Annotated in this window: 53 protein-coding genes and 7 tRNA genes (2 of these 60 running past the window's edge); 43 read left to right on the forward strand and 17 right to left on the reverse strand. The window is 61.9% G+C overall.

The genetic code is table 11. The annotated features are described in order from the left end of the window. Positions 1-2,236 carry the 3' portion of a xanthine dehydrogenase family protein molybdopterin-binding subunit gene (locus tag OX462_RS09535; protein WP_409028269.1) on the forward strand. The gene continues 38 nt to the left of window position 1, outside the view, so 2,236 of the gene's 2,274 nt are visible here — the last part of the coding sequence; its start codon lies off the left edge, out of view; its stop codon occupies positions 2,234-2,236. A gap of 6 nt (positions 2,237-2,242) precedes the next feature. Here the strand turns inward: OX462_RS09535 and OX462_RS09540 are convergent, their stop codons facing one another. Further along, on the reverse strand, positions 2,243-2,671 hold the full coding sequence (locus tag OX462_RS09540; protein WP_070223894.1) for a thioredoxin family protein: 429 nt from the start codon (positions 2,669-2,671) through the stop codon (positions 2,243-2,245). A 276-nt stretch (positions 2,672-2,947) separates the two neighbouring features. On the opposite strand from OX462_RS09540, the gene OX462_RS09545 reads away from it, so the two are divergent. Then, a complete protein-coding gene (locus OX462_RS09545; protein ID WP_409028270.1) occupies positions 2,948-3,865 on the forward strand; it encodes a 23S rRNA (adenine(2030)-N(6))-methyltransferase RlmJ in 918 nt (305 codons plus the stop codon). A gap of 73 nt (positions 3,866-3,938) precedes the next feature. On the opposite strand, the gene OX462_RS09550 is transcribed toward OX462_RS09545, so the two are convergent. Together OX462_RS09550 and OX462_RS09555 are read right to left on the reverse strand one after the other, a co-directional pair. Continuing rightward, positions 3,939-4,688, reverse strand: coding sequence for an SAM-dependent methyltransferase (locus OX462_RS09550; RefSeq protein WP_070223890.1), 750 nt, complete (start codon positions 4,686-4,688; stop codon positions 3,939-3,941). A 91-nt stretch (positions 4,689-4,779) separates the two neighbouring features. Beyond that, positions 4,780-5,388, reverse strand: coding sequence for a Maf-like protein (locus tag OX462_RS09555; RefSeq protein ID WP_070311451.1), 609 nt, complete (start codon positions 5,386-5,388; stop codon positions 4,780-4,782). A gap of 223 nt (positions 5,389-5,611) precedes the next feature. Between OX462_RS09555 and OX462_RS09560 the strand changes: the two genes are divergently transcribed. From OX462_RS09560 to OX462_RS09695, 28 genes are all read left to right on the forward strand, one after another. Beyond that, positions 5,612-6,109 (forward strand): YceD family protein, encoded by a 498-nt coding sequence (locus tag OX462_RS09560; RefSeq protein ID WP_070311438.1) that lies wholly within the window; start codon positions 5,612-5,614, stop codon positions 6,107-6,109. 314 nt (positions 6,110-6,423) lie between these two features. Further along, the gene (rpmF, locus tag OX462_RS09565) at positions 6,424-6,606 is read left to right on the forward strand and encodes a 50S ribosomal protein L32 (protein WP_034749653.1); all 183 of its coding nucleotides are present in this window, start codon (positions 6,424-6,426) and stop codon (positions 6,604-6,606) included. Between the two features lie 210 nt (positions 6,607-6,816). Beyond that, positions 6,817-7,884 (forward strand): phosphate acyltransferase PlsX, encoded by a 1,068-nt coding sequence (gene plsX / locus OX462_RS09570; protein WP_035820253.1) that lies wholly within the window; start codon positions 6,817-6,819, stop codon positions 7,882-7,884. A 15-nt stretch (positions 7,885-7,899) separates the two neighbouring features. Next, positions 7,900-8,898, forward strand: coding sequence for a beta-ketoacyl-ACP synthase III (locus OX462_RS09575; RefSeq protein WP_070223881.1), 999 nt, complete (start codon positions 7,900-7,902; stop codon positions 8,896-8,898). 137 nt (positions 8,899-9,035) lie between these two features. Further along, on the forward strand, positions 9,036-9,977 hold the full coding sequence (fabD, locus tag OX462_RS09580) for an ACP S-malonyltransferase (RefSeq protein WP_409028271.1): 942 nt from the start codon (positions 9,036-9,038) through the stop codon (positions 9,975-9,977). Positions 9,978-10,026: 49 nt separating this feature from the next. After that, on the forward strand, positions 10,027-10,770 hold the full coding sequence (gene fabG, locus OX462_RS09585) for a 3-oxoacyl-ACP reductase FabG (protein ID WP_034749638.1): 744 nt from the start codon (positions 10,027-10,029) through the stop codon (positions 10,768-10,770). Between the two features lie 178 nt (positions 10,771-10,948). Next, on the forward strand, positions 10,949-11,188 hold the full coding sequence (gene acpP / locus OX462_RS09590) for an acyl carrier protein (RefSeq protein ID WP_008449912.1): 240 nt from the start codon (positions 10,949-10,951) through the stop codon (positions 11,186-11,188). Between the two features lie 29 nt (positions 11,189-11,217). After that, positions 11,218-12,468, forward strand: coding sequence for a beta-ketoacyl-ACP synthase II (gene fabF, locus OX462_RS09595; RefSeq protein ID WP_070223875.1), 1,251 nt, complete (start codon positions 11,218-11,220; stop codon positions 12,466-12,468). A 121-nt stretch (positions 12,469-12,589) separates the two neighbouring features. Next, positions 12,590-13,120 carry a hypothetical protein gene (locus OX462_RS09600; RefSeq protein WP_139142943.1) on the forward strand — a complete coding sequence of 177 codons (531 nt, stop codon included), beginning with the start codon at positions 12,590-12,592 and terminating at the stop codon, positions 13,118-13,120. Between the two features lie 66 nt (positions 13,121-13,186). Then, positions 13,187-13,810: an RNA polymerase sigma factor RpoE gene (gene rpoE, locus OX462_RS09605; protein WP_070223871.1), complete on the forward strand. Its 624-nt coding sequence runs from the start codon at positions 13,187-13,189 to the stop codon at positions 13,808-13,810. A gap of 72 nt (positions 13,811-13,882) precedes the next feature. Continuing rightward, the gene (locus tag OX462_RS09610) at positions 13,883-14,206 is read left to right on the forward strand and encodes a sigma-E factor negative regulatory protein (RefSeq protein WP_070223869.1); all 324 of its coding nucleotides are present in this window, start codon (positions 13,883-13,885) and stop codon (positions 14,204-14,206) included. Positions 14,207-14,440: 234 nt separating this feature from the next. Next, positions 14,441-15,937 carry a DegQ family serine endoprotease gene (locus tag OX462_RS09615; protein ID WP_409028272.1) on the forward strand — a complete coding sequence of 499 codons (1,497 nt, stop codon included), beginning with the start codon at positions 14,441-14,443 and terminating at the stop codon, positions 15,935-15,937. A gap of 54 nt (positions 15,938-15,991) precedes the next feature. After that, on the forward strand, positions 15,992-16,237 hold the full coding sequence (locus OX462_RS09620; RefSeq protein WP_070223866.1) for a glutaredoxin family protein: 246 nt from the start codon (positions 15,992-15,994) through the stop codon (positions 16,235-16,237). Positions 16,238-16,554: 317 nt separating this feature from the next. Continuing rightward, positions 16,555-18,345 carry a translation elongation factor 4 gene (gene lepA, locus OX462_RS09625; protein ID WP_034749621.1) on the forward strand — a complete coding sequence of 597 codons (1,791 nt, stop codon included), beginning with the start codon at positions 16,555-16,557 and terminating at the stop codon, positions 18,343-18,345. A gap of 3 nt (positions 18,346-18,348) precedes the next feature. Continuing rightward, positions 18,349-19,269 (forward strand): signal peptidase I, encoded by a 921-nt coding sequence (gene lepB, locus OX462_RS09630; protein ID WP_070288654.1) that lies wholly within the window; start codon positions 18,349-18,351, stop codon positions 19,267-19,269. A 92-nt stretch (positions 19,270-19,361) separates the two neighbouring features. Next, positions 19,362-20,177 carry a ribonuclease III gene (gene rnc, locus OX462_RS09635; protein WP_070223860.1) on the forward strand — a complete coding sequence of 272 codons (816 nt, stop codon included), beginning with the start codon at positions 19,362-19,364 and terminating at the stop codon, positions 20,175-20,177. A gap of 1 nt (position 20,178) precedes the next feature. Beyond that, the gene (gene era, locus OX462_RS09640) at positions 20,179-21,081 is read left to right on the forward strand and encodes a GTPase Era (RefSeq protein WP_034749612.1); all 903 of its coding nucleotides are present in this window, start codon (positions 20,179-20,181) and stop codon (positions 21,079-21,081) included. A gap of 28 nt (positions 21,082-21,109) precedes the next feature. Continuing rightward, on the forward strand, positions 21,110-21,946 hold the full coding sequence (gene recO, locus OX462_RS09645) for a DNA repair protein RecO (RefSeq protein ID WP_409028273.1): 837 nt from the start codon (positions 21,110-21,112) through the stop codon (positions 21,944-21,946). A 35-nt stretch (positions 21,947-21,981) separates the two neighbouring features. Further along, complete coding sequence (pdxJ, locus tag OX462_RS09650) at positions 21,982-22,743, forward strand: pyridoxine 5'-phosphate synthase (RefSeq protein WP_409028274.1); 762 nt, start codon at positions 21,982-21,984, stop codon at positions 22,741-22,743. A gap of 14 nt (positions 22,744-22,757) precedes the next feature. Then, positions 22,758-23,153 carry a holo-ACP synthase gene (gene acpS / locus OX462_RS09655; RefSeq protein WP_070223854.1) on the forward strand — a complete coding sequence of 132 codons (396 nt, stop codon included), beginning with the start codon at positions 22,758-22,760 and terminating at the stop codon, positions 23,151-23,153. A 93-nt stretch (positions 23,154-23,246) separates the two neighbouring features. Further along, positions 23,247-25,127, forward strand: a complete 1,881-nt coding sequence (uvrC, locus tag OX462_RS09660; protein WP_099411204.1) for an excinuclease ABC subunit UvrC — start codon at positions 23,247-23,249, stop codon at positions 25,125-25,127. A 126-nt stretch (positions 25,128-25,253) separates the two neighbouring features. Continuing rightward, positions 25,254-25,838 (forward strand): CDP-diacylglycerol--glycerol-3-phosphate 3-phosphatidyltransferase, encoded by a 585-nt coding sequence (pgsA, locus tag OX462_RS09665; RefSeq protein WP_034749601.1) that lies wholly within the window; start codon positions 25,254-25,256, stop codon positions 25,836-25,838. A 162-nt stretch (positions 25,839-26,000) separates the two neighbouring features. Next, a tRNA-Gly gene (locus OX462_RS09670) sits at positions 26,001-26,076 on the forward strand. 92 nt (positions 26,077-26,168) lie between these two features. Then, a tRNA-Gly gene (locus OX462_RS09675) sits at positions 26,169-26,244 on the forward strand. A 71-nt stretch (positions 26,245-26,315) separates the two neighbouring features. Further along, positions 26,316-26,391: transfer RNA gene (locus OX462_RS09680), tRNA-Gly, on the forward strand. A gap of 56 nt (positions 26,392-26,447) precedes the next feature. Then, a tRNA-Gly gene (locus OX462_RS09685) sits at positions 26,448-26,523 on the forward strand. Positions 26,524-26,612: 89 nt separating this feature from the next. Further along, positions 26,613-26,688: transfer RNA gene (locus OX462_RS09690), tRNA-Gly, on the forward strand. Between the two features lie 42 nt (positions 26,689-26,730). Next, positions 26,731-26,804 (forward strand) — tRNA-Cys (locus tag OX462_RS09695). Positions 26,805-26,933: 129 nt separating this feature from the next. On the opposite strand, the gene OX462_RS09700 is transcribed toward OX462_RS09695, so the two are convergent. Next, positions 26,934-27,488, reverse strand: coding sequence for an inclusion body family protein (locus tag OX462_RS09700; RefSeq protein ID WP_070222332.1), 555 nt, complete (start codon positions 27,486-27,488; stop codon positions 26,934-26,936). Between the two features lie 604 nt (positions 27,489-28,092). On the opposite strand from OX462_RS09700, the gene OX462_RS09705 reads away from it, so the two are divergent. Both OX462_RS09705 and OX462_RS09710 read left to right on the forward strand, forming a co-directional pair. Beyond that, the gene (locus tag OX462_RS09705; RefSeq protein WP_409028275.1) at positions 28,093-29,580 is read left to right on the forward strand and encodes a SulP family inorganic anion transporter; all 1,488 of its coding nucleotides are present in this window, start codon (positions 28,093-28,095) and stop codon (positions 29,578-29,580) included. A gap of 69 nt (positions 29,581-29,649) precedes the next feature. Then, positions 29,650-30,102 carry a hypothetical protein gene (locus OX462_RS09710; RefSeq protein ID WP_070311973.1) on the forward strand — a complete coding sequence of 151 codons (453 nt, stop codon included), beginning with the start codon at positions 29,650-29,652 and terminating at the stop codon, positions 30,100-30,102. 25 nt (positions 30,103-30,127) lie between these two features. On the opposite strand, the gene OX462_RS09715 is transcribed toward OX462_RS09710, so the two are convergent. Further along, entirely contained in the window at positions 30,128-31,834 is a 1,707-nt protein-coding gene (locus OX462_RS09715; protein WP_409028276.1) for a methyl-accepting chemotaxis protein, read from the reverse strand. Positions 31,835-32,216: 382 nt separating this feature from the next. Here OX462_RS09715 and OX462_RS09720 point away from each other — a divergent pair, with 382 nt between their 5' ends. The 9 genes from OX462_RS09720 to OX462_RS09760 all read left to right on the forward strand — a co-directional run bounded on the left by OX462_RS09720 (position 32,217) and on the right by OX462_RS09760 (position 44,905). Beyond that, complete coding sequence (locus OX462_RS09720; RefSeq protein ID WP_070222323.1) at positions 32,217-34,367, forward strand: TonB-dependent receptor; 2,151 nt, start codon at positions 32,217-32,219, stop codon at positions 34,365-34,367. A gap of 284 nt (positions 34,368-34,651) precedes the next feature. After that, complete coding sequence (gene fdnG / locus OX462_RS09725; RefSeq protein ID WP_162995737.1) at positions 34,652-37,723, forward strand: formate dehydrogenase-N subunit alpha; 3,072 nt, start codon at positions 34,652-34,654, stop codon at positions 37,721-37,723. A gap of 13 nt (positions 37,724-37,736) precedes the next feature. Next, the gene (gene fdxH / locus OX462_RS09730) at positions 37,737-38,657 is read left to right on the forward strand and encodes a formate dehydrogenase subunit beta (RefSeq protein ID WP_070290616.1); all 921 of its coding nucleotides are present in this window, start codon (positions 37,737-37,739) and stop codon (positions 38,655-38,657) included. Continuing rightward, positions 38,647-39,318: a formate dehydrogenase subunit gamma gene (locus OX462_RS09735; RefSeq protein ID WP_409028277.1), complete on the forward strand. Its 672-nt coding sequence runs from the start codon at positions 38,647-38,649 to the stop codon at positions 39,316-39,318. Before fdxH ends, OX462_RS09735 begins: the two co-directional genes overlap by 11 nt. A 175-nt stretch (positions 39,319-39,493) precedes the next feature. Further along, complete coding sequence (gene fdhE / locus OX462_RS09740) at positions 39,494-40,549, forward strand: formate dehydrogenase accessory protein FdhE (RefSeq protein WP_409028278.1); 1,056 nt, start codon at positions 39,494-39,496, stop codon at positions 40,547-40,549. Continuing rightward, on the forward strand, positions 40,546-41,967 hold the full coding sequence (gene selA, locus OX462_RS09745) for an L-seryl-tRNA(Sec) selenium transferase (RefSeq protein ID WP_121669998.1): 1,422 nt from the start codon (positions 40,546-40,548) through the stop codon (positions 41,965-41,967). The genes fdhE and selA overlap by 4 nt, the downstream gene beginning before the upstream one ends. After that, positions 41,964-43,949, forward strand: coding sequence for a selenocysteine-specific translation elongation factor (gene selB, locus OX462_RS09750; RefSeq protein WP_409028279.1), 1,986 nt, complete (start codon positions 41,964-41,966; stop codon positions 43,947-43,949). The genes selA and selB overlap by 4 nt, the downstream gene beginning before the upstream one ends. After that, positions 43,928-44,023: transfer RNA gene (locus OX462_RS09755), tRNA-Sec, on the forward strand. Before selB ends, OX462_RS09755 begins: the two co-directional genes overlap by 22 nt. A 171-nt stretch (positions 44,024-44,194) precedes the next feature. Continuing rightward, complete coding sequence (locus OX462_RS09760; RefSeq protein ID WP_409028280.1) at positions 44,195-44,905, forward strand: substrate-binding periplasmic protein; 711 nt, start codon at positions 44,195-44,197, stop codon at positions 44,903-44,905. A gap of 14 nt (positions 44,906-44,919) precedes the next feature. Here the strand turns inward: OX462_RS09760 and OX462_RS09765 are convergent, their stop codons facing one another. The 7 genes from OX462_RS09765 to fur form a co-directional block, all read right to left on the reverse strand. Further along, a complete protein-coding gene (locus OX462_RS09765; RefSeq protein ID WP_070222307.1) occupies positions 44,920-45,660 on the reverse strand; it encodes a GGDEF domain-containing protein in 741 nt (246 codons plus the stop codon). Positions 45,661-45,663: 3 nt separating this feature from the next. Then, positions 45,664-46,062, reverse strand: coding sequence for a DUF1987 domain-containing protein (locus OX462_RS09770; RefSeq protein WP_070222304.1), 399 nt, complete (start codon positions 46,060-46,062; stop codon positions 45,664-45,666). 22 nt (positions 46,063-46,084) lie between these two features. After that, positions 46,085-46,642: a SiaB family protein kinase gene (locus OX462_RS09775; protein ID WP_070222302.1), complete on the reverse strand. Its 558-nt coding sequence runs from the start codon at positions 46,640-46,642 to the stop codon at positions 46,085-46,087. A gap of 65 nt (positions 46,643-46,707) precedes the next feature. Continuing rightward, on the reverse strand, positions 46,708-47,865 hold the full coding sequence (locus tag OX462_RS09780) for a SpoIIE family protein phosphatase (RefSeq protein WP_083286995.1): 1,158 nt from the start codon (positions 47,863-47,865) through the stop codon (positions 46,708-46,710). 240 nt (positions 47,866-48,105) lie between these two features. Beyond that, positions 48,106-48,696: an NAD(P)H-dependent oxidoreductase gene (locus OX462_RS09785; RefSeq protein WP_409028281.1), complete on the reverse strand. Its 591-nt coding sequence runs from the start codon at positions 48,694-48,696 to the stop codon at positions 48,106-48,108. An 82-nt stretch (positions 48,697-48,778) separates the two neighbouring features. After that, positions 48,779-49,132 (reverse strand): MerR family transcriptional regulator, encoded by a 354-nt coding sequence (locus OX462_RS09790; RefSeq protein ID WP_409028282.1) that lies wholly within the window; start codon positions 49,130-49,132, stop codon positions 48,779-48,781. Positions 49,133-49,206: 74 nt separating this feature from the next. Then, positions 49,207-49,647 (reverse strand): ferric iron uptake transcriptional regulator, encoded by a 441-nt coding sequence (gene fur, locus OX462_RS09795; RefSeq protein ID WP_034756687.1) that lies wholly within the window; start codon positions 49,645-49,647, stop codon positions 49,207-49,209. Positions 49,648-50,011: 364 nt separating this feature from the next. On the opposite strand from fur, the gene OX462_RS09800 reads away from it, so the two are divergent. Continuing rightward, positions 50,012-50,629, forward strand: a complete 618-nt coding sequence (locus OX462_RS09800) for an OmpW/AlkL family protein (RefSeq protein WP_070222294.1) — start codon at positions 50,012-50,014, stop codon at positions 50,627-50,629. 78 nt (positions 50,630-50,707) lie between these two features. On the opposite strand, the gene OX462_RS09805 is transcribed toward OX462_RS09800, so the two are convergent. The 4 genes from OX462_RS09805 to OX462_RS09820 all read right to left on the reverse strand — a co-directional run bounded on the left by OX462_RS09805 (position 50,708) and on the right by OX462_RS09820 (position 53,820). Then, positions 50,708-51,535: a MetQ/NlpA family ABC transporter substrate-binding protein gene (locus OX462_RS09805; protein WP_121669993.1), complete on the reverse strand. Its 828-nt coding sequence runs from the start codon at positions 51,533-51,535 to the stop codon at positions 50,708-50,710. A 25-nt stretch (positions 51,536-51,560) separates the two neighbouring features. Beyond that, positions 51,561-52,235 carry a methionine ABC transporter permease gene (locus OX462_RS09810; RefSeq protein WP_121669992.1) on the reverse strand — a complete coding sequence of 225 codons (675 nt, stop codon included), beginning with the start codon at positions 52,233-52,235 and terminating at the stop codon, positions 51,561-51,563. Further along, positions 52,228-53,037 (reverse strand): methionine ABC transporter ATP-binding protein, encoded by an 810-nt coding sequence (locus OX462_RS09815; protein ID WP_070222288.1) that lies wholly within the window; start codon positions 53,035-53,037, stop codon positions 52,228-52,230. The genes OX462_RS09810 and OX462_RS09815 overlap by 8 nt, the downstream gene beginning before the upstream one ends. Before the next feature lie 324 nt (positions 53,038-53,361). Further along, positions 53,362-53,820, reverse strand: a complete 459-nt coding sequence (locus tag OX462_RS09820; RefSeq protein WP_268994098.1) for a YbaN family protein — start codon at positions 53,818-53,820, stop codon at positions 53,362-53,364. A gap of 467 nt (positions 53,821-54,287) precedes the next feature. On the opposite strand from OX462_RS09820, the gene OX462_RS09825 reads away from it, so the two are divergent. Then, positions 54,288-54,854: a YceI family protein gene (locus tag OX462_RS09825; RefSeq protein WP_070313223.1), complete on the forward strand. Its 567-nt coding sequence runs from the start codon at positions 54,288-54,290 to the stop codon at positions 54,852-54,854. A 182-nt stretch (positions 54,855-55,036) separates the two neighbouring features. Here OX462_RS09825 and OX462_RS09830 read toward each other — a convergent pair whose 3' ends face one another. Then, positions 55,037-56,271, reverse strand: the 3' portion of a protein-coding gene (locus OX462_RS09830) for an NAD(P)-binding domain-containing protein (RefSeq protein ID WP_409028283.1). The gene runs 574 nt beyond the window's last position; 1,235 of the gene's 1,809 nt are visible here — the last part of the coding sequence; its start codon lies off the right edge, out of view; the stop codon is at positions 55,037-55,039.

Consider the following 56,271-nt stretch of genomic DNA (forward strand, 5'->3'; position numbering starts at 1 on the left):
GCTCGGCGGCCTTGGCCTCGGCGTGGCCGGCGTGGGCGCCCTGGTGCTGGGATGGGGCGTGCTGCCGCCGCGCCAGCGCCTGCATGGCAGTGCGCCGCTGCCGCTCCAGGATGGCGCCGTGGCCTTGAACGGCTGGCTGGCCATAGGCACGGATGGCACGGTGACCCTGGCCATGCCGCGCAGCGAGATGGGGCAGGGCGTGCACACGGCCTTGCCCATGCTGGTGGCCGAGGAACTCGACGTGCCGCTGGCCAGCGTCAAGCTGATCCAGGCGCCCATGGATAAAATCTTCGGCAACGTCGCCATGCTCAAGGATAGCCTGCCGTTCCATCCCGATGACCAGGGCCGCGTCAAAGCGCTGGCCCAGTGGACGGTGGCCAAGGCGGCGCGCGAACTGGGCGTGATCGTCACGGGCGGCTCGTCGAGCGTGAAGGATGGCTGGGGTCCGATGCGCGAGGCGGGGGCGTCCGCGCGCGCCATGCTGGTGGGGGCCGCCGCCGCGTTGTGGCAGGTGCCGGCCGCGCAATGCCGCACGGAAAATGGCGACGTGCTCCACCCCGATGGCCGGCGCGCCAGCTACGCCAGCCTGGCGCAGCGCGCCGCCGCCATCGATCCGGGCACGCCCGTGCTGAAGTCGCCCAAGGATTTCAAACTGATCGGCCAGCCGGCGCCGCGCCGCGACACGCCGTCCAAAGTCAACGGCAGCGCGCGTTTCGGCATCGATGCGCGTCCGCCCGGCATGCTGTATGCGGCCCTGCATCTGCCGCCGCGCTTGGGCGATACCTTGTCCGCGTTCGATGCGGCGCCCATCCTGGCCATGCCCGGCGTAAAGCAAGTGCTGGACCTGACGCCGCAGCTGGCCCAGCGCAGCGTCTCGTGTGCCGCCGTGGTGGCCGACACTTGGTGGCGCGCCAGACAGGCGGCCGCCGCCTTGCCGACGCAGTGGAAGGCCGGCCCGCAGGCGAACTTGTCCAGCGCGGGCGTGTATGCGGAATTTGCCCGCCTGCTGGACACCGAGGCCGGTTACGCCTACCACGCCAGCGGCGAGGTGGAAAGTAAAGCCGTGCAAGGCTTGCGCAGCGTCAAGGCCGAATACCGCGCGCCGTTCCTTGCGCACGCCGCCATGGAACCCGTCAACTGCACCGCGCAGGTGAAAAATGGCAAGGTGATGCTGTGGGTGTCGACGCAGGCGCCCGGCATCGCCGTCGACGTGGCGGCGAAAGTGGCCGGCGTCGATGCGCAGGATGTCAGCATTGAAGTGCTGCTGCTCGGCGGCGGTTTCGGCCGCCGCCTGGAAGTGGACATGGTGGCGCAGGCCGTGGCCATCGCGCTGCAGTGCGATGGCGCGCCCGTGCAGCTGGTGTGGACGCGCGAACAGGACACCAAGCACGATATGTACCGTCCCGCCGCGCTGGCCCGCTTCGCGGCCCGGCTCGACGAGCATGGCCGCATCGCTTCCTGGGACAATAAATCCGTCAGCGGCTCCATCACGCACCAGTACCTGCAGCGCAATTTCGGCCTGCCCGGCGCGGGGCCGGACAAGACCACGGCGGAAGGCGAATTCGACATGCCGTATGAAATCGCCAACCAGCGCATCGCCCACGTGATCGCCGACAGTGCCGTGCCGGTCGGCTACTGGCGCTCCGTCGGGCATTCGCATAATGCATTCTTCAAGGAAAGCTTTATCGACGAACTCGCGCATGCTGCGGGGCAGGACGGCATCGCCTTCCGCCGCGCCATGCTGACGCAGCATCCGCGCCACCTGGCCGTGCTCGATGCAGCCGTCGCCAGGGCGGGCAGTGCTCCGCCCGGCCATGCGCATGGCGTGGCCCTGCACCAGTCGTTCGGCAGCATCGTCGCGCAAGTGGCGCAAGTGTCCGTGGAAAACGGCGAGATCCGCGTGCAGCGCGTCGTGTGCGCCATCGATTGCGGCATCGCCGTCAATCCGAACATCATCGCCCAGCAGATGGAGTCAGCCGTGCTGTTCGGCCTGTCGGCGGCGCTGGGCGGCGAGATCACGTTCCAGGAAGGGAAGGTCGAGCAAGGCAACTTCCACGACTATCCGGTGCTGCGCATGGGGCAAACGCCCGAGGTTGAAACCATCATCATCGCCAGCGCCGAGCATCCGGAAGGCGTGGGCGAACCGGGCACGCCGCCGATCGCGCCGGCCGTGGCCAACGCCGTGTTCAGTCTGACGGGCAAACGCCTGCGCAGCTTGCCGCTGCGCCTGGCTTGATGCGGATCAGGCCAGCGTGGTAGCCAGTAAATGGCGCAGATTGCAGTCGCGCTGCCAGTCGCGCCGTTCCTGCGTGCTGGTGGCCAGCGCCGCCAGTTCCTCGGCGCTGAGCGCCTGCTGCGCCTGCACCATGCGGTGCGCCAGGCCGCCGTCGGGCAGCACGGTGCCGAAGAAGGCCACGTTATCCTCGCGCTGGATCAGCAAGGTGGGGAAGTTGTCGATGTCGAGGTCGCCCACCACGTCGGCCTGGTCTTCGATGTCGATCCAGACGAAGACGGTGTCCGGATGGCGCGCGGCCAGTTCCTCGAACGTGGCGCGGTAGCTGCCGCAAGTGCCGCACCACAGCGCGCACAGGCAGGCCACCGTCCAGCGCGGGCCGGCCAGGGCTGCCGCGACGTCGGCGCGGTTATCGGTCGTGAGGGTCAGGCTGTACATGGCTGTATATATTAGTAGGCTGATGGGCGCGGGCGCCCGATGCGCGTATTCTACCGCGCCCGGCCCCCTCAGTCCCGAGAATGCATGAGCTTGTTTATGGGTGTTTTTTGATGCAATACACCTTTCTGGTGGATAATGCTGATAATTGCGCGCTGATTACGCTGGTCCATGCTGTTTCCTGGCCCCGCAGCCTGACCCCCTCCAGTCTGTTTTCATGCCCTGCCCGGTGTCAGCGCTCCCGCCTTTGTTTATTTTTATTATGGAATTAGCCAGCTTATGTTGAGTTACCGCCACGCCTTTCACGCGGGTAATCACGCCGATGTGTTGAAACATTATGTGCAGATTCAGTTATTGCAATACCTGAATCAAAAAGATACCGCCTATAGTTATATCGATACCCATTCCGGCGCGGGCGTGTATGCGCTCGACGGCGGTTATGCCTCGAAAAATGCCGAGTACGAAACGGGCATCGCGCCCCTGTGGGACCGTACGGACTGGCCGGCCTCGCTGGCCGAGTACATGAAGCTGATCAAGGAAATGAATCCGAGCGGCAAGATGCGCTACTACCCGGGTTCGCCGTACTGCGCCGACAAGGTCAGCCGCGAGCAAGACCGTCTGCGCCTGTTCGAACTGCATCCTGCCGATGCAAAGATTCTGGCCGACAACTTCCGCAAGGTCGAGGCGCATGCGCTGGCCCAGGGCGAGCGTCCCACCGTGCGCGGCAAGCGCGTCATCATCACCAAGGCGGACGGCTTCCAGAGCCTGAAGGCCCTGCTGCCGCCGCCATCGCGCCGCGCGCTGGTGCTGATCGACCCGCCGTATGAAGACAAGATGGATTACCGCAAGGTCAAGGACACCCTGGCCGACGCCCTCGTGCGCTTCCCGTCCGGCATCTACGCCGTCTGGTATCCGGTGCTGCAGCGCATGGAATCGCGCCAGTTCGCCGACAAGCTCAAGCAATTGCCCAGCTCGGACTGGCTGCACGTGACCCTGACCGTCAACACGCCGTCGCCGGACGGCTTCGGCCTGCACAGCAGCGGCATGTTCATTTTGAACCCGCCGTACACCCTGGAGCCGATGCTGCGTGAAGTCATGCCTTACCTGGTCAAGGTGCTGGGCCGCGACGATGGCGCCAAGTTCGTATTGGAAACGGGCAAGGGTGGACAGAAAAATACGGGCACACGTCGCGTATAGTGACTGTCGTAGTGAGGTAATACAAACGCCACGGTGCAGTCGACCGTGGCGTTTTTTATTGGCTGGCGAGGAATTACTGTCCCAGCAGCAAGAACACGGTGGGTTTCTTGTGGAAGTCCGGCGCCTTGCCGGCGGCCAATTGTTTCTTCCACTGTCCGCCATTCCACGTCTGCACGTTTTCCGAGTCCAGGCTCAGGTCGGTGGCGACGCAGATCAGGGTTGACGGCGCGCATTGCGCCACGAGGGCTTCGAGCATGGCGGCGTTGCGGTATGGCGTTTCGATGAACAGCTGAGTTTGCTTTTCATTGCGCGAACGGCTTTCCAGTTCCTTGATGCGCTTGGCGCGCAGGGCCGCGTCCGTGGGCAGGTAGCCGTTGAAGGCGAAGCTCTGGCCGTTCAAGCCGCTGGCCATCACGGCCAGCAGGATCGACGACGGGCCCACCAGCGGACGCACTTTAATGCCGTGCTGATGCGCCAGGCGTACCAGGTCGGCGCCGGGGTCGGCCACGGCGGGCACGCCCGCTTCCGACACGAGGCCCGCATCGCGTCCCGCCAGCAGCGGTGCCAGCAAGCCGGCCAGCGCTTGCGCCGGGGTATTGACGTTGAGTTCGGAAATCGTGATTTCCTGCAGCGGCTTGGCCAGCGGATGCTGGTTGCCGATCAATTTCAGGAAGGCGCGCGCCGTCTTGGCGTTTTCCGCGACGAAATAATCGAGTTGCGAGGTGATCTGCCGCACCTGCTCGGGAATGATGCGGGCCAGCGGGTCGATGGCGCCATCGGACAGGCCGAGGTGGTTGGGGATCAGGTACAGGGTGCCGGTCATGGATTTTAGTCAGTCATGTTAGTACCCCAACGTCAAACTGCCGGGGTCAGACCCGTCGGGTCTGACCCCAGATGTTGCCGTTAGGGGTATTTTAAATTTTAAAAAACGCCACGCCCGCCTTGCGCAGCATGCCGGTGAGGGCGATCAGCGGCAAGCCGGTGAGGGCGGTCGGGTCGGTGCTGTCGATGCGTTCGAGCAGGGCGATGCCCAGGCCTTCGTTCTTGGCGCTGCCGGCGCAGTCGTACGGCTGCTCGATGCGCAGGTAGGCGTCCAGTTCCGCGTCGGGCAAGTCGCGCACGGTGACGAGGGTCTGGATATCTTCCACCTGGGCCACGGCCGGAGTGTGGCGCCCGTCGAGCAGGCATAGTGCCGTGTGGAACACGGTCTGGCGCCCGCGCATGGTTTGCAGCTGGCGCAGGGCGTTCGCATGGCTGCCTGGCTTGCCGATCTGCGCGCCGTCCAGGGTGGCGACCTGGTCGGAGCCGATGACGAGACTGCCAGGATAGCGGTCGAGCACGGCCTGCGCCTTGGCCTGCGCCAGGCGCAAGGCCGTGGCGCTGGGGCTTTCGCCTGGCAGGGGGCTTTCGTCGAGATCGGGAACGGCCACCTCGAAAGGCAGGCGCAGGCGTTGCAGCAATTCCTTGCGGTAGGTCGAGCTCGATGCAAGAATCAAGCGCAATGGGGCGGAAGTTGGTATCATTCGGTAGTGGATGGCGGCCGGCATGGCCGCGCAGGTCGATGTCAGTGGGATTTCACGCAAATTCCAGGGCGCAGAGCCCATAACTGAGGCTCCATGCGGCATGACGGTGTTGATGAAGTTGTCATGTTGATGGCAATGATTGCGTCAAAAAAGATGCTTAGCCTTTGACTCCGTGCTAAAAACCCTGTTATTATCGCAGGTTTTCCGGGGAAATTTTCTACCAATGAATGCTTTTGTGATCGACGCCTTTGATTTTTGTCGTATCAGCGGGAGCCGCGAGGGTGTAACTCCTGTCGCTGAAATGACCCGGTTGACCAAGGATTGTGCAGATAATTCCGGCGAGATCGCCTGGAAGATCGTCGGCGGCACCAGCAAGCTGGGCTACCCACAACTGACCTTGTCGGTCAACGGCACCGTTCAGCTGGTTTGCCAGCGCTGCCTGACTCCGTATGCTTACGCAATTGATTCGACGACCACTCTGATGCTGGGCAAGGATGACGAGCACGCAGACGAGATCGAAGAAATCATCAACGATGAATCGATCGACGTGATCGTCGGCAGCCGCAGCATGGATGCCGCGGCCCTGATCGAAGATGAAGCCTTGCTGGCCCTGCCGCAGGTACCCAAACACGACGTCTGCCCCGATACGGCGCAGCTCGATGCTCTCAAGACTGAAAAGAAGTCGCCGTTTGCGGCACTGAAAGACTTGAAGCCAGAATAAGTAGTGTAAGAAAGGAAGCCTTAAAAAACCGTAGCGAGCGGCCCGATATCGTCTTGAGTAGCGCAAGCGTACGAAGGTACGCTGAGCAACGCCGAGGCGATAGCGGGAAGCGCAGTAGGTTTTTTATGCTTCCTGTAAAGAACGTGTCAAACGCGTGTAGTAATCGAGTATGGCAAGTGTAGTGAAATGTAATTGTAATAAACGATGTCGGTCCGGGCTATTTTCGGGTAGTCTTTGCCGCTGGGATACTCGATTCGCATGTATTTGCCAATCGATTGTGCTAAAATTTTAGAACTTATGTATTAGGAGTCATCATGGCAGTTCAACAGAACAAGAAAACCCCTTCCAAGCGCGGCATGCACCGTTCGCACGACTTCCTGGTCGCGCCGCAATTGAGCGTCGAGCCAGTTACCGGCGAAACACACATGCGTCACCATATCAGCCCTAACGGCTTCTATCGTGGCCGTAAAGTGTTGAAGACCAAAAACGACGAGTAATCGACGTTTTTGTTGGGTAAGATGAAAGCGGTGTTGCGTGGTTATTCGGCGTGGCGCCGCTTCTTCTTTTTTATCGGCTGCAATTCATCTTGCACACCCGTCATTTTGAATCACGCTGTCCAGGCCTGTGCATGACATGCTGCGCCCTGCATATGCTCCAGTCCGATTCACATCTTGCCGCACGCCCGCAGCGGTATTGAATCAACACAAATGACAATCAAAATTTCTATCGACTGCATGGGCGGAGATCACGGTCCCTCAGTCACTATCCCCGCAGCAATTTCCTTCGTAAAACATGAGCCTGAAGCCGAACTGATCCTTGTTGGATTGGAAGACGTGATTCGTGCCGAACTGAAGAAACATAAAGCCGACACGCATCCGCGCCTGTCGGTATTGCATGCCTCCGAACAAGTTACCATGGACGATCCCCTGGAAGTGGCCCTGCGCCGCAAGAAGGATTCCTCCATGCGCGTGGCCATCGAACAGGTCAAGAGCGGTGTGGCGCAAGCCTCCGTTTCCGCCGGTAATACCGCAGCCTTGATGGCCGTGTCGCGCTACGTATTGAAAACCATGTCCGGCGTCGACCGCCCGGCCATCTGCAGCATCTTGCCGAATCAAAAGAACGGCCCGACCTATATGCTGGACCTGGGCGCCAACGTCGATTGCGAACCGCATCACTTGCACCAGTTCGCCATCATGGGCTCCGTGCTCGTGTCCGCCATGGAGGGTATCGAACGTCCCACGATCGGCTTGCTGAACGTGGGCACGGAAGATATCAAGGGCAATGAAGTGGTGAAACTCACCTCGAAGCTGCTGCAGGCTGACCACGAGCGTGGCGCGCTGAACTTCTACGGCAACGTGGAAGGCAACGATATCTTCAAGGGCACGACCGATATCGTCGTCTGCGACGGTTTCGTCGGCAACGTGACCCTGAAAGCCATCGAAGGCCTGGCGCGCTTCATGAAAGACGTGCTCACTTCCGAATTCAAGCGCAATCCGATTACCATGCTGGGCGCGCTGATCGCCCGCGGGGCCCTGAAAGCCATCGGCAACCGTTTGAATCCTTCGCGTTACAACGGCGCCAGCCTGCTGGGCTTGCGTGGCCTCGTCTTCAAGAGCCATGGCAGCGCCGATGCTTATTCCTTCGAATGGGCCTTGCGCCGCGCTTTTGATGCGGCAAAAAATGACGTGCAAGCGCACTTGGCCAGCCTGATCGCCGAGTTGATGCCGCGCACGCCAGTTCCGGATGAACCTACATCAACAAGCTCTACCATTTAGTGGACGGGTACTTGCATGACTGTTTTTAGCAAAACTTACAGCAAAATTATCGGTACCGGCAGCTACCTGCCGGAGAAGCGCGTCACCAACCAGGACTTGACCGAACAGCTGGCCGCCAAGGGCATCGAGACGTCGGATGAGTGGATCGTGTCGCGCAGCGGCATCTCGGCGCGCCACTACGCGGCGCCAACGCAAAACTCCTCGGACCTGGGCGTGGAAGCGGCCAAAAAGGCCCTGGACATGGCTGGCCTGAACGGCAACGACCTCGACCTGATCATCGTCGCCAGCTCGACCCCCGACTTCTTCGGCAGCTTCCCCAGCACCGCCTGCATCGTGCAAAACAAGCTGGGCATCACGAACAATTGCGCCGCCGTCGACGTGCAAGCCGTCTGCAGCGGTTTCGTGTATGCGGTGGCCACGGCCGACAGTTTTATTCAGTCGGGCATGCATAAAAACGTGCTGGTGATCGGCGCCGAAGTGTTTTCGCGCATCCTCAATTTCGACGATCGCGGCACCTGCGTGCTTTTCGGCGACGGCGCCGGCGCCATCGTCATGACGGCATCGAAAGAGCCGGGCATCCTGGCCACCAAGCTGCACGCGGACGGCCGCCATTCGAACATCCTCAGCGTGCCGGGCAGCCTGGCTGGCGGCGCGCTGGACGGCAGCGCCTTCCTGTACATGGATGGCCCGGCCGTCTTCAAGCTGGCCGTGTCCGTGCTGGAAAAGGTCGCGCACGAAGCCCTCGAACACGCCAACATGACGTCGGACCAGATCGACTGGCTGATCCCGCACCAGGCAAATATCCGCATCATGAACAGCACGGCCAAGAAACTCGGTTTGCCGCTGGACAAGATGGTCGTCACCGTCGACCAGCATGGCAACACTTCGGCCGCCTCGATCCCGCTGGCGCTCGACATCGCCGTGCGCGACGGCCGGGTCAAGAAGGGCGACAACGTCATGATGGAAGGCGTGGGCGGCGGCTTTACCTGGGGCGCCGTGCTGGCAAGGATGTGATAGCCGAAGGCTGACTTTGGGGTCCGACCCGTCGGGGGAATACATTCCAATGGAATGCATTCCGATCCCGCAGGGACGTACCCCAGCAGTTGCCTTTAGGTCTCTGATTCTCTAAATAGTAAAAAAACGGAGTCGACATGACACAATTTGCATTTGTTTTCCCAGGCCAAGGCTCGCAAGCGATTGCGATGCTCGATGGTTTCGCCGGCAACCCCGTGGTTGCGCAAACCGTCGCCGAAGCGTCGGACGCCCTGCAATGCGACCTGGGCAAGCTGATCGCCGAAGGTCCGAAGGAAGAGCTGGACCTGACCACCAATACGCAACCGGTGATGCTGACGGCGGCCGTGGCCTTCTACCGCGCCTGGCTGGCGGCCGGCGGCCCCGTGCCGACGGTCGTGGCCGGTCACAGCCTCGGTGAATACTCGGCGCTGGTCGCCGCCGGCGTGATCTCGTTCAAGGATGCCGTGCCGCTCGTGCGTTTCCGCGCGCAAGCCATGCAGGAAGCCGTACCGGTCGGGCAGGGCACGATGGCTGTCGTGCTGGGTCTGTCGGACGACGACGTGCGCGCCGCCTGTGCGGAAGCGGCGGCGGAAAACCCGGCCCTGGTGGTCGAGTCCGTCAATTTCAATGCGCCTGCGCAAGTGGTCATCGCCGGCCACACGGCGGCCGTCGAGCGTGCCTGCGAACTGGCCAAGGCCAAGGGCGCCAAACGCGCCATGAAGCTGCCCGTTTCCGCGCCATTCCACTCGTCGCTGCTCAAGCCGGCATCGGACCGCTTGCGCGAGTACATGGCCGGCCTGACGTTCGCCGCGCCGCAGATCGCCCTGATCAACAACGTCGACGTGGCCATCGTCAACGACGTCGCCGGCATCAAGGATGCCCTCGTGCGCCAGGCAGCCAGTCCCGTGCGCTGGGTGGAAACCATGCAAAAAGTGGCGGCAGACGGCATCACGCAAGTGATCGAATGCGGCCCGGGCAAGGTCCTGATGGGACTGGCCAAGCGCATCGATCCCGTGCTGGTGGGCGACGCCATCGTCGATCAGGCTTCGTTGGAACGCATTTTGACGCAGCTCAAATAAACATCAGATCGCGGCAGCCTGCCTGCCGCGCTTGCTTTTAAGGATACTCATGAATTTAGCAAATCAAGTCGTGCTGGTCACGGGCGCCTCGCGCGGCATCGGCCGCGCCATCGCCACCGAACTGGGCAAACAGGGTGCTACCGTGGTTGGCACCGCCACCTCGGAAAGCGGTGCGCAAGCGATCACCGATTACCTGGCCGCCGAAGGCGTCACGGGCAAGGGCCTGGTCCTGAACGTGACCGATGCGGCGCGCTGCGCGGCCGTCGTCGATGAAGTGCAGAAAACCTACGGCAGCCTGTCCATCCTCGTCAACAATGCGGGCATTACGCAAGACCAGCTGGCCATGCGCATGAAGGATGAGGAGTGGGACAGCGTGATTTCCACGAACCTGTCGGCCGTCGGCCGCCTGTCGCGCGCTGTACTGCGCGGCATGATGAAAGCCAAAACTGGGCGTATCATTAATATCACGTCGGTGGTGGCTTCGTCGGGCAATCCGGGGCAAATGAATTACGCGGCGGCCAAGGCCGGCGTGGAAGGCATGAGCCGCGCCCTGGCGCGCGAAATCGGCAGCCGCAACATTACCGTGAACTGCATCGCCCCTGGCTTCATCGATACCGACATGACCAAGGCCCTGAGCGAAGAGCAGCACGCGGCCCTGTTGACGCAAATTCCCCTGTCCCGCCTGGGCAAACCGGAAGACGTGGCGGCGGCGGTGGCCTTTTTGGCCTCGCCGCAAGCGGCCTACATCACGGGCACCACCCTGCACGTGAACGGCGGTATGTACATGAATTGATGTGAAAGCTAGACGGGGCGGGCGTTTGTGGCATCATTCAATGGCCGTTTTTGTCTATAATCGCATCTTTTAGCAGCAGCTTCGGTCGAATTAGCAGCAGACACCGAAATTAGTATTCGGACGCGCAAACCTGATAAAATGCGCGCACTTTCCGTAACACACACTTTGGAGCCATAACATGTCGGATATCGAACAACGCGTTAAGAAAATCGTCGCTGAGCAACTGGGCGTTGCAGAAGCAGACATCAAAATCGAATCCTCCTTCGTCGACGATCTCGGCGCCGATTCCCTGGACACCGTGGAACTGGTCATGGCCCTGGAAGACGAATTCGAAATGGAAATCCCTGACGAACAAGCTGAAAAAATCACCACCGTGCAACAGGCGATCGACTACGCCACCGCACACGTCAAGGCCTAAGCCTGTCTGACCGACTTCAGGAGAATCGCTTGAGCCGTTCTAAAAACCGTCGTGTTGTTGTCACCGGCCTGGGCTGCGTTTCACCTGTCGGCAATACTATTGCCGAGGCGTGGGGCGCAATCATTGAAGGTAAATCCGGCATTGCCACGATTACCAAGTTTGATGCACAGCCATTCACCACGCATTTTGCCGGTGAAGTCAAAGGCTTCAATATCGAAGAGTACATCTCCGGTAAGGAAGCACGCCATATGGATACCTTTATCCATTACGGCATGGCTGCCGGCATCCAGGCGATGCAGGACTCCGGCCTGGAAGTGACCGAGGAAAACGCCGAGCGCATCGGCGTGATCATCGGTTCCGGTATCGGCGGCTTGCCGCTGATCGAGGAAACCAAGTCCGAGTACGAAAAGCGCGGTCCGCGCCGTATCTCGCCCTTTTTCGTGCCTGCCTCGATCATTAACATGATCTCTGGCAACCTTTCGATCAAATATGGTCTGAAGGGCCCGAATCTGGCGATCGTGACGGCGTGTACCACCGGTTTGCACAGCATCGGTGCCGCAGCGCGCATGATCGAGTACGGCGATGCCGACGTCATGATCGCCGGTGGCGCCGAATCGACCGTGTCGCCGCTGGGCCTGGGCGGTTTCGCCTCGGCACGCGCCTTGTCGACCCGCAACGACGATCCGGCAACGGCATCGCGTCCGTGGGATACCGACCGCGACGGCTTCGTGCTGGGCGAGGGCGCTGGCGTCATGGTGCTGGAAGACTACGAGCACGCGGTGGCCCGTGGTGCCAAGATCTATGCCGAAGTACATGGTTTCGGGATGAGCGCAGATGCTTATCACATGACCTCGCCGCTGGAAGATGGCAGCGGCGGCAGCAAATCGGTGATCGCGGCCCTCAACAACGCCGGCTTGAATGCGGATCAGATTCAGTACCTGAACGCGCACGGCACGTCGACCCCACAAGGCGACGTGGCGGAAGTGATGGGCATCAAACGCACCTTCGGCGAGCACGCCAAGAATCTGGTTGTCAACTCGACCAAGTCGATGACGGGCCATTTGCTGGGCGGCGCGGGCGGTCTGGAAGCGGTGTTTACGGTCCTGGCATTGCACCATCAGGTGTCGCCACCGACCATCAACATCTTCAACCAGGATCCGGCTTGCGATCTCGATTTCTGTGCCAACACGGCGCGGGATATGAAGATCGATTATGCAGTGAAGAATTCGTTCGGCTTCGGCGGCACGAATGGCACACTGATTTTCGGTAAAGCGAAATAAGCAGGAACTTTCAAGCGCTCGCTACGGTCAAATCGTAGTGAGCGCTGATTCGGCGCCAACGTTCGTTGGCGCCTGAATTTGCCCGGCATGTTGCCGGCGCGCCTTTTTTTTCCCATGAAGTATGTCAATCGCAGTAGCGGCTGTCATTCGCACGCCTGTCTGTTTGCGTCTGTTGCAAGCGGCGCTGGGACTGTGCGCCTTGCTGGCCGCCTGGCCCCTGAGCGGTGCGTGGCGCGCTGCGGCGGTGCCTGGCCAACTGGTGGGCGGCTATGCGCTGGGCTGGCCCGGTGCGTTGCTGAGCACTGCTGGCGGCGTGTTGTTGCTCGCTTTGCTGCGCAGGCGCAGAAAGCCGCAGACGCTTGATATTTCGCCGGTTGGCCAATTGCGGCTGGCGGTATATCTGGAGCATGGCGGAGCGCCAGGGGCGGATGCCGGCGGGGTGGCGGCGCCGCCCGGCCCGGGGCCGTCGCCGCCGTCAGGACTGCGCCTGTTGCCGGGCTCGACCCTGTGGCCGTCGCTGCTGGTGCTGTGCCTGGCCGATGCCGCGGGGCGGCGCACGCAGGTGCTGGTGCAGCGCGGCGGCGGCTGCCCCGCCTTCCGCCCGCTGGCCGTGGCGTGCCGGGCCATTGCGGCGCGGAGTGGGGACGAATAAAAGTGGGGCGAACACTGAACTTCTTGCAGCGGGCCAACTCTATATCCATACAGGCGCCCACGCTGCATGACTACAGGGACATTGGGCGTGAGGACAGAGCGCGAGTATGATCAGTTACTGGTCGAGCGGGTGCAGGCTGGCGACAAACGGGCATTCGATGTGCTGGTATCGAAATACCAGCGCCGCTTGATGCGCCTCGTGTCGCGCCTGGTGCACGACCCGGCGGAGGCCGAAGATGTGGTGCAGGAAACCTTTATCAAGGCATACCGGGCGCTGCGCCATTTTCGCGGCGATGCCGCCTTTTATACCTGGCTGTACCGCATCGGCATCAATACGGCCAAGAATTATCTCGTCACGCAGGGGAGGCGCGCCGCCACGTCCAGCGATGCCGACGCCGAGCAGGCCGAGTCCTTCGATGATGGCAATAAATTGCGTGACAACAATACACCGGAATCGGTGCTGGCGAGCAAGCAGATTGCGGCCACCGTCAATGCGGCCATGGATGTGCTGCCCATCGAATTGCGCACGGCCATCGTGCTGCGCGAGATCGAGGGCCTGAGTTATGAAGAAATATCGGAGATCATGGCGTGCCCCATTGGCACCGTGCGCAGCCGGATTTTTCGCGCGCGCGAAGTGATTGCGGAAAAATTGAAACCGTTGCTGGACATGCCAATTGACAAGCGCTGGTAATCTGAAGAGTATGAGGTTGGCATGGCTGCGCCCGGTTTTCGCACCGATCCTCTTGAAATGGCAGGACCCATCATGGATACGCACACACGTTTGCACGAGACTATTTCCGCCCTGGCCGATGGCGAGCTGGCGGCGAGCGAACTCGAACTGGCTTTTGCCGCCCTCGACACGGATGAGGGGAGGCAAGCCTGGAATGCCTATCGCCATATCGGCGACGTGCTGCGCTCGGAGCAGTGCGGCCATGCACTGAGCGCCCAGTTCGATGCACGCCTGGCCAGCCGCCTGGCCGCCGAGTCGGCGCCTGCCCATGCGGAACCGCTGCTGCCCCTGTCCGCCGCCATCGTGCCGCCGGGCGCAGCCGAGCCGCTGGAGGCGGGGCCGCTGGCGCAGCGCTAGGGCGTTTCGCCATCTTATGCCAGGCTTAACGTTCCTGTCGCCCTCTTGACACTGGCCTTCGGTACGATTGACACTGTGTGCAGGCAATATCTTGCTTTTGCGATATATTGTTGCTGCCATGCGCGCTACCGGATGGGTTTGCCCCGGGGACGCCGTCATGACGGCCAATCGTGCACGCAGGCAATCACCTGATTCGCGTTTTGATCCGTTTATATATTCGAAGAGATCCTTTCCATGAAAAAAAACATGTGTGCCGCCAGCAAGTCGTTTTCAGTAAAGACGCTTTCCGCCTTATTGTTCGGTACCGCTGGCGTGTTTCTGGCTCCCACCATGCTGGGCCTGGTGCCACAGGCGCAGGCCGCCGTGCCGGCAGTGAAACTGCCTGATTTCTCGGACCTGGTCGACGCCGTGGGCCCGGCCGTGGTGAATATCCGCACCACCGAACGCCTGAGAATGGGCGGCGCCGGCGCCGGCAGTCAGGATGAGCAGGAAATGCAGGAATTCCTGCGCCGCTTCTTCGGCGGCGCCATGCCGACGCCGCGCCAGCAGGCGCCGCGTGGCGGCCGCCGCGCCGTGCCGCAGGAACAGGAAGTGCAGCGCGGTGTCGGTTCCGGCTTCATCATCTCGGCCGATGGCTACGTGCTGAGCAATGCCCACGTGGTCGATGGCGCCGACGAGGTCTACGTCACGCTGACGGACAAGCGCGAATTCAAGGCCAAGGTGATCGGCGCCGATGCGCGCACCGACGTGGCCCTGCTGAAAATCGAGGGCGGCAACCTGCCGCGCCTGACTATCGGCGATTCGAACAAGATCCGCGTGGGCGAATGGGTGATCGCCATCGGCTCGCCGTTCAACCTGGAAAACACGGTGACGGCCGGCATTATTTCCGCCAAGTCGCGCGACACGGGCGACTATCTGCCGCTGATCCAGAGCGACGTTGCCGTCAATCCCGGCAACTCGGGTGGTCCCCTGATCAATATGCGCGGCGAAGTGATCGGCATCAATTCGCAGATCGCCACCCTGTCCGGCGCCTACAACGGTATTTCGTTTGCCGTGCCCATCGATGAAGCCATGCGCGTGGGCGAGCAGCTGAAAAAGACGGGCAAGGTCGTGCGCGGCCGCATCGGCGTGCAGATCGGCGAAGTGAGCAAGGACGTGGCGGGATCGCTGGGCTTGCCGAATGCCAAGGGCGCGCAAGTGTCGATGGTGGAGCCGGGCGGTCCGGCCGACAAGGCGGGCATCAAGCCCGGTGACATCATCCTGAAATTCAATGGCGCGCCGATCGAGCGTTCGTCTGACCTGCCGCGTCTGGTGGGCGGCGCTCCCGTCAACGGCAAGTCCACGCTCACCGTCTGGCGCAAGGGTGCGCAGCAGGACATTCCCGTCACCGTCGTCGAGCTGGAAAGCGAGAAAACGGCGAAGAAGGGCGCCAGGGAGCCGGAAGCGCAAGCCGTCAATGCACTGGGGCTGAAGGTCAGCGACGTGCCGGCCGCGAAGAAACAGGAATTGAAGATCGACGCCGGCGTGCAGGTTGACGAGGCCGATGGCGTGGCGGCTCTGGCCGGCCTGCAGCCTGGCGACGTGATCTTGCAGCTGAATAACGTTGCCGTGAAAGACGCCAAGCAGTTCAACGCCCTCGTGGCCAAGCTCGATCCGAAAAAGACGTCGGCCGTGCTGGTGCGCCGCGGCGATGTAGCGCAATTCGTTTCGCTGCGCCCATCGGCGAAGTAAGGTTCTGATTCACCTGCATCCCGGCTGTGGCCGGGATGCCTTTTTCTCTTTTCCATGCACTTCACGCTCTATTCCCGCAGTTATTGCCACCTTTGCCAGGACATGCTCGATGCCTTGCTCCTGCTGCAGCCGCCCGGCAAACCGTTCACGGTGGACGTGATCGACATCGACGCCTCGCCCGACGCCTCGCTGCTGGCCCGTTTCGACGAGCTGGTGCCGGTGCTGTTCGGCGACCTGGCGCAGCCCGAGCTCTGCCATTATTTTCTCGACGAGGCGGCCGTGCGGCGCTGCCTGATGTAGCTTAACTGTCAATATTGACACTGCATTGCACCATTCTGGTGCTGAAAACAGCCGAAAATGTCGGCTTGCCCCGGTGCCGGCCTCATAAGACGGGCTTTCTACTCTGAAATCCGGTAAAATGGGGAGGTCGAAAAAGCTACTGTCCGAGGCAGCAGCTTCTGTCGCTTCAAAAGCGCTCGCCTGGGCATGCAGATGTCCTGCTCGGAGCGCTTTTTTCATCATGAGTGGGGCGCCTGGTTTTGGCCCTGTTTGGCCCGGACATGATCCCCCTGATTCCTGTTAAAGCAGTGTCGTCAACTTCGCACTTATATTAGTTAATGAACAACATACGCAACTTCTCCATCATCGCCCATATTGACCACGGTAAATCGACCCTGGCTGACCGCATCATTCAATTGTGCGGCGGCTTGTCCGACCGCGAGATGGAGGCGCAGGTGCTCGATTCGATGGATCTGGAGCGCGAGCGCGGCATTACCATCAAGGCGCAAACGGCGGCCCTGCACTACAAGGCGCGCGATGGCCAGATCTACAACCTGAACCTGATCGATACGCCCGGCCACGTCGACTTCAGCTATGAAGTGTCGCGCTCGCTGTCGGCGTGCGAAGGCGCGCTGCTGGTGGTGGATGCATCGCAAGGCGTGGAAGCGCAAACGGTCGCCAACTGCTACACGGCGCTGGACCTGGGCGTGGAAGTGGTGCCCGTCCTGAACAAGATCGATTTGCCGAACGCGGATCCGCCGAGCGCGATTGCCGAGATCGAAGACGTGATCGGCATCGACGCGGGCGACGCCGTGCATTGCTCGGCCAAGACGGGCTTCGGCGTGCTGGACGTGCTCGAGCAGCTGATCGTCAAGGTGCCGCCACCGAAGGGCGACCCCGATGCGCCGCTGCAGGCGCTGATCGTCGACTCCTGGTATGACGCCTATGTGGGCGTGGTCATGCTGGTACGCGTGATCAACGGTACCCTGAAACCGAAAGACAAGATCCGCCTGATGGCCACCGATTCGGTGCAGCTGGTGGAAGACATCGGCGTGTTTTCGCCCCGTTCGCAATCCTTGCCGCAGTTGTCGGCAGGCCAGGTGGGCTTCATCATCGCCGGCATCAAGGAATTGAAAGCGGCGAAAGTGGGCGATACCGTCACCCTTGCCAACCGTCCTGCCGCCGCGCCATTGCCTGGCTTCAAGGAAGTGCAGCCGCAAGTGTTCGCCGGCCTGTTCCCCGTGGAAGCGAACCAGTACGACGCGCTGCGCGACTCGCTGGAAAAGCTGAAACTGAACGATGCGGCCCTGATGTACGAGCCGGAAGTGTCACAGGCGCTGGGCTTCGGCTTCCGCTGCGGCTTCCTGGGCTTGCTGCACATGGAAATCGTGCAGGAGCGCCTCGAACGCGAATTCGACATGGACCTGATCACCACGGCGCCAACCGTCGTGTACGAAGTGATCCAGCGCGACGGCACCATGATCAACGTCGACAATCCGTCGAAGATGCCCGATCCGTCGCGCATCGAGGAAGTGCGCGAGCCTATTGTTACCGTCAATCTGTACATGCCGCAGGAATACGTGGGCTCCGTGATCACCCTGTGTATCGGCAAGCGCGGCATCCAGATGGACATGAGCTACCACGGCCGCCAGGTCAAGCTTGTGTATGAAATGCCGATGGCCGAGATCGTGCTGGACTTCTTCGACCGCCTGAAATCGACGTCGCGCGGCTATGCCTCGATGGATTACGAGTTCAAGGAATACCGCGCGGCCGACGTGGTCAAGGTCGACATGCTGATCAACAGCGAAAAAGTCGATGCGCTGGCTATCATCGTTCACCGTTCGAACAGCCAGTACCGTGGCCGCCAGGTGGCTGCCAAGATGCGCGAACTGATTCCGCGCCAGATGTTCGACGTGGCGATTCAAGCGACCATCGGCGCGAACATCATTTCGCGCGAGAACGTGAAAGCCTTGCGCAAGAACGTCCTGGCCAAGTGCTATGGCGGCGATATCAGCCGCAAGAAGAAATTGCTGGAAAAACAAAAAGCGGGTAAGAAACGCATGAAGCAAGTGGGTTCCGTGGAGATCCCGCAAGAAGCATTCCTGGCAATTTTACAAGTGGATGGTTGATCAATGAACCTGCAAGTGATTTTAGGAAATTTCGCTTTAATCCTGTTCGTGCTGATGGTGTTGACGGGCCTGGTCTGGTGCCTGGATGTGTTTTATCTGTCCAAGCAACGCCGCAAGGCGGCCGACCGTGCCCTGGCCGAGTTCGATGAGCGTCAAGCGAAGTCGTTGGCTGAAGGCATCAAGTCCGATGGTAGCAGCAGCCGCCGCGCCGCCATCGAGGCAGATCTGTTGCGCCAGCCGACCTGGGTCGAGTATTCGGGCAGCTTCTTTCCCGTCATCGCCCTCGTGTTTTGCCTGCGTTCGTTCCTGTACGAGCCGTTCAAGATCCCGTCGAGCTCGATGGTGCCGACCTTGCTGGTCGGCGATTTGATCCTGGTAAACAAGTTCACCTATGGCATTCGTTTGCCGATCGTCAACAAGCGCATCATTGAAGTCAATGATCCGCAGCGCGGCGACGTGATGGTGTTCAAGTATCCGAAAGATATGTCGCAAGACTATATCAAGCGCGTGATCGGGGTGCCCGGTGATAAAATCACCTATGAAAACAAGCGCTTGACGGTCAACGGCAAGGAAGTGGCGTACACCCCGCTGGACGACTACCTCGATGACGAAAGCACGGTCTACCACAAGCAGCTGGAAGAAAACCTGACGGGCGTGAGCCACCGCATCCTCAACGACGAGCCCGCTCCCACGTTGAACTTGCGCGAAGTGAAGGATTTCCCGCACAAGGAGGCGTGCAACTACAACGAAGACGGCTTCACGTGTGTGGTGCCACAAGGCAATTACTTCATGATGGGCGATAACCGCGACAATAGCGCGGACAGCCGCTACTGGGGTTTCGTGCCGAACGAGAATATCGTCGGTAAGGCTTTCCTGGTGTGGATGAACTTCAGCAATCCGAAACGCGTGGGCGGCATACACTAAGCCGGCCTGGTCTGTAATGGACCAACCATGGCTGCCGCGCCGACTCCCCGCGCGGCGGCCAGCCGAATTACTCAGATGACACAGAAACAACAATGAATCTTCAGCTATTGCAAACCCGTTTAGGCTATACGTTCCAGGATGCTGGCCTGTTGCAGCAAGCCTTGACGCACCGTAGCCACAGCAGTTTGCATAACGAGCGGCTGGAATTCCTCGGCGACTCCATCCTCAACTGCGTGGTCGCTTCCATCCTGTACGAACGTTTCAAGACCATCGACGAGGGCGACCTGTCGCGCCTGCGTGCCAACCTGGTCAAGCAGCAGTCGCTGTATGAAATCGCGCAAAAGCTGGAATTGTCGCAATTTTTGCGCCTGGGCGAAGGCGAGCTCAAATCGGGCGGCTTCCGCCGTCCGTCGATCCTCGCCGACACGCTGGAAGCCTTGCTGGGCGCCATCTTCCTCGACACGGGTTTTGACGCCGCCAGCACGGTGATCCGCGCCTTCTACATTCCCATCCTCGACTCGGTCGATCCGCAAACCTTGGGCAAGGATGCCAAGACCCTGCTGCAGGAGTTTTTGCAGAGCAAGAAAATTTCGCTGCCACAGTACAACGTGGTGGCTACCCATGGCGCCGCCCACAGCCAGGAATTCGAGATCGAATGCCTGGTGCCGAAATTGAACATCCAGGTTTACGGCCGTGGCGGAAGCCGCCGCGCCGGTGAGCAAGCCGCCGCCAAACTGGCGCTGGACGTGGCCGAGCAGGCGCTGTTGAAGTCGCCTGCCGCCAGCCGCAAGCCCAAACCGCGCGCCGCTCAGCTCAAGCTGGCCGGCATTGCCACCATCCAGAGCGACGACGCGCCAGCCCCGGCTGCCCCGGCGATCGCCGCTCACACTAAACAGAATCGACACTAGCATGACTGCCACCAAAATGCCCGACAACTTCCGCTGTGGCTATATCGCCATCGTGGGCCGCCCCAACGTGGGCAAATCGACCCTGATGAACGTGCTGATCGGCGCGAAGGTCAGCATCACTTCGCGCAAGGCGCAAACCACGCGCCACCGCATCACGGGCATCCAGACGGTGCCGGACGCGCAATTCATCTACGTCGACACGCCTGGCTTCCAGACGCGCCACTCGAACGCGCTGAACAAGACGCTGAACAAGACCGTCACGAACACGCTGATTTCCTCGGACGTGATCCTGTACGTGATCGAGGCGGGCACGTTCGGCCCGGCCGACCAGCAAGTGATGGACCTGCTGCCGAAGGAAGTGCCGTGCATCCTCGTCATCAATAAATCGGACAGGGTCAAGGACAAGGCCGTGCTGCTGCCGTTCGCGCAAAAGATCGCCGCCATGCGCGACTTCGCCGCCATCGTTCCTGTGTCCGCCAAGCTGCACTTCCAGCTGGAAGGCCTGCAGAACGAGATTAAGCGCTTCTTGCCGGAAAACCAGCCCATCTTTGGCCCGGACGACATCACGGACCGCAGCGAGAAATTCCTCGCCTCGGAAATCGTGCGTGAAAAACTGTTCCGCTTCGTCGGCGACGAACTGCCGTACACGAGCACCGTGCTGATCGAGAAATTCGAGCAGGAAGGCGATTTGCGCCGCGTGTTCGCCGCCATCCTGGTCGAGCGCGATACGCATAAATCCATGATCATCGGCAACAAGGGCGCGCGCCTGAAGGAAGTCTCCACCCAGGCCCGCCTGGATATGGAAAAACTGTTCGGCGGCCCCGTGTACCTGGAAATCTGGGTCAAGGTCAAGTCGGGCTGGGCCGACAACGAGGCGGGCTTGCGCGCCTACGGCTACGAGTAATCCGCAACCCGGGGGCGACACCACACGCATGAGCACCACCACGCCAGCGCTGCACGATCCCGCGCCAGCCTCACCCGTTGTCCCCGCGCCGGCGGCCATCGCGCCGCCGGCCGCACCTTCCGCAGCACCCCGGCGCAGCCGTCCGCCCGCGCGCGACGGCCGCATCACGGGCCAGCCAGCCTTCGTGCTGCACAGCTATCCGCATAAAGAAACCAGCCTCATCGTCGACGTGTTTACGCGCGAATACGGCCGCATCGCGCTCGTCGCCAAGGGCGCCAAGCGGCCCCATTCGCAGTTGCGCGGCGTGCTGCAGACGTTCCAGCCGCTGCAGGCGGGCTGGACGGGCAAGTCCGAGCTGCGCATCCTGACGGGCGCGGAATGGGTGGGCGGCATGCTGCCGCTTGAAAAGACCGCCCTGCTGTGCGGCTTTTACCTGAACGAATTGCTCGTCAAATTGCTGGCGCGCGACGATCCGCATCCCGTGCTGTTCGACCACTACGTTGCCACCTTGAATCAACTGGCGCACAATGAGCCGCCGCCCATCGTGCTGCGCAAGTTCGAGCGCGCGCTGCTCAAGGAAACGGGCGTGGCGGCCGACCTGACGCGCTGCACGGGCACGCGCCAGGCCGTCGAAGCGGGGCAGGTGTACGTGGTCGACCCGGAACGGGGGCCGCGCCCGGCGCGCGCCGCCGACGCCTGGCCCAAGATCACGGGCAAGACCCTGCTCGACATGGAGCGCGAAGATTATTGTGACGTGGCCACGCAGGCGCAAAGCAAGCTGCTGATGCGATTTTTGCTGGCCCATCAACTGGGGGGCGCCACCTTGAACACGCGCCAGATACTGATCGATTTAATGCAGTTGTAGCGGTTGCGCTACAGCACTTTACGGATACCATCACTATGAGCTTTTTGCAGCCTGCCGGCCCCGTCATCGACCTGGGCGTCAATATCGACCACGTGGCCACCTTGCGCAATGCGCGCGGCACCGCGTATCCGGACCCGATCCGCGCGGCCTTGCTGGCCGAACAGGCGGGCGCCGACGCCATCACCCTGCACCTGCGCGAAGACCGCCGTCACATCAAGGATGCGGACGTGATCGCCATCGCGCCGCAGTTGCTCACGCGCATGAACCTGGAAGCGGCCGTGACGCAGGAAATGATCGACTTCGCCTGCGGCATCCGCCCGGCCGACGTGTGCCTGGTGCCGGAAAAACGCACGGAAGTGACGACGGAAGGGGGCCTGGACGTGGTGCGCTACTTCAAGGAAGTGCAGGCTGCCGTCAAGCAATTGCAGGGCGAGGGCATCCGCGTGAGCCTGTTCATTGACGCGGACGAACAGCAGATCGCCGCCGCCGCCGAACTCGGTGCGCCCGTGATCGAACTGCACACGGGGCGCTACGCCGATACGCAAGGCGCGGAACAGCTGGCGGAGCTGGAACGCATCAAGGCGGGCGTGCTGTTCGGCGTGGGCCGCGGCTTGAAGGTCAATGCGGGCCACGGCTTGCATTACACCAATGTGCAGGCGATTGCCGCCATTCCCGATATTGCCGAACTGAACATCGGCCACGCCATCGTCGCCCATGCCGTGTTTGTCGGCTGGGAAAACGCCGTGCGCGAAATGAAGGCCATCATGGTGGCCACGCGCCTGGGCCACAGGGCCTGACAAAGGAGCTCGGCATGATTTACGGCATCGGCACCGATATCTGCAAGATTCCCCGCATCGAGGCGGCCCTGGCGCGCCACGGCGAGCGTTTCGCCAAAAAGATACTGGGACCGCAGGAGCTGGACAAGTTCCGCGCCCGCAGCGCCAAGAACGCCGTGCGCGGCGTGCGTTTTCTCGCCACCCGTTTTGCGGCCAAGGAGGCGTTTTCCAAGGCCATCGGCCTGGGCTTGCGCATGCCAATGACGTGGCCCGCCGCGCAGATGCTGAACCACCCCAGCGGCAAGCCGATGATCGTCTGCAGCGGCGTGCTGGCCGACTTCATGGAAAAGAATCGCCTGAGCGCGCAAGTGACGATCAGCGATGAAGAAGAGTATGCCGTGGCGTTTGTGATTGTGGAGCAAGCGCCGTAATGCAGACGACTGTTGGGGGCAGTCTTTTCGATCGGAATGCGTCCCACTGGGACGTATTCCCCCGGCGGGTCTGACCCCATTTAAGAGCCAGCAATGACCGAAGCAATACCCGACCTCAATTCCACGGAAACGCCACCCGACCCGCGCGCGCAGGTGCTGGCCACCGTCGCCAAGCTGCCGAACCTGCCCGGCGTGTACCGCTATTTCGACGCCGCCGACAAGGTGCTGTACGTCGGCAAGGCGCGCGACCTGAAAAAGCGCGTGTCCAGCTATTTCCAGAAAAACCTGGCCAGCCCCCGCATCGCCATGATGGTCGAGCGCATCGCGCGCCTGGAAACGACGGTCACGCACAGCGAGGCGGAAGCGCTGATCCTGGAAAACAACCTGATCAAGGCGCTGCAGCCGCGCTACAACATCCTGTTCCGCGATGATAAATCGTATCCGTATCTGAAAATCACCAATGGCGATGCGCCGCGCATGGTGTATTACCGGGGCGCGGTGGACAAGAAAAACCAGTATTTCGGGCCGTTCCCCAGTTCCTGGGCCGTCAAGGAATCGATGCAGATCCTGCAAAAGGTTTTTCTCATCCGCACCTGCGAGGACAGCGTGTATGCGAACCGCACGCGGCCCTGCCTGCTGCACCAGATCGGCCGCTGCAGCGCGCCGTGCGTGGACCTGATCAGCAAGGAAGATTATAAAAACGACGTGGAAAACGCGGCGCGCTTCCTGCGCGGGCGCCAGAGCGAGGTGATGGCCGACCTGGAAAAGAAGATGCACGCGTTTGCCGCCGAACTGAAATTCGAGCAAGCCGTGGTGGTGCGCAACCAGATCGCCTCGCTGTCGCGCGTGCTGCACCAGCAGAGCATGGAAACGACGGGCGACGCCGACGTCGACATCATCGCCGTGCTGGTGCAGGGCGGGCGCGCCTGCGTCAACCTGGCCATGGTGCGGGGCGGGCGCCACTTGGGCGACCGCGCCTATTTCCCCAGCCAGCTCAGCGATGCGGCGGCGATTGCCGAAGAGCCGATCGAGGTGGAAGTGCTGGCCGCCTTCCTGGCCCAGCACTACACGGAAAAATTCATTCCCGGCACCTTGATCCTGAATATCGAATTCGACCAGCCGGCCCTGATGGTGGCGTTGATGGAGCAGTGCGGCCACCGCATCAACCTGATCTTCCAGCCGCAGGGGCAGCGTCGCCAGTGGCTGGAAATGGCGCAGAAGGGCGCCGGGATTTCGCTGGCGCGATTGTTGTCCGAGCAGGGCTCGCAGCAGTCGCGCACGCGGGCGCTGGCCGAGGCGCTGCGCCTGGAAACGGAGGATCTCGACAGCCTGCGCGTCGAATGTTTCGACATCAGCCACACGCAGGGCGAAGCGACGCAGGCCTCGTGCGTGGTGTTCCATCATCACGCTATGCAGAATGGCGAATACCGGCGCTACAACATCAACGACATCACGCCCGGCGACGATTACGCAGCCATGCGCCAGGTCTTGATGCGCCGCTACGAGAAGGTGGCCAATGGCGACGGCGTGATGCCCGACGTGGTGCTGATCGACGGCGGCAAGGGCCAGATCGAAATGGCGCGCCAGGTGTTCGCCGAGCTGGGACTCGATATCAGCTTGATTGTCGGCGTGGCCAAGGGGGAAGGGCGCAAGGTGGGCCTGGAAACCCTGCTGTTCGTAGATGGCCGCGCGGCGCAGGAACTGGGCAAGGAATCGGCGGCGCTGATGCTGATCGCGCAAATCCGCGACGAGGCGCACCGCTTTGCCATTACCGGCATGCGCGCCAAGCGGGCCAAGACGCGCCAGACGTCGCGCCTGGAAGAGATCGAAGGAATCGGCGCCAAGCGCCGCCAGAAACTGCTGTCGCGCTTTGGCGGCTTGCGCGGCGTGGTCGACGCCAGCGTCGAGGATCTGATGTCGGTGGAGGGGATTTCCACGCAACTGGCGGAAGAGATCTACAAGCAGCTGCATTAATGGATGGGGGCCTGGTCCGGCGCTGCGGCAACCGGACTAGGCTAATGTTGCCGGGCCATGTAGACTAGTGGCGCTTTCTTCACGCTTTCTTCATGTTCAATTTACCCGTCGGCCGATTGCTCTCTTATGCCTTTTAATATTCCCATCCTTTTGACCTGGCTGCGCGTGGCCCTGATCCCGCTCGTCGTCGGCGTGTTTTACCTGCCGCCGTCGATGCTGCTGCATGGCGACCAGAACCTCGTTGCCACCCTGGTCTTCATCGTTGCGGCCGTGACCGACTGGTTCGATGGTTTCCTTGCGCGGCGCTGGAACCAGACGTCCGCCTTCGGCGCCTTCCTCGACCCGGTCGCCGACAAGCTGATGGTGGCGGGCGCCTTGCTGGTGCTGGTGCAGCTGGACCGTGTCAATGCCGTGCTGGCCTTCATCATCATCGGCCGTGAAATCACGATTTCCGCCTTGCGCGAATGGATGGCGCAGATCGGCGCGTCGAAATCGGTGGCCGTCAGCTCGATCGGCAAGATCAAGACGGCCGCGCAGATGACGGCCATTCCCTTGCTGCTGTACCACGAAGTGATCTTCGGCGCGATCGACACCCATGTGTGGGGCGAGAAGCTGCTGTGGATCGCCTGCGTGCTGACGGTGTGGTCGATGTTCTATTACCTGCGCCTGGCATGGCCGCTCATCAAGGAAAAAGCGGGCAATCTGCATTGAGGTGATGGACGCCGATAGCATTGGGCTGGCGTCTTTTTAACCCAAACGCAAGAGCTGGGGTCAGACCCAAAGGGTCTGACCCCAAATATTTTGCAAAAGACCAGATATTGCCCGTTGACAGCCCCTGTAATCCCTCTATAATGCTGGCCTGTTGTTGATGACGCGGGAGTAGCTCAGTTGGTAGAGCGCAACCTTGCCAAGGTTGAGGTCGAGAGTTCGAGACTCTTCTCCCGCTCCAGTTTTCTGGATCGTGTCATAGGTAAAAACAGCAAATGCAGTAAAAAGTAGTACTGGCGATGTAGTAGAGCTTCTGATACAATGTTGTCCACTGCGGGAGTAGCTCAGTTGGTAGAGCGCAACCTTGCCAAGGTTGAGGTCGAGAGTTCGAGACTCTTCTCCCGCTCCAGTGAACACTGGATCAGCAGTAAAGCAGCACTGGTAAACGGTAGCAAAAAGCAGTAAAATAGCGGTTCGTATGCGGGAGTAGCTCAGTTGGTAGAGCGCAACCTTGCCAAGGTTGAGGTCGAGAGTTCGAGACTCTTCTCCCGCTCCAGCGAAAGCTGAAGCAGCATAGCAAAAATGGCAGTAGCAGAAAATAGAAGCTCCAATGCGGGAGTAGCTCAGTTGGTAGAGCGCAACCTTGCCAAGGTTGAGGTCGAGAGTTCGAGACTCTTCTCCCGCTCCAGAATTCTAAAGGGAAGCTAAGCTGGCTTCCTTTTTTTATCCGCCGCAACGCAGTCATGCGGCGTGATTAAGCGGTAAACAAGCTCCAATGCGGGAGTAGCTCAGTTGGTAGAGCGCAACCTTGCCAAGGTTGAGGTCGAGAGTTCGAGACTCTTCTCCCGCTCCAGTTTTCAAGGTGGGCCGCAAGGCGCATCCAAGCAGTTCCTCTGGCGAGGTAGCAAAGAGGTTATGCAGCGGCCTGCAAAGCCGTTTAGACGGGTTCGATTCCCGTCCTCGCCTCCAGATGCAGCGCAGTGATTGACGCGCAGATAAAAAAGCCCACTTCGGTGGGCTTTTTTTTGCCTATGCGGCTGAACGGCGTCGGCTGCAATTAAATACAGGGCTTCAGTTTATTTGATTTCCGGGAAATGACTAACCGACAGTAATCTGTGGATCCCAATAAAAATAACCATACAGGCTTTGCGTCTGGCCATCGTCATTCAGGCTATATACGGCAATATAGACATAGAAATTTTCCGTGCCGGATTTGGATACCTGCGCCGTGAAATTAGAAAAATTGCGCGGTTGCTGTATTGCCGGCAAACCATTCGAGGAATCCGAATTCGGCATGACCGCATTTCTGCGGGTAATGGTATTGGAGACAAAGGTATTGAAGACCTTGTCGCCATTCCAGTAATTGATGCCATACACAATGACGGCCGAATCGGCGTTGTCATAGATGGAAGCGCCGGTGAACGAGACATAGTCGCCCACGTTGGCCCTGAAACTCAGGTCAGCAGAGCCTTGTCCGCTATTGATGCCGCGTGGGTCGGTGGCAATCATGTACTGGCTGGTATGCGCCAGGCCCACGGGCTTGCTCTGATCAGGGGCGGTCTGACGCGGATGCTGAGCCATAATCAGATCGGTGTCTATTACAACGAGAATGTTGATTGTAATATTGCTGGCATATAATTGCGCGTCGGTCATGATTCCTCCTCGGTTTTCCTACTCGTCTGGCTTTTCGGATACGCCCCGTTTTTTAATGTGGTAAGCAGTCTCCACCGCTGCTGTGTAGAATAATGGAGAAAATTGCATAGATACTATCCAATTGAAACAGCAGTATTATTTAAAAATATTCCATTTAAATTATTTTTATTTTGCAAATACAGCTGCTGGAAACATTATTTTCCTGCCCGCGTCTGGGTGCCGCGGTCCCGCCCATCCGGCCCGGCCGCATCTTGTATAATGTCTGCAGGCTCAGCCGCACCCCCATGGTGCGCTGATGAATCTTTTCCTTTTCGCCACCCCATGTAGTCGCTGACGATTTCCCTCTCCGTTAAAGCTAAGTAATCCTCGGGAAATTAGTGTGAATTTATGACGAACAGAACCGGATGCTATGCAAGGCGCTCGCTGCGACGCAGTGCGGGCACTGCTAGCAGTGAGCAACGCCGCAGAGCGCCGGTTATGGCAGTCAGAAATCACAATAATTTATTGGGGGTTACTTAGTCGTGGCTCCCCCGCGAAGCCTGCCTGCATGGCTGCGCTGTCCATTGGACGCGCATTTCCCTGTTCCGACCCTGGATGTGAATCAATGATCAACGCAAGTTTTCGGGAAGAGTGGTTCTCGAACATACAAAAAAATGTCCTGGCGGGCCTGACCACCTCCTTCGCCCTGGTGCCCGAATGCATCGCCTTTGCCCTGGTGGCACAGTTGAATCCCCTGATGGGCCTGTATGGCGCCTTCATCATCTGCGCATTGACGGCCATCTTTGGCGGGCGTCCCGGCATGATTTCGGGCGCGGCCGGTTCCATGGCCGTCGTCATCGTGGCACTGGTGGCCCAGCATGGCGTGCAATATCTGCTGGCGACTGTGGTGCTGAGCGGCATCATCATGGCGCTGTTTGGCCTCTTGCGCCTGGGTAAGCTGATCCGCATGGTGCCCCATCCCGTGATGCTGGGCTTTGTGAATGGCCTGGCCATCGTCATCGCCATGTCCCAGCTCGAACACTTTCGCCAGGCCACGCCGCAGGGCGAAACCTGGCTGCAAGGCACGCCCTTGTATATGATGGGCGCGCTGGTGCTGCTTACCATGGCCATCGTCTACGTGTTGCCGCGCCTGACAAAAGCCGTGCCGCCCGCGCTGGTGGCCATCCTGGGCGTGGGCGTGCTCAGCCATTTCCTGCACCTGCCCACGCGCACCCTGGGCGACCTCGCGCATATCGCCGGTGGCTTGCCGGCCTTGCATTGGCCCGCCGTACCGCTGGATATGGCGACCTTGCACATCATCTTCCCGTATGCGGCGCTGATGGCCATGGTGGGCTTGCTGGAAACCTTGCTCACCTTTAATCTCACCGATGAGATAACGGAAACGCGGGGCCAGCCGAACCGCGAATGCATCGCGCTCGGCGCTTCGAACGTCGTGTCGGGGCTGTTTGGCGGCATGGGCGGCTGCGCCATGATCGGGCAGACGATGATCAACCTGAGCTCGGGCGGCCGCTCGCGCCTGTCGGGCGTGACGGCCGGCGTGATGATTTTATTGTTCATCCTGTTCCTGTCACCGCTGATCGAGCGCATCCCGCTGGCTGCGCTGGTCGGCGTGATGTTCGTCGTGGCGCAGCAGACGTTTGCCTGGGGTTCCTTGCGCGTGCTGGGCAAGGTGCCGTTGCAGGATGCGCTGGTGATCGTCGCCGTGACGGTGATCACGGTGTTTACGGACCTGGCGATGGCCGTGCTGTGCGGCATCGTGATTGCCGCCTTGAATTTTGCCTGGCAACATGCGCGCGACATGCGCGCCGACATCGATGATGGCAGCTCCGGCGTGCGCGTGTACCTGCCGCACGGCACCCTGTTTTTCGCCTCGACCACGCATTTCCTGGAACTGTTCCAGCCGGCCGGTGATCCGGTCCGCGTCATCCTCGATTGCCGGCATCTGCACATGGCCGACCACTCGGCCGTCGCGGCCATCGAAGCCTTGTACGAGCGCTACGACAAGGCGGGCAAGCACCTGCAGGTGACGCATCTGTCCGCCCGCAACCAGGCCTTGCTGCAGCGCGCGGGCGTCGATGTGAGCGTGGCGTAAAATAGGGGAAAGTCTGCTCCGCGCCATTTCTCGGCATGGGCGGAATTGTTGAATGTCTGTGGAGTGTGAATGCTGTCGTACGAACAAGAACAATTATTGCAGCAAAGCCAAACGGCTTTTGATGCCTACTATGACGCGCTGGGCGCGTCGCTGGTGAATTTTGTCGAGCGCCTGGGCATCCAGCCCGCGCACGAAGTGCTGACGAACGCGGCCGAATACCTGCCGTACATCGATGCGGCCATGCGCACCATCGTCATCCGCGACGAGAGCTGGCAATGGGTGAAAACCATGCTCGGCTACTTTATCGGCGAATACTTCGTGCAGGGTCATGCGGGTTGCTGGTATGTGGAAACGCGGGCCGAATCGCCGCATTTCTGCCGCACCATGGTGGGCGGTTTCGAGCATGGCTTGCCGGCGGAGGCCGCCATCGATCCGGAGGCGCTGGCCCTGGAATTTCTGGGGCAATCCGCGCCGCGCGAACTGGCGGCACTGATCGCCACAGCGCAAGCGCGCGCGGCTTGATGGCGCGCGGCTTGCTGCAGCAGATTTAAAACTCTTCCCACTCGCCTTCGGCAGGTGCGCTCGCCTTGCTGCTGGCGCGCGTCGCGGGCAGGCGCAGGGCCGGGACGGAGGCCTTGCGGACCGGCGCTGCCGGGGTTGCCGGCGCGCTGCGCTGCGCCGCCTTGGCGCTGAAACGGTCGGTGGCCGCAGCGTTTGCATCGAGGCGGAAGACGCTGACCACCTGCGCCAGCTCGCTCGCCTGTTCCTGCATCGCTTCGGCCGCTGCCGACGCTTCTTCCACCAGCGCCGCATTTTGCTGGGTCACCTGATCCATTTCGGAAATGGCCTGGTTGACTTGCTCGATGCCTGCGCTCTGCTCTTCACTGGCGTTGCTGATCTCGCTCATGATGGACGTGACGAAGCCGATGCTTTGCACGATTTCTTCCATCGTCTTGCCGGCCTTGTCGACCAGGTCCGTGCCCACGTCGACCTTTTGCACGGAATCGTCGATCAGGCCCTTGATCTCTTTCGCTGCCGCTGCCGAGCGCTGCGCCAGGTTGCGCACCTCGGTTGCCACGACGGCGAAGCCGCGTCCCTGTTCGCCGGCGCGCGCCGCTTCCACGGCCGCGTTCAAGGCCAGGATGTTGGTCTGGAAGGCGATGCCGTCGATGACGGAGATGATGTCGACGATTTTCTTCGACGAGGTATTGATCTCGCCCATGGTGGCGACCACTTCGGCCACCACGGCGCCGCCGCGGCTGGCGATGCCGGCCGCGTCGCCGGCCAGCTTATTCGCCTGGCGCGCGTTGTCGGCATTCTGTTTCACGGTCGACGTCAGTTCTTCCATTGACGAGGCGGTTTCTTCCAGCGAACTGGCTTGCTGTTCCGTGCGCGACGACAGGTCCTGGTTGCCGGCGGCGATTTCCGCCGATGCCGTGGCGATGGTGTCGGTGCCGCTGCGCACCTGGCCCACGATGCCGACGAGGCTGTCGTTCATGGTTTTCAGCGCATGCATCAGCTGGGCCGTTTCATCGCGGCCCTGTGCCGTGATGGTGCTGCTCAGGTCGCCTGCTGCCACGGTTTCCGCCACTTTCACGGCGTCGCGGATGGGGCCGGTGATCGAGCGCGTGATCCACCACGCAAAACCGATGCCCATCAGCACGGCCAGCACGCCCATGGTGATCAGGAAGATGCGCGTGCTGCTGTAGGCTTCGATGATGCTGGCGCCGACGCCGTCGGCCGCCTTGATCTGCATGTTGGCGAAGCGCTTCACTTCGGCCAGATAGGCCACGGTGATGGGCGCGACTTCCTTGTCGAACACGATCTTGGCGCCTGCCATGTCGCCGTCGGCCTTCATCTTGAAGGCGCGCGCGCGCGTCGTCACGTAATCGGTGCGTACCTTGCGCACGACCTTGAATTGCTCGATCACGGCAGGGTTGAGCAGGGACGCGACGATGTCGTCCTGCAGCTTGCTGGAACGCTCCGCATCGACTTTCAAGTCGTCCTCGATCTTGGCGCGCACGACAGGATCGGTGATTTCGAACGAGGCGACGCCGCGCACGCTGTTGAGTTCAATGATCTTCGACCATTCGGCCACCATGCGCTGGTTCTTGATGCTGGTATTGATCAGGCGGTAAGTCAGGTCGCTGGCCGTTTGCATGCGCACGAGGGCGGTGATGGTCAAGGCGGCAAGCAACAGCAATACGACAGCAAAGCCGACGCCAAGGCGGCTGCCGATGTTCAGGTTTTTCATGTAATTCCTAACAGTTTAATAGTCATGATCGCCGCCGCCAGCAGGGGCGGACAGGCGCCGCGAGGCGCAGGGGATCGGGGTCTTCGGGTGCCGCGTGATGGCTGTGCGGCGCGCCGCGCTGAGCGTGGCGTTGGAGGTGAAACAGGGGGCATGCCGGTCAGGCTGACCGTTGCCCAGCAAGCCGCAAGTATAGCATTGACACAGAGAAATAGTTTTTTACGGCAATTTTAATTATTTTTTGATATTGATTTCCTGTTGTGTTTTTACATCAAGTACCTAGTCCATAAGTACTATCACTTACAGAAACGCTTACTTTATGCATGTTCGCCTGATAAAATACTAATGATAATCATTCGTATTAAAACATCGACCAGGGAATTGTATGCAGCAACGTCGCAAGCCAGGATGTAAACCGATCACCATCGCCGTACTGGGCGCCTTGACCTTGGGCGCCACGCCATTGGCGGCCTGGGCGCAGGAAAGCTTGCCCGCCGTCACCGTGACGGCATCGAAGGACAAGGACGGCTATGTCGCCGCCACCTCCGCCAGCGGCACCAAGACGGAAATGGCCCTGCGCGACGTGCCGCAAACGATCAACGTGGTGCCGGCCGCCGTCATCCGCGACCAGAACGCCATGTCGATCCAGGACATCATGAAGAACATCCCTGGCGTGGGCCTGTCCACGGGCGACGGCCAGCGCGACCAGGTATTCATCCGCGGCTTCACGGCCATCGGCGACCAGTTCGTCGACGGCTTCCGCGATGACGCGCTGTATTTCCGCGACCTGTCGAACGTCGAGCGCCTGGAAGTGATCAAGGGACCGGCCGCCGTGCTGTACGGCCGCGGTTCCTCGGGCGGCCTGGTGAACCGCATCACCAAAAAGCCCGGCATCGATATCACGGACGTGGCCCTGAGCCTGACCAATACGGCAGGGCGCCGCGGCGAAGTCGACGTGGGCCGTGTCGGCGAGACGGTGGACTGGCGCTTCACGGGCGCGCGCGAATTGTCGGACAGCTACCGCGAGCAGCAATTCATCAACCGCACGGCGCTGGCGCCATCCGTGGCCATCCGCCTCTCAAACGCGACGAAACTGCTGCTGCAGGGCGACTACCTGGAAGACCGCCGCCTGACGGACTTCGGCATCCCGTCCTACCAGGGCCGCCCCGTCGCCGTCGATGCGGGCACTTATTATGGCGCCGCGAATGCCCGCGATGCGGATTTCAGCCAGTCGCGCGTGGTCTCCACGGCCGCCACCCTGACGCACAAGTTCAGCGATACCTTGTCGCTGCGCAATGCCTTCCGCTATTACGATTACCACCTGGACCGCAACAACACGAATATTTCCGGCAACGTCAACGAAGTCAAAGGCACGATGAGCCTCGGTCATGCCAAGCTCAACCGCGACGAGAGCGGCTGGTTCAACCAGACGGAACTGACGCAAAAGCTGGTCACGGGCGGCCTGCGCCACGAAGTGCTGTACGGCGCCGAGTTCGGCAAGCAAAACAAGGATGCGTCGAGCTGGGCCTCGACCGTGGTGGCGACGAATGTCTCGATCTCCCATCCCGTCCTGCCTGTGGTCAACCGCAGCAAGCTGGGCGCGCGCGGCGATACCTTCGGCACCTACGACACGGCCGCCGCCTACGTGCAGGACGCCATCAGCTTCAGCGACGAGTGGAAGGCGCTGGCCGGCCTGCGCTATGACCGCTACAAGCAGCAGTCGCGCCTGGCCAATGCGCTTGGCGTAACGACGGCCAACCTGTCGCGCACGGATTCGGCCTACAGCCCCCGCGCCGGCCTCGTCTGGCAACCGGGCGCCATGCAATCGTACTACGCGTCGTGGAGCCGCTCGTTCCAGCCCAGCGGCGAGAACTTCGCCCTGGCCGCCAACAATGCCGACCTGGCGCCGGAAACCACGCGCAACACGGAAGTGGGCGCCAAGTACGACCTGTGGGGCGGCCGCGCCAACGCCACCGTGTCGCTGTTCCGTCTGGAACGCGACAACATCAAGACCAGCGACCCGATCACGAACCGCATCGTGCCCGTCGGCACGCAGCGCACGGACGGTTTGGAACTGACCTTCAACGCGGACTTGCATGACGGCTGGAAAATGATGGCCGGTTATGCTTACCTGGACGCCACCATCACCGATTCCATCGCCGTCGACCGCAGCGTGAATGCGCCGGGCACGACGACGGCCAGTTCGGTGGCCATCAAGGGCAAGCGCGCCACCCTGACGGCGCGCAACATGGCCAATCTGTGGCTGACGAAAGACCTGGGCCACGGCTTCACGGTGGGCGGCGGCGCGAATGCCGTCGGCAGCCGCTTCGCCAATCCGGGCAACACGGTCGTGCTGCCGGGCTACGTGACGGCCGACGCCATGGCTGCCTACCGCACGGGCCGCTATGAAGTGCAGCTGAACATCAACAATATCGGCGACACGCGCTACATCGTGTCAGGCCACGGTTCCAGCCCGAACCTGAGCTTGCCTGGCGCGCCGCGCAACGTGGCGTTGACCTTGCGCTACAGCCTGTAAATTCGCTTGCAAGTTCGGTCTCATCCATAAAAAACCCGCTCACTGAGCGGTTTTTTTTTCATGGCGGGCGCTGCATGGGCAGGCTGGTATTGTTTAGAGGAACTATTCGGTACCGATAAAATAATGTTGACTATGTGCAATTTTTTCCGGCGGACTGAGCCTTGATTGCCTTTGAGGGGTAAAATACGCCTCATACGGCACAGGCATGGTGCTTATATCTTATGGATATGACACTGTCATGACGCCGTATGACTTTTTATTTACTCACATCATAGAGGTCTGATATGGTTCAGATATCCAGGCGCCAGTTCCTTCGGGTCACTGGCGCCACGATTGCTGGCTCCAGCCTCGCCTTGCTCGGTTTCGCGCCGGGGCAGGCGTTGGCAGAGGTACGGCAATACAAGCTGGCTCGCACGACCGAGACCCGCAATACCTGTCCTTACTGTTCCGTTGGCTGCGGCGTCCTGCTGTATGGCCTGGGCGATGGCGCGAAAAATGCCGTCTCCAGCATCATCCACGTGGAAGGCGATGCCGATCACCCGGTGAACCGCGGCACGCTGTGCCCGAAAGGCGCCAGCCTGGTCGACTTCATCCACAGCCCGAACCGCCTGAAAGTGCCCGAATACCGCGCACCGGGCGGCACGGAGTGGCAACCGATCTCCTGGGATGTGGCGCTCGACAAGATCGCGCGCCTGATGAAGGATGACCGCGACGCCAACCTGATCGAAAAGAATGCCGACGGCAAGACCGTCAACCGCTGGCTCTCCACCGGCATGCTTGCCGCGTCCGCCGGCAGCAACGAGGTCGGGTATCTGACCCACAAGACAGTGCGCAGCATGGGGATGCTGACCTTTGATAATCAGGCGCGTGTATGACACGGACCGACGGTGGCAGGTCTTGCCCCGACGTTTGGCCGTGGCGCGATGACGAATCATTGGGTCGATATCAAGAATGCCGACGTGATCCTGGTCATGGGCGGCAATGCAGCAGAAGCACATCCTTGCGGATTCAAATGGGTCACGGAAGCGAAGGCGCATAACAAGGCCAAGCTGATCGTTGTCGATCCGCGTTTTACCCGTACCGCATCCGTGGCAGATTACTACTGCGCCACGCGTACCGGCACGGACATCGTCTTCCTCGGCGCGATCATCAATTATCTGCTGACGAACGACAAGATCCAGCATGAGTACGTGCGCAACTACACGGACATGCCCTTCATCGTGCGCGAAGACTATGCGTTCGAGGACGGCCTGTTCTCGGGTTTCGACAAGGAAAAAGGCAAGTACACCGACAAGGCCACCTGGGATTACGAGATCGGCGACGACGGCTACGCCAAGGTCGACCCGACCCTGGAACACCCGCGCTGCGTCTACCAGATGATGAAGAAGCACTACGCGCGTTACACGACCGAGATGGTCGAGCGTACGTGCGGCGTGTCGGCCGACAAGTTCCACAAGGTGGCGGAAGCTTTGGCTTCGACCGCCGTGCCGGGACGCGCCGGTACCATCCTGTACGCGCTGGGCTGGACGCACCACTCGACGGGCGCGCAGACCATCCGCACGGGCGCCATGGTGCAGCTGTTGCTGGGCAACATGGGCATCGCGGGCGGCGGCATGAACGCCTTGCGCGGCCACTCGAACATCCAGGGCTTGACCGACCTGGGCCTGATGTCGAACCTGTTGCCAGGTTACATGACCTTGCCGAACGAGGGCGAGCAGGACTTCGACGCCTACATCGCCGCGCGCGCCACCAAGCCGCTGCGGCCGAACCAGCTCAGCTACTGGAGCAATTACCGCAAGTTCCACGTCAGCTTCATGAAGACGTGGTGGGGCGACTTTGCCACGGCCGAGAACAACTACGCCTTTGACTACCTGCCGAAACTCGACAAGCCGTATGACTTGATGCAAGCCATCGAGAACATGCACCAAGGCAAGATGACGGGCTATATCTGCCAGGGTTTCAATGTGCTGGCATCCGCGCCGAACAAGCAGAAGGTCACGGAAGCGCTGTCGAAGCTGAAGTTCCTCGTCATCATGGACCCGCTGGCCGTGGAAACGGGCGAATTCTGGAAGGCCCACGGGCAATACCACGAAGTCGATCCCACCAAGATCATGACGGAAGTGTTCCGCTTGCCGACCAGTTGCTTCGCCGAAGAACGCGGTTCGCTGGTCAGTTCCTCGCGCGTGCTGCAGTGGCACTGGCAGGCAGCCGAACCGCCGGGCCAGGCGCGCAGCGACCTGGAGATCATGTCGGGCCTGTTCTTGCGCATGCGCAGCATGTACAAGAAAGAGGGCGGCAAGTTCCCCGATCCTATCGTCAACCTGACGTGGAATTATGCGCAGCCGCATAACCCGCAGCCGGAAGAAATCGCCCGCGAATTCAACGGCAAGGCGCTGGCCGACTTGTACGATCCGAAAGATCCGACCAAGCTGCTGGTGAAAAAGGGCGAGCAGCTGGCCTCGTTTGCGCAATTGCGCGACGATGGCACGACCACCAGCGGTTGCTGGATCTTCGCCGGCAGCTGGACGCAGGCGGGCAACCAGATGGGACGGCGCGACAACAGCGACCCGACCGGCATCGGCCAGACTCTGGGCTGGGCCTGGGCGTGGCCGGCGAACCGCCGCGTGCTGTACAACCGCGCCTCGTGCGACTTGAAGGGCAAGGCCTTCGATCCGACCCGCAAGTTGATCGAATGGAATGGCACGAACTGGAGCGGGGCCGATATTCCCGACTTCAAGGCCGACGAACCGCCGGAAAACGGCATGGGGCCGTTCATCATGCTGGGCGAGGGTGTGGCGCGCTTCTTTGCGCGCGGCGCCATGGCCGAAGGGCCGTTCCCCGAGCATTACGAGCCGTTCGAAAATCCGCTGGGCTACAACCCCATGCATCCGAAAAACCCGCAGGCGACCAGCAATCCGGCCGCGCGCGTGTTCGCCGATGACCGGAAGATGTTCGGCACGCACGAAGAATATCCGCATGTGGCCACCAGCTACCGTTTGACCGAGCATTTCCATTACTGGACCAAGCATGCGCGCCTGAACGCCATCATCCAGCCGCAGCAATTCGTTGAAATCGGCGAAGAGCTGGCCAAGAGCATCGGCGTCGTGGCTGGCGGCGAAGTGCGCGTCAGTTCCAAGCGCGGGCACATCATCGCCAAGGCCGTCGTCACCAAGCGCATCAAGGCCTTGATGATAGAAGGCAAGCCGGTGCATACCGTGGGCCTGCCGCTGCACTGGGGCTTTACGGGCGTGGCCAAGCCGGGGTATCTGATCAACACCCTGACGCCGGGCGTGGGGGATGCGAATTCGCAAACGCCGGAATTCAAGTCCTTCCTCGTGAAGGTGGAAAAAGCATGATGGGAGCTCAATAATGGCACTGCAATCCTTAGATATCCGGCGCCTGTCGGCGACCACGGTAACGCCGCCGCAAGCGCGCAGCCCGGTGACGGGCACCGTGGCCAAGCTGATCGATGTGTCGAAATGCATCGGCTGCAAGGCTTGCCAGACGGCGTGCATGGAATGGAACGACTTGCGTGACGAAGTCGGCGAAAACCATGGCACCTATGACAATCCGACGGACCTGACGCCGCAATCGTGGACGGTGATGCGTTTTGCCGAACACGAAAACAACGACGGCAACCTCGAGTGGCTGATCCGCAAGGATGGCTGCATGCACTGCGAGGACCCGGGCTGTTTGAAAGCCTGTCCGGCGCCGGGCGCCATCGTGCAATACACGAACGGCATCGTGGATTTCCACCAGGAAAACTGCATCGGCTGCGGCTACTGCGTGGCCGGCTGTCCTTTCGACGTGCCCCGCATTTCGAAAAAGGACGACCGCGCCTACAAGTGCACCTTGTGCTCGGACCGCGTCGCCGTGGGCCAGGAACCGGCCTGCGTGAAGACGTGCCCGACGGGCGCCATCGTCTTCGGCACCAAGGAAGACATGAAGGTGCATGCGGAAGAGCGCATCGTCGACCTGAAGTCGCGCGGTTTCGAAAACGCGGGCCTGTACGATCCGCTGGGCGTGGGCGGCACGCACGTGATGTACGTGCTGCACCATGCCGACAAGCCGAAGCTGTATTCGAACTTGCCGGAACGCCCGCGCATCAGCCCGATGGTGGGCTTCTGGAAGGGCTGGTCCAAGCCGCTGGCGGTGGCCGGCATGGCTGCCACGGCACTGGCAGGCTTCTTCCATTACACGCGTGTCGGCCCGAACGAAGTGAGCAAGGACGAAGAGCACGAGGCGCTGGAAGAGGCCAAGCGCATCCGGGAGGAACAGCATGAAGCATAGTGACCTTCACGATGGCAAGCTGCGCGACAAGGATGGCAATCCCTTGATCGAACGCTACAACCCGAACGAGCGCACGAATCACTGGGTCACGGCCATCACCTTCGTCATGCTGGCCCTGTCCGGCCTGGCCATGTTCCATCCCTCGATGGCGTGGCTGGCGAACCTGTTCGGCGGCGGGCAATGGACGCGCATTTTGCATCCGTTTGCCGGCCTGGTGATGTTCGTCTCGTTCGCCATCCTCGTGGTGCGCTTCTGGCACCACAACAAGTTCGAGGACGGCGACAAGCAGTGGCTGAAACAGATGGACGACGTGCTCAACAACCGCGAGGAGAAGCTTCCGAAGATCGGCAAATACAATGCCGGCCAGAAGATCCTGTTCTTCGTGCTGCTGTTCTGCATGGTGGGCTTGCTGCTGTCGGGCATCGTGATCTGGCGCGCGTACTTCGCGTTCTATTTCCCGATCGACGTCGTGCGCTTTGCCGCCTTGCTGCATGCCGGTTGCGCGTTCGGCATCATCTGCGCCATCATCGTGCACATCTATGCGGCCTTGTGGGTCAAGGGCTCGATCGGCGCCATGGTGCGCGGCACCGTCACCTACGGCTGGGCGCGCAAGCACCATCCGAAGTGGTTTGAATCGGTAATCCGTCATACGGAAAAGTAGGCAGCAGGGTAGGTCGGCTTAGCTTCGCGTAAGCCGACATGCTCCGCCGCCGGCGTTTTCGTATGCCAGGGCCAGTCCCCCAGGACTGGCCCCTTTCTTTTTATCGATTAAAATACTTTTACAGCACAGCCAACTCCGCTGGCCGTGTTGTGCTTTTTTTGATGGGAAAACTCCATTGGTACAACGCATACTCCAGCCAGGCGAAATCGAAGGCCTGGACCACAACGCGATTCCGCGCCTGCTGCTGCCGCAGCCAGTCAGCCTGTTTACGGCGCGTGCACAGCGCTTGCGCGAACTGGCGCAGGGCAATATCAAGGGCATCCCCGTCGACGCGGGTATGCAGGGCTATCTGGTGCTGGTGGCCGCGCTGGCCGATGCGCAGGCCGCCGTGGTGGGAAAACTGGCGCCCGGCGCCGTGCCTGCCGCCGACTCCGACGCGCTGCGCCGCGCCATCGCCCACCGTATGCCGGTGCTGCCCGTCAGCGGCGCCCGTCCGCCCGTCTGGCGCGACATCTTTGCCAGCCTGCTCGATGAACTGGCCGCCACGGCGGCACGCCAGCCGGCCCTGTCCGGCGGCCTGACGCAGGTGCTGGCCCAGCTGCGCGCGCTCGACGCGACAGCGCTGGACGCCTGCGCCGATGCCGTGCTCGATGAAAACGGCGACAACCTCAATCCCATGCACGCGCCGTTCGTCGCGGCCGCCCTGCAAATCCTGTGGTCGGTATCGGCCAGCGAACTGCGCGCCGCGCGCGTGCCGGACCTGGAAACGGGCACCCTGTGCCCCGTCTGCGGTTCGCACCCGGTCGCCAGCGTGATCCGCATCGGCGGCCAGTCGCAGGGCTACCGCTACCTGCATTGCGGCATCTGCGAAAGCGAATGGCATATGGTGCGCGTGAAATGCTCGACCTGCGAACAGAACGGCAAGATCGCCTACCAGGGCCTCGATGCGGCCGACGCCGCGCCGTTCGACCCCGTGACGGCGAAGGACGACAAATTGCCGAACAAGGCGAATGACCCGAAAAAGGTGGCGCGCGCGGAAACCTGCGACGATTGCCATACCTATCGAAAAGTCTTCAACCAGGAACACGATTACAACGTCGAACCGCTGGCCGACGACCTGGCCAGCCTGATGCTCGACCTGCTGGTGGGCGAAGCGGGCTACCAGCGCGCCAGCGGCAATCCGCTGCTGTGGCTGGGGAAGAGCGAAAGCGGCGAGGGCCAGCCAGCATGACGACGGGGCAGACCGTGCGCCTGCCATCGGTAGACCGCATCCTGGGCGACGCGGCTTGCCTGGCCCTGATTGCGCACTACGGCCGCGTGCAGACCCTGGCCTGCGCGCGCGCCGTGCTGGCCGAACTGCGCACCGCCATGCTGGCCGGTGCGGGTTTTGGTAACTTCTGCGAAGAGGGCGCGTCGATCGCCGCCATCGTCGCGCAGGTGGACGAACGGCTGCAATCGCAAGCGCGCCCGCGGCTGCGCCCCGTGTTCAACCTGACGGGCACCGTGCTGCACACGAACCTGGGCCGCGCGTTGCTGCCCGACGCCGCCGTGCAAGCCGTGGTCGAGGCGCTGCAGTGGCCGATGAACCTGGAATTCGACCTGGAAACGGGCAAGCGCGGCGACCGCGACGACCTGGTCGAGGAATTGCTGCGCGAACTGACGGGGGCCGAAGCGGCCACCATCGTCAACAACAATGCGGCCGCCGTGCTGCTGATGTTGAATACCCTGGCGCAGAACAAAGAGGTGATCGTCTCGCGCGGCGAGCTGGTGGAAATCGGCGGCGCCTTCCGCATCCCGGACGTGATGACGCGCGCGGGTGCCGTGCTGCGCGAAGTGGGCAGCACCAACCGTACGCACCTGGCCGATTATGCGGACGCGATCAACGCGCAGACAAGCCTGCTGATGAAGGTTCATTGCAGCAATTACGCGATCACCGGTTTCACGAAAAGCGTGGAGCTCGACGAACTGGTGCCGCTGGCGGCACAACACGGCGTGCCGACGGCCGTGGACCTGGGCAGCGGTACCCTGGTCGACCTGGCGCAATACGGGCTGCCGCATGAAACGACGGTGCGCGAAACCATCGAGGCGGGCGCCGACCTGGTGACCTTCAGCGGCGATAAATTGCTGGGTGGCCCGCAATGCGGCGTCATCGTCGGGCGTGCCGATTTGATCGCGAAGATCAAGCGCAATCCCCTGAAACGCGCGCTGCGCGTGGGCAAACTCACCCTGGCGGCCCTGGCCCCCGTGCTGCAGCTGTACCGCGCGCCGGACTTGCTGGCCGAACGCCTGACCACCTTGCGCCTGCTGACGCGTCCCGCTTGCGCCATGCGCGCGCAGGCGCAAACCCTGCTGCCGCTGCTGCAAAACGTACTCGGTGCCGCCTATGTGGTCAGCGCCGAAACCGTGACCAGCCAGATCGGCAGCGGCGCCTTGCCCGTCGACCAGCTGCCCAGCTTTGGCCTGGCCGTCCGCAGCGCCCCCGGTTCGCGCCTGAGCAATCCATTGGGAACGCTGGAACAGCGCCTGCGCGCCATGCCGCGCCCCGTGATCGGGCGCATCGGGCAAGACACGTTGTGGCTCGATTTGCGCTGCCTGGAAGCGGCGCACGAGACGGCCTTCATCGCGCAGCTCGCCGAGTTGTCCGCATGATCGTCGGCACCGCAGGCCATATCGACCATGGCAAGACGACCCTCACGCGCGCATTGACCGGTGTGCACACGGACCGCCTCAAGGAAGAGCAGGCGCGCGGCATCTCGATTGAACTCGGTTACGCCTATCTGCCGCTGGCCGATGGCACGGTGCTGGGCGTGATCGACGTGCCAGGCCACGAAAAATTCATCCGCACCATGGCGTCCGGCGTGACGGGCATCGACTTCGCACTGCTCGTGGTGGCGGCCGACGACGGCGTCATGCCGCAGACGCACGAGCACCTGGCCATCCTGCAGCTGCTGGGCGTGACGCGCGGCGCCGTGGCATTGACCAAGATCGACCGCGCCGACAGCGCCCGCGTGGCGCAGGTGGAGGCGGACATCGAAGCGCTGCTGGCCGGCACGCCGCTGGCGGGCAGCCCGGTCTTCCCCACCGCCGCCCATCGCGACAACGATGCGGGCGTGGCCGCCTTGCTGGCGCACCTGACGCAGGTGGCGCGCAGCCTGCCGCAACGCGACGAGCGCCGGCTGTTCCGCCTGGGCGTGGACCGCGTGTTCACCTTGTCGGGGCAGGGCACCATCGTCACCGGCACGGCGCTGGCGGGATGCGCACAGGTGGGCGACATGCTGCAGCTGGCGCCCGGCGGCGCGCCTGCGCGCGTGCGCAGCATCCATGCGCAGAACCGCGCGGCCGAGACGGGCATGGCAGGCCAGCGCCTGGCGCTGAACCTCGCGGGCATCGACCGCGAGCGCATCGAACGGGGCAACTGGATCGTCGCGCCCGAGCTGGCGCAGTGTTCCGAGCGCCTGGACGTGGAACTGACCCTGCTGCCCGACGCCGGCGTGCAGCTGAAAGCCTGGTCGCCGCTGCACGTGCACCTGGGCGCGACGCACCAGCTGGCGCGCGCCGTCATGCTCGATGGCGAAACCCTGTCGCCGGGCCAGACGGGCAGGGTGCAACTGGTGTTCGAGGCGCCCATGCACGGCGTGCCGGGCGACCGCTTCGTCGTGCGCAACGCGCAGGCGACGCAGACGGTGGGCGGCGGCATGGTGCTCGATCCGTTCGGCCCGGCGCGCAAGCGGCGCAGCCCGGCCAGGCTGGCGTGGCTCGATGCGCTGGCGGCGTTTGTCGCGCACGGCGACTATGCGGCCCTGCTGGCGCAAAGCCCGCTGGGGCTGCGCGAGTCGCTGCTGGTGCGCCTGTCCCTGCTGCCGGCGCATGCCCTGGCGCTGCCGCCCGACACGCGGCGCATCGCCCTGCGCGGCGGCGATGCACTGCTGGTGGCGCCGCCCGCGTTGCTGGCGCTGCAAGAGCGGGTGCTCACCGCACTGGCGGCCTTCCACGCGCGCGCGCCCGACGAGGCAGGGCCGGAACTGTGGCGGCTGAAGCGCATCGTCGACGCGGAGATGGAAGACGCCTTGTGGAGCCATCTGGTCGAAGGCTTGCTGGCGCAGGGTAGCATCCTGGCGCGCGGCGCCAGCCTGCACTTGCCGACGCACAGCGTGGAGCTGACGCCGCAGGAGCAGGCCATGGCCGAGCCCTTGCTGGCCGCGCTGGAGCAGGGGCGTGCCGATCCGCCGTGGACGCGCGACCTGGCGCGTGGTTTCGGCCTGGCCGAGGACGAAACGCGCCGGCTGTTGCGCAAGCTTGCCAAGGCAGGGCAGATCAGCCAGGTCGTGCATGACCTGTTCTATCACCAGGCGGCGCTGGCCGGGCTGGCGCAACTGGTGCGGGAACTGGCGCGCAAGGCGGAAGAGGATGCCGGCTTACCGGCAGGCAATGGCGCTGTGGGCGCGGCCACTTTCCGCGACGCCAGCGGCTTGGGCCGCAAGCGGGCGATCCAGGTCTTGGAATTCTTCGACCGCGTCGGTTATACTCGCCGTGTTGGCAATGGGCATCTATTGCGCCCGCAGGCGTTGTGGTCCTACACCGCAGCCCCAACAGCTAGCTCAGGCACCGCGGAAAGCACACTCATCCGGTGATGTGGCCGGGCTTCAAACCCGGTGGAGGGCGTCAGACGTTCTCCCGTAGGTTCGACTCCTACTGTTTTCCGCCACTTGTTTTTCTCGCCATCCTCCCCTCGCATGATGATCCCGGCGTTGGCCCTGAGCCACGTTACGGAAAAATAATGGTTTAACTGACAACCTTTGGCCATGGCCGGCGGGGGCCGATGGTACCATCCTGCAGGTGCAGGGCTGCGTATCCCCTGTGGTAGAAGAAGGCAAGCATGAAACAAGCAAGCATGGCATGGCTGCTGGCGGCGCTGTTGCTGCCGGCGGCGGCCTGGGCGGCGGGCCTGCGCATCGTCGGCGAGCATTTGCCGCCGTCGAGCATGATGGAAGGCAATGTCGTCGTGGGACGCGAAACGCTGAAGGTGCGCGACATCATGGCGCGCGCCGGCATCGGCTATACGATGGAACTGCTGCCGTGGAAGCGCGCGTATGCGCAGGCGCTGCGCGAGCCTGACACCTGCATCTTTTCCACCACGCGTACGCAAGAGCGCGAAGCGCAATTTCGCTGGATCGGCCCCCTCAACGAAGCGGAGTGGATACTGTATGGCCTGGCCGAGCGGCACCTGGCGCTGCGCACCCTGGCCGATGCGCGCGGCCTGGTGATCGGCACGGTGCTGGGCGACGCGCGCGACGACTACCTGCGCCAGCACGGCATGAACGTGGCGCCTGTCACGCAGGAGTGGATCAATCCGCAAAAGCTGCTGCTCGGGCGCATCGACCTGTGGGCCGTGGGCCTGGCGGTGGGCAGCAAGCCTTTCGTCGGCAAGGAGTGGGAGGGCAAGGTGGTGCCCCTGCTGACTTTCAACCGCGTGCAGACTTACCTGGCCTGCAACCTCAAGGTGCCCGAGGCGCAGGTGGTGGCCATGCAGCGCGCGGCAGCGGCCATGCGCCGCGACGGCAGCATGGCACGCGAACAGCTGCGCTGATTCAGCGCATCGACTTAACTCTCCAGCCACTGGCGCACGCAGTTGCGTCCTTCGCGCTTGGCCTGGTACAGGGCCTGGTCCGCATGGCTGTAGGCCGTTTCGAACGGCGTGCCGGCGCGGTTCCAGCTCAGGCCCACGCTGATGGTGATGGCGCGCGTGATGGGCGCCGCATGGCGCTGGCGGCCGACCGTCTCGCAGATGCGCTGCGCCACTTGCGCCGCCTCGTCGCGCGAGGAGGTGGGCCAGACCACGGAAAACTCTTCGCCGCCGACCCGGCCGATGGCCGTTTCCTGTCCCAGCAACCCTTTTAAACAGTCGACCACGGCCTGGATCACGCCGTCGCCGGCCGGGTGGCCGAAGTCGTCGTTGACCTGCTTGAACAGGTCGATATCGAGCACGATCAGCGCCATGTCGCCCTGCGCCAGGCAGCGCGAGGCATGGTCGATCACGGCGCCGCGGTTCAGGGCACCCGTCAGCGGGTCGTGCGTGGCCCGGTATTCGAGCTGGCCGGCCAGGGTTTGCAATTGCCGGTTCAGCAGATGCATGTCGCGCTCGGCGCGGTCGCTGCGGCCGATCAGGCGGCGCGTCTCGCGCATCAGCCGCTCGTAGTGAACGATCAGTTCACCGAGCACGCGCCGTTGTTCCGCGCCCGAGGCGTTGGCGTCGGCGTGCATGCGGCGCGCGGCGGCCAGCGCTGCCGCTTCCACGGTGAACAGGTCGGGTTCCAGGCCGGACTCGGAGATGGCGGCGCGCATGCCCTAGCTGCCTTGCACGGGATGGTCGTGGAAGTCGAGGGCCGTAAAGTCCTGCTGCAGCTCCTGGCCGAATTCCAGGATGGTGTCGTCGTCCTCGTCGTGATACCAGTTCAGGCGCACCTGGTTGCCGTCCACGGCCGCCTGGTTCAGGGTGTCGAACAGGGTAAACAGCATCTTCGTGCTGGAGCTGTTGAAGTAGGCCAGCGAGACGTTGACGGTGATGGCAGCTTCGCGGCAGCCTTCCAGATAGGCGCGCACGGCGGCGATCAGCGGACCATAGAAGGCGGCCGCGTTTTCCGGATACGACTCGCCCTTGATCGACAGGGTGTGCTGCTCGAAACGGAAGTCGATTTCGGGCGAACTCGGGGTCGCGGCGATGAACAGTGGTGACGGTAATTGCATATGCTTTCCTGAGTCGGCTCTTTCAAATGATGGCTTTGATGCAGAAGATGGTGTGGCCAGGTTCCTGTGGGTCCTGGACGAATTCGAATTCCAGCGGCTCGCTGGCGTCGCGTGCCATGGTGAGAAAACCCAGGCCCGCGCCCTTGCTGTCCGATGGCGCTTCCTCGCGCAGGGCCTTCTTGTAGGCGAGGCGGATTTCTTCCATCGTCATCGTGTGCAGCGGTTCCAGGCGGGCGCGGATCTGCGCCACGTTGTCGGTCGAGACGGGGTTGGCGCACAGCAGAAAAAAGCTGTCGCCGCGCGTGCCGATGCAAAACGAGCCGCGCCGCATCTGCTGGTCCAGCTGCGCATCGGGCGTCAGGCTGTCGGCCGAATAATGCATGATGTTTTGCGACATCTCGATGAATGAGGAAAAGATGCGCCGCCGCGTGGGCCCGGCCGCGCCGGCCGTATCGAGGCGCGCCTTGATGGTTTCGGAAATGGCGCTCACCACGTGCTGCGAGAAATAGCCCACGTAAAAAAAGATGATGTTGCGCTTGCGGGCCACATCCCAAAACTCGTTGAATTCTTCGTACAGCACGTGCGTGCTCCTGGCTAGCCGGTGACCCGGTGTCTTGTTGATAAGGTGGCTCGATGGCGCCCAGACTACAGGCGGAAACAGAAAAAGGTCAGGTCGTCGCGGCGTGGCTGTTTTCCCTGCCAGGCGGCGCTGTCCTGCAGCAGGGCCGCCGCCACATCGCCGGCCGGAGCGTCGCGCCGCGCCAGCAGCTGCTCGCGCATGCGCCGCTTGCCGTAGGCGATGTCGCGCGCGCCGCCGATCTGGTCGAGCAAGCCGTCGGTGGTGAGGAACAGCAGGCTGCCGGCGGGAATGTCGGGTGTCTCGTTGTGCCAGCAGTAGCCGGCCGGCGTGTCAACGTAGCCCACGCCCATGCGCGCGCCATCGATGGCGCGCACGGCTTCTTCGCCCGGCGCCACCACGTAGAGCGCCAGTTTCGCCCCTGCGAAACGCAGGCTGGCGCTGGCCGTGTCGTAGCATAAAAAGGCGCAATCCATGCCGTCGTTCGAGCCGGCGTGGCCGGTGGCCGCGCCGCTGTCGGCGCCGTCCTGGCCCAGCAGGGTCTTGATGGCGCGGCTGACGGCGCCGATCAGGGCGGCCGGATCGCGCGGCCCCCGTTCGCGCAAGGCCTGGCTCAGGGCCGACGAGGCGATCAGGGTCATGAAGGCGCCCGGCACGCCGTGGCCCGTGCAGTCGGCGATGGCGGCGAACCAGCCCCCTTCGTGGCGTTCGAAAAAGTAGAAGTCGCCGCCGACGACGTCGCGCGGCTGCCATTCCAGGTGCGCGTCGGGCAGGGTGGCGCGCAATTCCGCATCGGAGGTGCGCAGCAGCGCGCGCTGGATCACGCTGGCGTAATCGATGCTGTGCATGATCTGCCGGTTCTTTTCCGCCTGCATGGTGGCCACCACGTTCATCAGCTGCAGGCCGAAGCCCACGCCGGCCAGCGCGCCATCCTCGGTGATGATGAAGCCGTCGGCCAGCGCCTTCTCTCCCGCTTCCACGGCGCGGAAAGTGAGGTCTTCGATGCTCATGGCGCCATCGACGATCAGCGGTTCCTTGTCCATGAAGGCGATGCAGCTCTTCTTGCCGTACACCTCGTGATAAAAGGGCTTGGACATCTGCGACATGAAGATATTGCGGCTGATTAAGCCGATCGGCTTCTGCTGCTCCGTGACGGGCAGGCTCATCATGTCACGCCGTTCCGTGAACAATTCCAGCACGGCGAAGTTGCTGGCGTCGGCCTGCACGGATTCCGTGGGAACGCACAGATCAAGCGCCACGGACGTGCGATAACGGGGAAGATGCAATCGAGAAGCGTTGAACTCCACAGCGGCTACCTTTACATGACGATCGGACCTTTGTTGTCGCGAGAGCAAGGCGACTGACAAACAGGCAATATCATCATGGTAGCCGCTGAATATGACGGCTTGATTACCGGCTTGTCAAAACCGTATGCAAGATGGCTGCATGGCAATCCGTTGCCGGGCTTACATACGCCTGGCCAGCGCCTGTGCCTGCTCCAGCCAGCGCGCGCGCTGCGTGCCGGTGGAATCGATCATGGGGCCGAAGCAGGCCACCTTGACGGGCTTGACGCCGCAAAATTCCAGGGTCGTCTTGCGCAGCTGGTGAATGCCGGGCATGTGGTAGACCCAGCGGAAATACCAGGGCGGCGTGTCCATCGCCACCAGCAGCTGCGCCGTGCGGCCCTTCAGCAGCTGGGCGGGAAAGGCCTTGCCCGGGCGGTATTTGAAGGCAAAGCCGGGCAGGAAGATACGGTCGACAAAACCTTTCAGCAGGGCCGGCGCGCCGCCCCACCAGATCGGGTAGGCGAACACCAGGTGTTCGGCCCAGCTGATGGCTTCCTGCGCGGCCAGCAAGTCTGGCTCCAGCGGCTGCACCTGGCGGTAGCCTTCATGCAGGTTCTGGTCGAAGTCCAGCTGGCCCAGGCGCAGTTCGCGCACGGTATGGCCTGCGCTGCGGGCCGTGGCGGCGTAGGCCTCGGCCAGGGCGGCGCAGAAACTGTCGCTGGACGGGTGGCCGAGGAGAATTAAAATGCGCTTCGGTGTAATTTTGCTCATGCTGCAGGCTTTCCGTTAAAGAAGAGCTTGCATGCTAAAGCCTGCCCCTGGGGGCAGAGTCAAGCGCGCAGTGTCAGGCTGCCTACAGTTGCTGGCGCGCCAGGCAGTCACGGATTTCCGTGTCGATGTCGGCCAGCTGCACGTCGAGCTGGCGCAGGCGGGCGATATCCTGCCGCACCTGCGCGCGCTTGGCGTCGATGTGCCGTGACAGGGCGGCCCAGTCCGTATCGTCGCCGGCCAGGACGGGCAGCAGTTCGGCCAGGCGGAAGCCCAGGACCTGCGCCTGGCGTATCAGTTTGACCTGCGCCAGGTCCTGCTGCGTGTAGACGCGATAGGCGCCGGAACGGCGCACGTCGCCCAGCAAGCCCAGCGCTTCATAGTGGCGCAAGGCCTTGGGCGAGGTGCCCGCCAGGCGGGCGATTTCTCCGATGTACATGCTTGTCCCTTGTTGAGCTGCGGCGCACGCAGTGTAGCGCAGGTGGCTTGCCAGGCGCTACCTTCCGCGCTGCCTCAGGAGGCTTTGCGCGGCGGGACTTTCTTCGCCGTGCACTCGGCGCAGGTGCCGTACAGCGACAGCGCGTGCTCGTGCAGCACGAAGCCCCGTTCGGCGGCAATCTCGTTCTGGCGCAGTTCGATGCCTTCGTCGACGAATTCATCGACCTTGCCGCAACCCGTGCAGACCAGGTGGTCGTGGTGCTGGCCTTCATTGAGTTCGAAGACGGCGTGGCCCGATTCGAAGTGCCGGCGAAACAGAATGCCGGCCTCGGCAAACTGCATCAGTACGCGGTAGATGGTGGCCAGGCCCACGTCGATCTTTTCAGCCAGCAAGAGTTTGTAGACATCGTCCGCACTCAGGTGCTTGATCGTGCCTTCCTGGAACAGCTGCAGAATCCGCAAGCGGGGGATGGTCACTTTCAAGCCCGATTCACGCAGTTCCCTCAATATATCCATGTCTCCCATTCCTTTTTGTAGTCGCTGAGCGAGGTAAGCCATTATATCGCAAATGATAATCATTACCATTCTCATGTGTGCACTGGAAATAGTATGCTGCAGGGCCCGGCGGCAATCCAGTGACATCGGCGCAAGTAACCATTGCGCGGCGCGCAGCTTGTCTCAGCATTGCGCGGCTGGCTGGCCGCTGAAATAGGGGACCTTGCATCCCGTCACGCTGCATTGCCGCATTTTCTTGACTTGGGCAAAGGAAAAAATCCGTCTAGTGATGCCATCTAGCACTATTTGATGTGGATCAAAGTTTTTGTTGCACTGCACTCTTAGACTTCGCAGCGTTACTTAACGACAAAAAGAGGGAACTAGAATGAAAAAGTCCGCAACTGCAGCAGCAATCGTCCTGGCCGCCATCGGCGCCTTCGCCGGCAACGCAATGGCACAGGAAAGCCCATGGCTGGTCCGTGCCCGCGCCGTGCACATCGATCCGGCCAACAAATCTGCTCCTGTTGGTGGCGTCGGCGCATCCGACCTTATTCACGTCAGCAGCAAGACGATTCCTGAAATCGATATTTCGTATTTCTTCACGCCTAACATCGCTGCCGAGCTGATCCTGACGTATCCGCAAAAGCATGACGTTACCTTGTCCGGCACGAAGATCGGTACTTTCAAGCATTTGCCGCCGACCCTGTCGCTGCAATACCACTTCATGCCTGAAAAACAGTTCAGCCCATACGTAGGTGCCGGCGTGAACTACACGAATATCTCGGACGTGAAATTGCTGAACGGCGCAGGCCGCCTGGAGCATGACAGCTGGGGCTACTCGCTGCAAGCCGGTGTCGATTACAAACTGGACAAAAACTGGTCGCTGAACTTCGACATCAAGAAAGTACAGATCCGCAGCGACGTACTGGCCGGCGGCGCCAAGATCAGCGAAGTCAAAGTCGATCCTATCCTGATCGGCGTAGGCGTCGGCTACCGCTTCTAAATAGTGATGGCGCCCGCAAGGCGCGGACAATAAAAAAGGACGGCCTTGGCCGTCCTTTTTACGTTTGGTGCACGCCGTTTATTTTTTCAGCGTCTTTTCCAGCGCCAGCTGGTAGTCCGTCTTTTCGTAGCCGGCCAGGTATTTGTTCGTCGCGTCGAGGAAGGCGCGCGAGCGGTAGGCCGCTTCCAGGTCCTTCACCCATGGCTTGGCCTTGTCGGCGGTGCGGATGGCGACCAGGTTGATGTAGCTGTCCGAGATCTTTTCCACGCTCAGGGCCGAGGTCAGCTTCATGCCGGCGGCCAGGGCGAAGTTACCGTTCACAAAGGCGTAGTCGGCGTCTGCCAGCGAACGTGGCAGCTGCGCCGCTTCCAGCGGCACCAGTTTCAGCTTCTTCGGGTTCTCCAGCACGTCGCGTTCGGACGCGCGCAGCGGATCGACGTTCGGTTTGAGCTTGATCCAGCCCATCTTGGCCAGCATCACCAGCGCGCGCGCCTGGTTGGTAGGATCGTTCGGCATGGTGATGGTGGCGCCGTTCTTGACTTCGGCCAGGGTTTTCTGCTTGCCGCCGTACAGGCCGATCGGCATGGTCGGCACGGTGATCAGGGCGCTCAATGGCAGCTTGTTATCGGTGGCGAATTTGGTCAGGTAGACGATGTGCTGGAACACGTTGGCGTCCAGCGACCCTTCGGCCAGCGCGTAGTTCGGCTGCACGTAGTCGTTGAATTCCACGATCTTGACCTTGTAACCCTGTTTTTCCAGGATAGGCTTGATGCCCAGCTTCAGCTGGTCGGAATACGGGCCGGAGCTGGTGCCGATGACGAGTTCTTTCGGGTCCTTGGCATGGGCGGCGGTGGCGAAGGCGAGGCTGGCGGCGGCCAGGAGCAAATTACGGCGAAGGTGGTTCATGCAGGTCCTTGTTTCTGAATATGAATTAACGTTTGTCGAGGCGCTTGGCGATGCGCGTGCCGGCGAACTGGATGGTTTGCACCAGCACGATCAGGATGGCCACGGTGGCGACCATGATGTCCGTCTCGAAGCGGTAGTAGCCGTAACGGATGGCCAGGTCGCCGATACCGCCGCCGCCCACCACGCCGGCCACGGCCGAATACGACAGGAAGCTGATCGACAACACGGTCAGCGCCAGCACGAGGCCGGAGCGCGCTTCGACCAGCAGCACGCGGAAGATGATCTGCATTTCCGACGCGCCCATGGCGTGCGCCGCTTCGATCACGCCGCGCGGCACTTCGCGCAGGTTCTGTTCCACCAGGCGCGCCAGGTAGGGAATGGCGGCGAACGACAGCGGCACGGCAGCCGCCAGCGGGCCGATCGAGGTGCCCGCGATGATGCGCGTAAACGGCGTCAGGGCGACGAGCAGGATGATGAAGGGGAAGCTGCGCACGGTATTCACCAGCCAGCCCAGGATCGTCGACAGGGGACGGTTTTCCAGCGACTGGCCTTCCGAGACGAGGAACAGCAAAATGCCCAGCGGGCCGCCGATCAGGATGGCGGCGGTCAAGCCGATGCCCAGCATGGTCATGGTCTGGCCCAGCGCCACCCAGATTTCCGGCAGCAGGTTGACGACGTTATTGATCGATTCTTCAAACATGTGTTGCATCCTTCCATGCGGTGGCTTCAAACGCCTCGGTGCCGTAATACGCCAGCTCGCGTCCCAGCGCCGTCTTGCGCGGGGTGGCCGTGTCGCTCAAATCGAATTGTTCGGCGATGGCGCCGTTTTCCACGACGGCCACGCGGTTGCAGATGGCGCCCAGCACCGACAGCTCGTGGCTGACGATGACGATGGTCACGCCGAGGCGCGCATTGATGTCGCGCAGGGTGTCGAGCAGGGCGCGCGTCGTTTCCGCGTCCAGCGCGGACGTCGGCTCGTCGCACAGCAGCACGTCGGGGTGGCTGGCCAGGGCGCGGGCGATCGCCACGCGCTGCTTCTGCCCGCCGGACAATTGCGCCGGATAGCTGTGCAGCTTGTCGGACAGGCCGACCAGCGCCAGGCATTCCTCGACTCTGGCGGCGATCTGCTCGCCCTTGGTCGTGCCATGGATTTTCAGGGGGAAGGCGACGTTGTCGAAGACGCTGGCGTTTTGCAGCAGATTGAATTGCTGGAAAATCATGCCGATATTCTGGCGCGCGTCGCGCAGCTCGCTCTTGCCCAGGCGGGTCAGTTCGCGCCCGGCCACGGTAATGGTGCCGCTGTCGGGGCGCTCGAGCAGGTTAATCAGGCGCAGCAGGGTCGATTTGCCGGCGCCGCTCTTGCCGATCAGGCCGAAAATATCACCGGGATAGACTTCCAGCGTGACCGATTTGACCGCGTGGAATTGTTCGCCCTTGGGCAGCGCGAAGGTCTTGTTCGCGCCATCGATGCGAATCACCGGCGTACGGTGTGGTGTGGTCATGCAGTGTTTCCTTTTTTATTGGACCGTCACAGGCTTGCTTGCAGGGGCCAAATCGCCCAGCCTGTTACGTCGGTTGCGTAGTATACCTCCGATCGTGTTATTACTCCTACGACAGAATCTTGCTTTGAATATGCAAATAATGTCTATGCGACTGTTTTCAAGTGAAAAAAGCGGGAAAGCGGCGTTCTTGCCGAATTTAATCGCGCCGATGGGCGTGGCGGAGCCGCATCTTGGTGAAAAGTTCGACGCGCCCTGTGCAGGCATCGCGGTGATTTTATGTGCGGTTCGGCTCAGTTGCCGTTTTTTCGCCGCGGGCAGGGCCGTTTACTGCCTGCGATTGTCCTCTTCACGGGCAGATTCTGCTCCGCTGGCCGCAGGACCTTCGGGACGGCGCAACAGGTAGATGAGCACGGCGAGCTCCATGGCGCCCACCATGGCGATGACCCACCACGGCGGATGGCCGAGGCACATGGCGACGAAGCCGATGGCCATGCCCAGGCAAGCCATGGCCTTGCCGCGCCGCGACACGGCGCGGTGTTCGCGCCACTGGCGCAGCGGCGGGCCGAAGCGCGGATGGTGCAGCAGCCAGTGCTCGAGGCGCGGCGAGGCGCGGCTGAAGCAGGCCAGGGCGAGGATCAGGAAAATCGTCGTCGGCATGACGGGCAGCATGGCGCCGATGATCCCCAGCAGCACCATCAGGGCGCCGGCAGCGGTCCAGGCCCAGCGGCGCAGGCGCGCGCCGTGCGCTTCGCGCAGGGAGGCCTGGGCGTGCGGCTCGCCCATCAGGCGAGGGCGCCGGCTGTCAGGCCCTGGCTGCGGGGAGGGGAAACGATGGGCTGTGCGTTCAAGGTGTGCGTATCGTGGCGGGTGGCCGTCATGTTTTTCTGCCGTATGTGCTGCGCTATTATGGAGGAATCAAGGCGAAGCTGCAGGCTTGCCGGGGCCGCAATGATAACAATCCTGTAGGGTAATAACAAGAATCATTCTCATTTGCGGCCTGGTCTGAGGCGCCGGATAACGCTGGATATTTTTGGCAATGCAGACAATAATCGGCAACAGAAGACGTTGTCGTGGACATCCTTACCGTTATTATCGATTTTTTCGATGCTAACTAGGTATATTTTCCGTTTTACATCGATCTTCATGCCATGCATAATCTGTTGCAACTGAAGCCAGACAATCAGCCGCAGCGCTTCCCGCCTGCCGCCGGTTGCGGTTTTGACATCCTCCACTCCAAACAGGAATTTACAATGAAAAAACTGCTCGCTTTTATCGCCGCCGCCGGCTTCTCGCTGTCCGCCTTTGCCGCTCCGGAAGTCTATGTCATCGATGGCAGCCATACTTTCCCCCGTTTCGAATACACCCACATGGGTTTCTCGACGCAGCAAAGCCGTTTCAATAACACCACCGGCAAGGTCACCCTGGACCGCGCCGCCAGGACGGGCGCCGTCGAAGTGCTGATCGACACCAAGTCCGTCGATACGGGTTCGACCCTGTTCAACTCGCACATCCAGGGCGAAGACTTCCTCGACACGGCCAAGTATCCCGTCGCCACGTACAAATCGACCAGGTTCAATTTCGACGGCGACAAGCTGGCCTCCGTGGAAGGCAACCTGACCCTGAAAGGCGTGACCAAGCCAGTCACCCTGACCGTCACCTCGTTCACCTGCGCACCGCACCCGATGCTGAAAAAAGACGCCTGCGGCGCCAACGCCACGGCCAAGATCAAGCGCTCGGAATTCAACGCCGGCAAATATGCGCCGGCCGTCAGCGATGACGTCACTTTGACGTTTGCGATCGAAGCCATCAAGCAGTAATCGTTGGCTGCATGACGTAAAAATGGCGGCGGACTTCGGTCCGCCGCCATTTTTTTTGAGTGGGTGGTGGCGGTAGGTCGGATTAGTGCGGCAACGCCGCGCGTAATCCGACATGAGCCGCCAACAAGGTGTCGGATTACGCGCTTCCCGCGCTAATCCGACCTACATGGGTTGCATCGCCTTTACGCCAGGTGATGCACTTCCTGCTGCCCATATACGGGCGTGTTCAACCCTTCCATGCGCGCCTTCAGCTGCAGCGACAGGTACTGGGAATAATGGCGCGACTGGTGCAGGTTACCGCCGTGGAACCACAGCGCTTGCTGCTGCGTGGGTTTCCACATATTGCGCTGCTCGCCCTCCCACGGGCCCGGGTCCTTCGTCGTGGCCGAACCGAGGCCCCACACCTTGCCCACTTTATTCGCCACCTCGGGCGAGATCAGGTCGGCCGCCCAGCCGTTCATGGAGCCGTAGCCGGTGGCGTACACCACGAGGTCGGCGGGCAGCTCCGTGCCGTCGGACAGCACGATGGAATGGGCTTTCAGTTCCTGCACGCCGACCCCGCTTTTCAGCTTGATCTTGCCCTCGGCGACCAGCTCGGAGGCGCCCACGTCGATGTAGTAGCCGGAGCCGCGGCGCAGGTATTTCATGAACAGGCCCGAATCGTCGTCGCCGAAATCGAGCATGAAGCCGCGTTCTTCCAGGCGCGCATAAAAGTCCGCGTCGCGTTCGCGGATGGCCTTGAAGACGGGCTTCTGGAAGTCGGCCAGGATCTTGTACGGAATCGAGGCGAACGTCAGGTCCGCCTTGTTTGTGGTCATGCCGGCCGCCAGCGCCCGTTCCGAATACAGGTCGCCCAGCGCCAGGTCCATCAGGGAATCGGACTTGACGATGTGCGTCGACGAGCGCTGCACCATGGTCACGTCCACGCCCGCTTCCCACAGGGCGGCGCAGATATCGTGCGCGGAATTGTTCGCGCCGATGACGACCACCTTCTTGCCGGCATACGCGTCCGGTCCCGGATGCTGCGACGAGTGCTGCTGCTCGCCCTGGAACACGTCCATGCCCTTGAACTTCGGCATGTTCGCCTTGCCCGACATGCCCGTCGCCAGCACCAGCTGCTGCGGCTTCAGGGTGACGGGCTGGCCATCGCGCAGCACCTGCACCGTCCACTCGCCGCTGGCTTCGTTGAAGCTGGCCGATTCGCATGACGTCGAGCCCCAGTAGTTCAGCTCCATCACCTTGGTGTACATTTCCAGCCAGTCGCCGACCTTGTCCTTCGGCGTGAAGACGGGCCAGTTGTCCGGGAAAGGGATGTACGGCATGTGGTCGTACCAGACGGGGTCGTGCAGGCACAGCGATTTGTAGCGCTTGCGCCAGCTGTCGCCGGGACGGGCGTTTTTCTCGATGATGATGGTGG

The organism is Janthinobacterium aestuarii (assembly GCF_046113285.1).
Taxonomy (GTDB): domain Bacteria; phylum Pseudomonadota; class Gammaproteobacteria; order Burkholderiales; family Burkholderiaceae_D; genus Janthinobacterium.

What these genes read in the sequence shown, in the direction of transcription:
- OX462_RS09540 (WP_070223894.1), bottom strand. Translation starts at nt 2,671, where the DNA reads ATGTACAGCCTGACCCTCACGACCGATAACCGCGCCGACGTCGCGGCA.
- OX462_RS09545 (WP_409028270.1), top strand. Translation starts at nt 2,948, where the DNA reads ATGTTGAGTTACCGCCACGCCTTTCACGCGGGTAATCACGCCGATGTG.
- OX462_RS09550 (WP_070223890.1), bottom strand. Translation starts at nt 4,688, where the DNA reads ATGACCGGCACCCTGTACCTGATCCCCAACCACCTCGGCCTGTCCGAT.
- OX462_RS09555 (WP_070311451.1), bottom strand. Translation starts at nt 5,388, where the DNA reads ATGATACCAACTTCCGCCCCATTGCGCTTGATTCTTGCATCGAGCTCG.
- OX462_RS09560 (WP_070311438.1), top strand. Translation starts at nt 5,612, where the DNA reads ATGAATGCTTTTGTGATCGACGCCTTTGATTTTTGTCGTATCAGCGGG.
- rpmF (WP_034749653.1), top strand. Translation starts at nt 6,424, where the DNA reads ATGGCAGTTCAACAGAACAAGAAAACCCCTTCCAAGCGCGGCATGCAC.
- plsX (WP_035820253.1), top strand. Translation starts at nt 6,817, where the DNA reads ATGACAATCAAAATTTCTATCGACTGCATGGGCGGAGATCACGGTCCC.
- OX462_RS09575 (WP_070223881.1), top strand. Translation starts at nt 7,900, where the DNA reads ATGACTGTTTTTAGCAAAACTTACAGCAAAATTATCGGTACCGGCAGC.
- fabD (WP_409028271.1), top strand. Translation starts at nt 9,036, where the DNA reads ATGACACAATTTGCATTTGTTTTCCCAGGCCAAGGCTCGCAAGCGATT.
- fabG (WP_034749638.1), top strand. Translation starts at nt 10,027, where the DNA reads ATGAATTTAGCAAATCAAGTCGTGCTGGTCACGGGCGCCTCGCGCGGC.
- acpP (WP_008449912.1), top strand. Translation starts at nt 10,949, where the DNA reads ATGTCGGATATCGAACAACGCGTTAAGAAAATCGTCGCTGAGCAACTG.
- OX462_RS09600 (WP_139142943.1), top strand. Translation starts at nt 12,590, where the DNA reads ATGTCAATCGCAGTAGCGGCTGTCATTCGCACGCCTGTCTGTTTGCGT.
- rpoE (WP_070223871.1), top strand. Translation starts at nt 13,187, where the DNA reads ATGACTACAGGGACATTGGGCGTGAGGACAGAGCGCGAGTATGATCAG.
- OX462_RS09610 (WP_070223869.1), top strand. Translation starts at nt 13,883, where the DNA reads ATGGATACGCACACACGTTTGCACGAGACTATTTCCGCCCTGGCCGAT.
- OX462_RS09615 (WP_409028272.1), top strand. Translation starts at nt 14,441, where the DNA reads ATGAAAAAAAACATGTGTGCCGCCAGCAAGTCGTTTTCAGTAAAGACG.
- OX462_RS09620 (WP_070223866.1), top strand. Translation starts at nt 15,992, where the DNA reads ATGCACTTCACGCTCTATTCCCGCAGTTATTGCCACCTTTGCCAGGAC.
- lepA (WP_034749621.1), top strand. Translation starts at nt 16,555, where the DNA reads ATGAACAACATACGCAACTTCTCCATCATCGCCCATATTGACCACGGT.
- lepB (WP_070288654.1), top strand. Translation starts at nt 18,349, where the DNA reads ATGAACCTGCAAGTGATTTTAGGAAATTTCGCTTTAATCCTGTTCGTG.
- rnc (WP_070223860.1), top strand. Translation starts at nt 19,362, where the DNA reads ATGAATCTTCAGCTATTGCAAACCCGTTTAGGCTATACGTTCCAGGAT.
- era (WP_034749612.1), top strand. Translation starts at nt 20,179, where the DNA reads ATGACTGCCACCAAAATGCCCGACAACTTCCGCTGTGGCTATATCGCC.
- recO (WP_409028273.1), top strand. Translation starts at nt 21,110, where the DNA reads ATGAGCACCACCACGCCAGCGCTGCACGATCCCGCGCCAGCCTCACCC.
- pdxJ (WP_409028274.1), top strand. Translation starts at nt 21,982, where the DNA reads ATGAGCTTTTTGCAGCCTGCCGGCCCCGTCATCGACCTGGGCGTCAAT.
- acpS (WP_070223854.1), top strand. Translation starts at nt 22,758, where the DNA reads ATGATTTACGGCATCGGCACCGATATCTGCAAGATTCCCCGCATCGAG.
- uvrC (WP_099411204.1), top strand. Translation starts at nt 23,247, where the DNA reads ATGACCGAAGCAATACCCGACCTCAATTCCACGGAAACGCCACCCGAC.
- pgsA (WP_034749601.1), top strand. Translation starts at nt 25,254, where the DNA reads ATGCCTTTTAATATTCCCATCCTTTTGACCTGGCTGCGCGTGGCCCTG.
- OX462_RS09700 (WP_070222332.1), bottom strand. Translation starts at nt 27,488, where the DNA reads ATGACCGACGCGCAATTATATGCCAGCAATATTACAATCAACATTCTC.
- OX462_RS09705 (WP_409028275.1), top strand. Translation starts at nt 28,093, where the DNA reads ATGATCAACGCAAGTTTTCGGGAAGAGTGGTTCTCGAACATACAAAAA.
- OX462_RS09710 (WP_070311973.1), top strand. Translation starts at nt 29,650, where the DNA reads ATGCTGTCGTACGAACAAGAACAATTATTGCAGCAAAGCCAAACGGCT.
- OX462_RS09715 (WP_409028276.1), bottom strand. Translation starts at nt 31,834, where the DNA reads ATGAAAAACCTGAACATCGGCAGCCGCCTTGGCGTCGGCTTTGCTGTC.
- OX462_RS09720 (WP_070222323.1), top strand. Translation starts at nt 32,217, where the DNA reads ATGCAGCAACGTCGCAAGCCAGGATGTAAACCGATCACCATCGCCGTA.
- fdxH (WP_070290616.1), top strand. Translation starts at nt 37,737, where the DNA reads ATGGCACTGCAATCCTTAGATATCCGGCGCCTGTCGGCGACCACGGTA.
- OX462_RS09735 (WP_409028277.1), top strand. Translation starts at nt 38,647, where the DNA reads ATGAAGCATAGTGACCTTCACGATGGCAAGCTGCGCGACAAGGATGGC.
- selA (WP_121669998.1), top strand. Translation starts at nt 40,546, where the DNA reads ATGACGACGGGGCAGACCGTGCGCCTGCCATCGGTAGACCGCATCCTG.
- selB (WP_409028279.1), top strand. Translation starts at nt 41,964, where the DNA reads ATGATCGTCGGCACCGCAGGCCATATCGACCATGGCAAGACGACCCTC.
- OX462_RS09760 (WP_409028280.1), top strand. Translation starts at nt 44,195, where the DNA reads ATGAAACAAGCAAGCATGGCATGGCTGCTGGCGGCGCTGTTGCTGCCG.
- OX462_RS09765 (WP_070222307.1), bottom strand. Translation starts at nt 45,660, where the DNA reads ATGCGCGCCGCCATCTCCGAGTCCGGCCTGGAACCCGACCTGTTCACC.
- OX462_RS09770 (WP_070222304.1), bottom strand. Translation starts at nt 46,062, where the DNA reads ATGCAATTACCGTCACCACTGTTCATCGCCGCGACCCCGAGTTCGCCC.
- OX462_RS09785 (WP_409028281.1), bottom strand. Translation starts at nt 48,696, where the DNA reads ATGAGCAAAATTACACCGAAGCGCATTTTAATTCTCCTCGGCCACCCG.
- OX462_RS09790 (WP_409028282.1), bottom strand. Translation starts at nt 49,132, where the DNA reads ATGTACATCGGAGAAATCGCCCGCCTGGCGGGCACCTCGCCCAAGGCC.
- fur (WP_034756687.1), bottom strand. Translation starts at nt 49,647, where the DNA reads ATGGATATATTGAGGGAACTGCGTGAATCGGGCTTGAAAGTGACCATC.
- OX462_RS09800 (WP_070222294.1), top strand. Translation starts at nt 50,012, where the DNA reads ATGAAAAAGTCCGCAACTGCAGCAGCAATCGTCCTGGCCGCCATCGGC.
- OX462_RS09805 (WP_121669993.1), bottom strand. Translation starts at nt 51,535, where the DNA reads ATGAACCACCTTCGCCGTAATTTGCTCCTGGCCGCCGCCAGCCTCGCC.
- OX462_RS09810 (WP_121669992.1), bottom strand. Translation starts at nt 52,235, where the DNA reads ATGTTTGAAGAATCGATCAATAACGTCGTCAACCTGCTGCCGGAAATC.
- OX462_RS09815 (WP_070222288.1), bottom strand. Translation starts at nt 53,037, where the DNA reads ATGACCACACCACACCGTACGCCGGTGATTCGCATCGATGGCGCGAAC.
- OX462_RS09820 (WP_268994098.1), bottom strand. Translation starts at nt 53,820, where the DNA reads ATGGGCGAGCCGCACGCCCAGGCCTCCCTGCGCGAAGCGCACGGCGCG.
- OX462_RS09825 (WP_070313223.1), top strand. Translation starts at nt 54,288, where the DNA reads ATGAAAAAACTGCTCGCTTTTATCGCCGCCGCCGGCTTCTCGCTGTCC.